The 57,671-nt window shown below is 40.3% G+C and carries 51 protein-coding genes and 2 pseudogenes (1 of these 53 running past the window's edge); 23 read left to right on the forward strand and 30 right to left on the reverse strand.

All coding sequences use genetic code 11. The features are described from left to right. Positions 1–327 precede the first annotated feature (327 nt). The 3 genes and pseudogenes from ACE1CC_RS12845 to ACE1CC_RS12855 form a co-directional block, all read right to left on the reverse strand. On the reverse strand, positions 328–1,110 hold the full coding sequence (locus ACE1CC_RS12845) for a nucleotidyltransferase domain-containing protein (protein ID WP_413270829.1): 783 nt from the start codon (positions 1,108–1,110) through the stop codon (positions 328–330). Positions 1,111–1,187: 77 nt separating this feature from the next. Beyond that, positions 1,188–1,343 (reverse strand): annotated as a pseudogene (locus ACE1CC_RS12850) (tRNA(His) guanylyltransferase Thg1 family protein); the annotation flags it as partial. Positions 1,344–1,375: 32 nt separating this feature from the next. Further along, positions 1,376–1,615, reverse strand: a pseudogene (locus ACE1CC_RS12855) (hypothetical protein); the annotation flags it as partial. A gap of 172 nt (positions 1,616–1,787) precedes the next feature. On the opposite strand from ACE1CC_RS12855, the gene ACE1CC_RS12860 reads away from it, so the two are divergent. Together ACE1CC_RS12860 and ACE1CC_RS12865 are read left to right on the forward strand one after the other, a co-directional pair. Beyond that, positions 1,788–2,126 carry a hypothetical protein gene (locus tag ACE1CC_RS12860; RefSeq protein ID WP_413270832.1) on the forward strand — a complete coding sequence of 113 codons (339 nt, stop codon included), beginning with the start codon at positions 1,788–1,790 and terminating at the stop codon, positions 2,124–2,126. A 99-nt stretch (positions 2,127–2,225) separates the two neighbouring features. After that, positions 2,226–2,477 carry a hypothetical protein gene (locus ACE1CC_RS12865; RefSeq protein WP_413270833.1) on the forward strand — a complete coding sequence of 84 codons (252 nt, stop codon included), beginning with the start codon at positions 2,226–2,228 and terminating at the stop codon, positions 2,475–2,477. 264 nt (positions 2,478–2,741) lie between these two features. Here ACE1CC_RS12865 and ACE1CC_RS12870 read toward each other — a convergent pair whose 3' ends face one another. From ACE1CC_RS12870 to ACE1CC_RS12920, 11 genes are all read right to left on the reverse strand, one after another. Next, positions 2,742–3,158: a hypothetical protein gene (locus ACE1CC_RS12870; protein WP_413270834.1), complete on the reverse strand. Its 417-nt coding sequence runs from the start codon at positions 3,156–3,158 to the stop codon at positions 2,742–2,744. Between the two features lie 297 nt (positions 3,159–3,455). Next, entirely contained in the window at positions 3,456–3,890 is a 435-nt protein-coding gene (locus ACE1CC_RS12875) for a hypothetical protein (protein ID WP_413270835.1), read from the reverse strand. Between the two features lie 102 nt (positions 3,891–3,992). Beyond that, positions 3,993–4,388, reverse strand: a complete 396-nt coding sequence (gene ssb / locus ACE1CC_RS12880; protein WP_413261365.1) for a single-stranded DNA-binding protein — start codon at positions 4,386–4,388, stop codon at positions 3,993–3,995. A gap of 172 nt (positions 4,389–4,560) precedes the next feature. Further along, positions 4,561–4,851, reverse strand: coding sequence for a hypothetical protein (locus ACE1CC_RS12885; RefSeq protein ID WP_413270836.1), 291 nt, complete (start codon positions 4,849–4,851; stop codon positions 4,561–4,563). Between the two features lie 87 nt (positions 4,852–4,938). Then, the gene (locus ACE1CC_RS12890) at positions 4,939–5,595 is read right to left on the reverse strand and encodes a hypothetical protein (RefSeq protein ID WP_413270837.1); all 657 of its coding nucleotides are present in this window, start codon (positions 5,593–5,595) and stop codon (positions 4,939–4,941) included. Between the two features lie 149 nt (positions 5,596–5,744). After that, complete coding sequence (locus ACE1CC_RS12895) at positions 5,745–6,350, reverse strand: hypothetical protein (RefSeq protein WP_413270838.1); 606 nt, start codon at positions 6,348–6,350, stop codon at positions 5,745–5,747. Next, the gene (gene holA, locus ACE1CC_RS12900; protein WP_413270839.1) at positions 6,329–6,898 is read right to left on the reverse strand and encodes a DNA polymerase III subunit delta; all 570 of its coding nucleotides are present in this window, start codon (positions 6,896–6,898) and stop codon (positions 6,329–6,331) included. Before holA ends, ACE1CC_RS12895 begins: the two co-directional genes overlap by 22 nt. A gap of 8 nt (positions 6,899–6,906) precedes the next feature. Next, entirely contained in the window at positions 6,907–7,365 is a 459-nt protein-coding gene (locus ACE1CC_RS12905; RefSeq protein ID WP_413270840.1) for a hypothetical protein, read from the reverse strand. A 6-nt stretch (positions 7,366–7,371) separates the two neighbouring features. Next, entirely contained in the window at positions 7,372–8,013 is a 642-nt protein-coding gene (locus ACE1CC_RS12910) for a hypothetical protein (RefSeq protein WP_413270841.1), read from the reverse strand. Between the two features lie 148 nt (positions 8,014–8,161). Further along, positions 8,162–8,590, reverse strand: a complete 429-nt coding sequence (locus ACE1CC_RS12915; RefSeq protein ID WP_413270842.1) for a hypothetical protein — start codon at positions 8,588–8,590, stop codon at positions 8,162–8,164. Between the two features lie 406 nt (positions 8,591–8,996). Continuing rightward, positions 8,997–9,548, reverse strand: coding sequence for a hypothetical protein (locus ACE1CC_RS12920; protein ID WP_413270843.1), 552 nt, complete (start codon positions 9,546–9,548; stop codon positions 8,997–8,999). Positions 9,549–9,774: 226 nt separating this feature from the next. On the opposite strand from ACE1CC_RS12920, the gene ACE1CC_RS12925 reads away from it, so the two are divergent. The 15 genes from ACE1CC_RS12925 (at position 9,775) to ACE1CC_RS12995 (ending at position 36,897) form a co-directional block, all read left to right on the forward strand. Further along, positions 9,775–12,330 carry a phosphorylase family protein gene (locus ACE1CC_RS12925; protein WP_413270844.1) on the forward strand — a complete coding sequence of 852 codons (2,556 nt, stop codon included), beginning with the start codon at positions 9,775–9,777 and terminating at the stop codon, positions 12,328–12,330. A gap of 225 nt (positions 12,331–12,555) precedes the next feature. Next, a complete protein-coding gene (locus ACE1CC_RS12930) occupies positions 12,556–13,569 on the forward strand; it encodes a hypothetical protein (protein WP_413270845.1) in 1,014 nt (337 codons plus the stop codon). Between the two features lie 97 nt (positions 13,570–13,666). Further along, entirely contained in the window at positions 13,667–14,656 is a 990-nt protein-coding gene (locus tag ACE1CC_RS12935) for an AAA family ATPase (RefSeq protein WP_413270846.1), read from the forward strand. 9 nt (positions 14,657–14,665) lie between these two features. Continuing rightward, positions 14,666–15,793, forward strand: a complete 1,128-nt coding sequence (locus ACE1CC_RS12940; protein WP_413270847.1) for a VWA domain-containing protein — start codon at positions 14,666–14,668, stop codon at positions 15,791–15,793. Then, positions 15,786–19,664, forward strand: a complete 3,879-nt coding sequence (locus ACE1CC_RS12945; RefSeq protein ID WP_413270848.1) for a tetratricopeptide repeat protein — start codon at positions 15,786–15,788, stop codon at positions 19,662–19,664. Before ACE1CC_RS12940 ends, ACE1CC_RS12945 begins: the two co-directional genes overlap by 8 nt. After that, on the forward strand, positions 19,661–20,959 hold the full coding sequence (locus ACE1CC_RS12950; protein WP_413270849.1) for a phosphorylase family protein: 1,299 nt from the start codon (positions 19,661–19,663) through the stop codon (positions 20,957–20,959). Before ACE1CC_RS12945 ends, ACE1CC_RS12950 begins: the two co-directional genes overlap by 4 nt. A 50-nt stretch (positions 20,960–21,009) precedes the next feature. Continuing rightward, a complete protein-coding gene (locus ACE1CC_RS12955; protein WP_413270850.1) occupies positions 21,010–21,840 on the forward strand; it encodes a tetratricopeptide repeat protein in 831 nt (276 codons plus the stop codon). 17 nt (positions 21,841–21,857) lie between these two features. Continuing rightward, positions 21,858–23,270, forward strand: coding sequence for a tetratricopeptide repeat protein (locus tag ACE1CC_RS12960; RefSeq protein WP_413270851.1), 1,413 nt, complete (start codon positions 21,858–21,860; stop codon positions 23,268–23,270). Positions 23,271–23,303: 33 nt separating this feature from the next. Continuing rightward, positions 23,304–24,803 carry a tetratricopeptide repeat protein gene (locus tag ACE1CC_RS12965; protein ID WP_413270852.1) on the forward strand — a complete coding sequence of 500 codons (1,500 nt, stop codon included), beginning with the start codon at positions 23,304–23,306 and terminating at the stop codon, positions 24,801–24,803. Further along, positions 24,804–25,040 (forward strand): tetratricopeptide repeat protein, encoded by a 237-nt coding sequence (locus tag ACE1CC_RS12970; RefSeq protein ID WP_413270853.1) that lies wholly within the window; start codon positions 24,804–24,806, stop codon positions 25,038–25,040. It begins immediately after the preceding gene. After that, positions 25,033–27,045 (forward strand): tetratricopeptide repeat protein, encoded by a 2,013-nt coding sequence (locus ACE1CC_RS12975; RefSeq protein ID WP_413270854.1) that lies wholly within the window; start codon positions 25,033–25,035, stop codon positions 27,043–27,045. Before ACE1CC_RS12970 ends, ACE1CC_RS12975 begins: the two co-directional genes overlap by 8 nt. Before the next feature lie 30 nt (positions 27,046–27,075). Next, positions 27,076–28,263: a tetratricopeptide repeat protein gene (locus tag ACE1CC_RS12980; RefSeq protein ID WP_413270855.1), complete on the forward strand. Its 1,188-nt coding sequence runs from the start codon at positions 27,076–27,078 to the stop codon at positions 28,261–28,263. 373 nt (positions 28,264–28,636) lie between these two features. Then, positions 28,637–32,809: a PIN domain-containing protein gene (locus tag ACE1CC_RS12985; protein WP_413270856.1), complete on the forward strand. Its 4,173-nt coding sequence runs from the start codon at positions 28,637–28,639 to the stop codon at positions 32,807–32,809. A 166-nt stretch (positions 32,810–32,975) separates the two neighbouring features. Beyond that, entirely contained in the window at positions 32,976–35,309 is a 2,334-nt protein-coding gene (locus tag ACE1CC_RS12990) for a tetratricopeptide repeat protein (protein WP_413270857.1), read from the forward strand. A gap of 10 nt (positions 35,310–35,319) precedes the next feature. Next, on the forward strand, positions 35,320–36,897 hold the full coding sequence (locus tag ACE1CC_RS12995) for a tetratricopeptide repeat protein (protein ID WP_413270858.1): 1,578 nt from the start codon (positions 35,320–35,322) through the stop codon (positions 36,895–36,897). Here the strand turns inward: ACE1CC_RS12995 and ACE1CC_RS13000 are convergent. The 16 genes from ACE1CC_RS13000 to ACE1CC_RS13075 form a co-directional block, all read right to left on the reverse strand. After that, entirely contained in the window at positions 36,824–38,896 is a 2,073-nt protein-coding gene (locus tag ACE1CC_RS13000; RefSeq protein ID WP_413270859.1) for a DNA polymerase, read from the reverse strand. The genes ACE1CC_RS12995 and ACE1CC_RS13000 overlap by 74 nt on opposite strands. A 147-nt stretch (positions 38,897–39,043) precedes the next feature. After that, complete coding sequence (gene dnaX, locus ACE1CC_RS13005; protein ID WP_413270860.1) at positions 39,044–40,435, reverse strand: DNA polymerase III subunit gamma/tau; 1,392 nt, start codon at positions 40,433–40,435, stop codon at positions 39,044–39,046. 81 nt (positions 40,436–40,516) lie between these two features. After that, the gene (locus ACE1CC_RS13010; RefSeq protein WP_413270861.1) at positions 40,517–40,795 is read right to left on the reverse strand and encodes a hypothetical protein; all 279 of its coding nucleotides are present in this window, start codon (positions 40,793–40,795) and stop codon (positions 40,517–40,519) included. Between the two features lie 499 nt (positions 40,796–41,294). Continuing rightward, positions 41,295–42,716: a DNA polymerase III subunit beta gene (gene dnaN / locus ACE1CC_RS13015; protein ID WP_413270862.1), complete on the reverse strand. Its 1,422-nt coding sequence runs from the start codon at positions 42,714–42,716 to the stop codon at positions 41,295–41,297. Between the two features lie 141 nt (positions 42,717–42,857). After that, positions 42,858–43,727 carry a DUF5895 domain-containing protein gene (locus ACE1CC_RS13020; RefSeq protein ID WP_413270863.1) on the reverse strand — a complete coding sequence of 290 codons (870 nt, stop codon included), beginning with the start codon at positions 43,725–43,727 and terminating at the stop codon, positions 42,858–42,860. Between the two features lie 143 nt (positions 43,728–43,870). Next, a complete protein-coding gene (locus ACE1CC_RS13025; protein WP_413270864.1) occupies positions 43,871–44,185 on the reverse strand; it encodes a hypothetical protein in 315 nt (104 codons plus the stop codon). Positions 44,186–44,196: 11 nt separating this feature from the next. Then, entirely contained in the window at positions 44,197–44,394 is a 198-nt protein-coding gene (locus tag ACE1CC_RS13030) for a hypothetical protein (RefSeq protein ID WP_143171191.1), read from the reverse strand. An 82-nt stretch (positions 44,395–44,476) separates the two neighbouring features. Continuing rightward, on the reverse strand, positions 44,477–44,701 hold the full coding sequence (locus ACE1CC_RS13035; protein WP_413270865.1) for a hypothetical protein: 225 nt from the start codon (positions 44,699–44,701) through the stop codon (positions 44,477–44,479). A gap of 17 nt (positions 44,702–44,718) precedes the next feature. Beyond that, on the reverse strand, positions 44,719–44,841 hold the full coding sequence (locus tag ACE1CC_RS13040; protein WP_413270866.1) for a hypothetical protein: 123 nt from the start codon (positions 44,839–44,841) through the stop codon (positions 44,719–44,721). Then, positions 44,838–45,338 carry a hypothetical protein gene (locus ACE1CC_RS13045; RefSeq protein ID WP_413270867.1) on the reverse strand — a complete coding sequence of 167 codons (501 nt, stop codon included), beginning with the start codon at positions 45,336–45,338 and terminating at the stop codon, positions 44,838–44,840. The genes ACE1CC_RS13040 and ACE1CC_RS13045 overlap by 4 nt, the downstream gene beginning before the upstream one ends. A 257-nt stretch (positions 45,339–45,595) precedes the next feature. Then, on the reverse strand, positions 45,596–46,171 hold the full coding sequence (locus ACE1CC_RS13050; RefSeq protein WP_413270868.1) for a siphovirus Gp157 family protein: 576 nt from the start codon (positions 46,169–46,171) through the stop codon (positions 45,596–45,598). A 2-nt stretch (positions 46,172–46,173) separates the two neighbouring features. Further along, positions 46,174–46,500 carry a hypothetical protein gene (locus tag ACE1CC_RS13055; RefSeq protein ID WP_413270869.1) on the reverse strand — a complete coding sequence of 109 codons (327 nt, stop codon included), beginning with the start codon at positions 46,498–46,500 and terminating at the stop codon, positions 46,174–46,176. A gap of 127 nt (positions 46,501–46,627) precedes the next feature. Next, positions 46,628–46,924 (reverse strand): hypothetical protein, encoded by a 297-nt coding sequence (locus ACE1CC_RS13060; protein ID WP_413270870.1) that lies wholly within the window; start codon positions 46,922–46,924, stop codon positions 46,628–46,630. A gap of 50 nt (positions 46,925–46,974) precedes the next feature. Continuing rightward, positions 46,975–47,802 carry a hypothetical protein gene (locus ACE1CC_RS13065; RefSeq protein WP_413270871.1) on the reverse strand — a complete coding sequence of 276 codons (828 nt, stop codon included), beginning with the start codon at positions 47,800–47,802 and terminating at the stop codon, positions 46,975–46,977. A 28-nt stretch (positions 47,803–47,830) separates the two neighbouring features. Beyond that, positions 47,831–48,232 (reverse strand): hypothetical protein, encoded by a 402-nt coding sequence (locus ACE1CC_RS13070; protein ID WP_413270872.1) that lies wholly within the window; start codon positions 48,230–48,232, stop codon positions 47,831–47,833. Positions 48,233–48,311: 79 nt separating this feature from the next. Beyond that, the gene (locus ACE1CC_RS13075) at positions 48,312–48,686 is read right to left on the reverse strand and encodes a hypothetical protein (protein WP_413270873.1); all 375 of its coding nucleotides are present in this window, start codon (positions 48,684–48,686) and stop codon (positions 48,312–48,314) included. A 270-nt stretch (positions 48,687–48,956) separates the two neighbouring features. On the opposite strand from ACE1CC_RS13075, the gene ACE1CC_RS13080 reads away from it, so the two are divergent. From ACE1CC_RS13080 to ACE1CC_RS13105, 6 genes are all read left to right on the forward strand, one after another. Further along, positions 48,957–51,299 carry a CHAT domain-containing protein gene (locus ACE1CC_RS13080; RefSeq protein ID WP_413270874.1) on the forward strand — a complete coding sequence of 781 codons (2,343 nt, stop codon included), beginning with the start codon at positions 48,957–48,959 and terminating at the stop codon, positions 51,297–51,299. Positions 51,300–51,531: 232 nt separating this feature from the next. After that, positions 51,532–52,899, forward strand: coding sequence for a hypothetical protein (locus ACE1CC_RS13085; protein ID WP_413270875.1), 1,368 nt, complete (start codon positions 51,532–51,534; stop codon positions 52,897–52,899). Between the two features lie 2 nt (positions 52,900–52,901). Beyond that, positions 52,902–54,083, forward strand: coding sequence for a DUF1822 family protein (locus ACE1CC_RS13090; protein WP_413270876.1), 1,182 nt, complete (start codon positions 52,902–52,904; stop codon positions 54,081–54,083). Positions 54,084–54,158: 75 nt separating this feature from the next. Next, the gene (locus ACE1CC_RS13095; protein WP_413270877.1) at positions 54,159–56,555 is read left to right on the forward strand and encodes a CHASE2 domain-containing protein; all 2,397 of its coding nucleotides are present in this window, start codon (positions 54,159–54,161) and stop codon (positions 56,553–56,555) included. Between the two features lie 8 nt (positions 56,556–56,563). Then, on the forward strand, positions 56,564–57,349 hold the full coding sequence (locus ACE1CC_RS13100) for a hypothetical protein (RefSeq protein ID WP_413270878.1): 786 nt from the start codon (positions 56,564–56,566) through the stop codon (positions 57,347–57,349). Between the two features lie 184 nt (positions 57,350–57,533). After that, positions 57,534–57,671: the beginning of a CHAT domain-containing tetratricopeptide repeat protein gene (locus ACE1CC_RS13105; RefSeq protein WP_413270879.1), read on the forward strand. 2,610 nt of this gene lie beyond the right edge of the window; only the first 138 of its 2,748 coding nucleotides appear in the window; the start codon lies at positions 57,534–57,536; its stop codon lies beyond the right edge, outside the window.

A 57,671-nucleotide genomic window follows, 5' to 3' on the forward strand; every position in this document is an offset into this window, starting at 1 on the left:
CTCCTCTTTTCGGTACATTTTCTCCGGCTCATCCAAGCTTTCTGGGCTATTTTACACCCATTCCTTGCACTTTTATCAGTTTTCATCGCTGAACCTCCTTACCCTCTCCCCTTTTCGCTCTTTTTCAGCAAGCCCTAAGTACACTGGGTAAAAGGATTGGTATGAAGGCGAATGGTAGCCTAGACTTGCTGGATGACGATGAACAGAAAGTACTCCCAAAATTATTGGAAACTTTGCGGAGGATTCATCAGGATGATCAGTTAAATGATCCGCCATATACAGAACAAGCACTCAAGTTGATCGAGTCTATTAGGTGAGCCGATGATGTCAATTTCTCTCTTCACCCGATGGAATCTCTCTGGCTAACCGTACTCTTACCAATAAGTCATGCAAAGCATCTTTCGCAGAAGGTGTATCAGGTAAATGGCTATTATTAGAAGCCTCTTCTAATACCTGAAACAACCGCTGATACTCCTGTTGATGAAAAGCCAAATCACTATCCGTGAGAGCAGACTTTTCTGCACCAGCTAATTTACAAGCAATTAAATCAGGAATTTGCGGTAACTGAAAATGCTGATTTAAAGTTACCAAATTCGCTTGAACTTCTCCCGTTTGCATCAAGTAAATTCCCGTTAATAAAACTCGATAAACATAAAGCAACGGCTTCACTCGCGGAGGTTTTTCCTTCTGGAATAATCGCCACTGTGTTTGAGCAAAACCTTGATAATGATGAGCATGAAACCGGGTAATACAACCATGAGCAATTTGCTTTAACTCTTCATGCTCTGGCGTAGTATAAACAATTAGCGGCGAGTAAAGTTGCTCCAAGACATAACCATTTTTCTTAAGTAATAACCCGAAAAACTTCTTGACATCATGGGTGACTAAATCCAACTGTAAATCATTTTGGATTTGCGAGCATTCAACTGTTTCGTCCCCAGTAATCAATCCAATCACATCTGGAAGCCGTAAAATGTGAACTCCCCGTAAATCGTAGTCAGAATCAGCAGAAGGAAAACCATACAAATGTGAACCACTAATTGTTGCGAACAATAATGGGTAAGGTTGATTTTGAGCGATCAATAAAAGTTGAGTATTAATTGTATCCATAACGATAAACAACAATTAAAGGAATTGAGCAATGAATTCTCGATATTCTTCTTTCATTGGCAAATCTCGATCGACTTTAATTTGGCGGTAGCTTGAGATGCACTCAAACCAAGTTTTCGCATCGTCCAGTAACACCAACCATTCAAAGCACAGCGAGTAGCATCAGCTTGTCGCCAGCTAAAGTAATCAGTAACTTGATTGGCATTCACCCCTAACCAAACTCGGCTATCAAAACAAACAAATGAGCCAACAATCTACTTCGCTATTCCTCTACCTGCACTGGCACAAATCCAGCTTCTAAAATCGTAATTCCTGATAGTAGTAACCGGATTAAGTGCATAGCGTGTTTGGAGCGAATTTCGCCTTGATTTCGCAAATCTTGCTCCATCTTTTTAAACTGAGATAGTTGTTCTGGAACTCCATACAACGACCAATGTAAATCTGCTGGTGGTAGATAAATCCCTCTGCGATCGACATCTGAACCTTCATTCTCTAAACGATATGCTCCTGTGTTTCCCATTTTTTTATTGTAGTATATGTAACATAAGAGTGCCAATACCATATGGAAAATGAAAAGGAGAGATACTTAATGGGTGCATCCTTTATCGGACGTGATTATAGCGTGTACACCACAACTGGTGGCTTTATAGAACTAATGCGTGCGTTGATTACTCTCGGTGAGCGTATTGCCTCAAACACCAGACCTCGTAGCCGTACTCGCATTTCTCCGTGAGTCTCTTGAGACAGGCTTTTATGGTTGTGGTGGTTTCAAGTTCAATCCACCACCGGAGCCAATCGCTGCACCAGAACGGCTAGGTTGGTTAGCTCAGTTGGTCACTGCATTTGCTGTAGAAGTGTCACTGGATGAACCTGATCAAAGTTTAACTGAAATTAAGTGGAACCGAGAACTACGTATGAGATGGTTGGCGAAGTTGTTTGATCTTCATGAGATGATTAACTCTGCCCTTGAATCTAGTTCTGTTTCACTTGAACCATTAGAACTAAACCTATCATAATAAGACCAATTTGCCTGTGAACTTGAGCGACTGATAAATAAGAAAGAGCAATTAAAACTTCGTACTCGTTCTGCTTTCTTCAAACCATCACTCCAAGTCTTGCTGGCGCAAATTGACCGAATGTTGGTGTTGGTTGAGCAAGATAAGTTCCTTGAACAGGGAAAGTTATCTAAATCAATGTTGTATATAGAACGTGCCGAGATACTTAGTTGTTTAGGTGATAAATATGGAGAGTTAACTGCTTGGCAGCAGGCAGCATTATCAGAGCTAGATATAGAAACACGCTCTATTTTAGAAGAGATCGTGGTAGATCTAGAAGTACAACTTAAAGTTATGAAAACACAAGATTGAAGGGTTTAATTTTGTTGTAACCTTTCCATCGCTAATTCATGAAGCTAAAGTTTATCCTGGTCTAATTATGAACCACTTATGATCCAAAATTGGTTTAAAAATTTGTTTCCTTTAAGTCGATCGCATACGACCATAAATCTAGAAAAGAAATCATTTGTGATTTGAGAATAACGCTGAAAAATATGCTCTCCAAAAAAATCAGAGGCGATCTTCATTTCCGATCGCCTTTACTACTTTTAACCCAAGTTTCATAGAGAATAGTGATTATACATCACTATCCTCCCAGAAATCGGAAGGATTGTTCAAACGTTGAGTTTCTAATAAAGTGACAGCAGCCGGATACTCTCTTGGAGTCGAAGCGAGCGCTATAGGTAAAGCCAAAATCGTAGTAAAATAGCGACTGTAATTCAAAGCCGGATTCAAAGCTGGAGATATCCAAGCAACATAAATCCGTCGATGAATTCCAATCACCAAACCAGCTAAAGTAGCAACCGCAGCAATTCCTTCAACAAAATCACCATTGGCAGGAGTGCTACCAAATCCTTGAAAGCGAATGATAGTTTGCAGTTCTTCTCCATCAGAAATAGTATCCGACAATTCGGGTGCGATCGCAATTTTCAACCTTAACCCCTCCGAAGGGCAAACAATCCAAATCGGTGGAACAAAATTATAGTCAGACATATCTCCATAACCGTAATTTGATAATTAGCAGAGCGAAGATTCATTTAATAGAGAAAAAGAGATGACTGGAGATTTCATAACTTAACACCATACAGAAGAACAGCCGACAAAAAATAGAGCCAATAGCTCTTGACAAAAATAGAAGTAGTTCTTTCTTCTGCATAGATAAAAGCCATGAAGGGCGTGATGCAAACCCTGCATGATTTGTTACCAAAAATCAGCCACGCCATTATTTATGAACAAGGGAACAGGGAACAGGAAAAACTGTTCCCTGTTTCAATCAATTCAATCAAAGCCTTAGAATGGAATATCGCTGTAATCTGCGGTAGCCTTACCGTTGCTAGCAACTGGGATAGGTACAACAGAATTGCTTCCCACAGCAGCTTCCACAGGAGCAATAGGAACGACAGGAGTAACAGGAGTAGCCTCAGAAGTAGACTGAGAACCAACAACAACAGTTCGTTCCACAGTCAACAACATCTGATGATTGGGATTAGTATCGTTAGGCTTGAAGATATTAAGTCGCCCAGAAACCACATGGATAGAACCAACTCCCGCATGATTAAGAGCAACAGCCGCCTCACCATAAGCCTGAAACCGTAGTGGGCGAACCTTGTATCCAGAGCGCTCGTAATATTTAAACGAACATTCCCCAGAAACATTCAGAGTACCATCTTGAGTGTGAGAAGCTTGTAGAGAATTGAGACGCACTCTTAATTGTGTATTGTTCATGATAAATTACCACTAATGGTGCCAAAAATCAAACGACAAACTAGCCATAAAACATATCCCGACACCCAGAAAAGTGCCGGAATATTTGAGAGAAATAATCACCTAAAAATCGCTAGATTCAGAATTGACTGTAGAAGCCGAATTAGTCGAACTAGAGTGGGAATTAGAATTAGGATTAGAGCCAAGTAATTCCAAATTATTAACGCGAATAACAGGCTTAACTCGCTGTTGACCAGTAGCCTGCTCAACCCACTCATCGAACTTCAATTCACCCTGAATACCAATTAAGCTACCTTTATCTGTATAATTGGCAGCCACTTCAGCGATATTACCCCAAATTTCGAGTGCGAACCAATCAGGGTCCGAATCTTTCTTACTAGTGCGACGATTAACAGCTAAAGAAAGCTTAGTCAAAACAGCGCCACTTTCAAAATATTGAGTTTCTGGCTTTTGACCAACACGACCCACAAGATTAACCACATTGAGATGCTCAGACATAACGTTGCTTCCCCTTTTTCAAACTCTTATTAACAGCGCGACAGCGCTATATTCAAGGATTCTGATAAATGCCTTGAACATGACACTTAAATAACAGCGCGACAGCGCCCTATTAACTAAAAGTTTTAAGATAAATTACCACCAATCCCAAGAGAATTGATGGTAATTTATCTTAAGCAGCCAACTTAGATTTGTGTTCTTTAATCCGTTCAAAAGTATCATTAGCTCGCCGACCAACTTCATTGAGAGTAAGTAGTTGACAAGCCAATTCTAAAAGCTCTTGATTGTCAGCTTCAACCAAAATTTGATAAAGTTGAGTCCGCAGCAACTTAGCATCGTGAGCCTCAGTAGTTCCATCAGCAACAGCTTGCCAATAGCGGCGATTTTCTGCTAATTCAACTACTTGAGACAAAAGTTTTTTGCGGTTAATCCTAATTCCTAGAGAACCAAGAGAAATAGCCATAATAAGCCTCCAATTTTTGCAAGCTTTAAAATGCGTCAGCAAACTCATACCCAGAAGTCAGGTAAATCACCTAAATTTGACAAAGAATTACAAATTATCGAGAGTAACTTTGTTAGCTAAAGCCGCAGCTAACTCGGAATGAGACAATTTAGTTCGACCTGCAATGTCGTATTTGTTGGCTAACTTCTTGAGCTTGGTTTTACTCAATTCCAAAAGCTGTTGTTCTGTAGCTATCTTTGAGCCATCATCACCAGAAAATTCCCCGATTGGCTCGGCAATTTCTCCAGATTCAACAGATTCATCTGTAGTGGTTTTCACTAGATTATCCATCGAACTTTCTTTGATTAAATCTACAAAAGTAGTGGTTTTATCCACTTCTATTTGTTGAATTTCTGCGAGTGCTTGCGCTGCTTCTTGGGGAATTTTGTCCTGATGCTCTGATGATTCCATGTTTGATGGAGATTCAGGAATAAAAGGTGCAACCTTGTTTGACCCAGTGAGTGTAGAATGACTAGATTCAATAGATGATTCTACATCCAAATCAGTTGCTTCAAACTGCCCAATTGGTACAGAAGATTCGAGGATAGACAAAGCATTAGAAGGCAACTGGGAGAAGACAATAGTCGCTTCTTGCTTTTGGATAGAGGAGCGAAACTTAGCTCCAGCTTGTCTTAATTGAGATGCCAAATAATTGAAGTTACTAATTGGCACTTTATGGGTAGTCAAAAGAGTAGAACGAGTCATAACAATGCAAAATTCAAAATTCAAAAAATCGATAACTGGAATTGAACAGACTTTGCCAGACTATATGTAGCTATTTAAGGCTAAATTAGCTATCATAAATCATTGTTGTTCAACTCACAGCAAGCGCGTCAGCGAACACCTATTATTGATTAACTTGTGCTGAGAATTTCTGCTAATTTCAACAAACAAACTTCAAAAACCAATTGAGATTGTGCTAGGTGAAGTGAATCTTTAATCCTAGAGAAAAACTCTGCAATTCTCCTGTTTCTGTGAATTTTCCCAAGTTGATATTGCCAATAATCCAATAACCATAATTGACAATAAATGTCAAGCTTTTGGCTAATAGTTTTAGCAACTTGGAGAAGTTGGGAAGTAGTTTGATTGGAGGAGAAAACTAATAGTAATGTTGGGTCAATCTGTTCAATGAGAGTTAAATGATTCCAAGCCGCGATTGCATTTCCCGGACATCCTTGCGCCATCTCAATAATCTCAGGATATGTCAAAATCTGAGAAAATCCAGCATTCTCTAATACCTGACACATCTGGTGTTGACCCAAACTTCTAAAAGGAATTAGAGAACAACGGGAACGGATGGTAGGTAAAATAGACTCAGAATGGGGAGCAATCAAAATCAGTGTAGCAGTTCCCGGTTCCTCCAGAGTTTTCAACAACGCATGAGCCGCAGCCGATGCCATCAAATGTACACCCTCTATCACCACAATTTGTCGTGATGCTAATAGAGGAGGATGAGCCAAGAAATTAGCAATCTCTCTAACTTGAGAGATACGGATTCATTAAACAACAGCCTAGTGTTATTACCCACAGAAGCTGCTAAGAGGTGAACTGCTTCATTAGATATCGACAGAGACAAGAAATAGGCAGCTTCTTTAACTCTGTTAGTTAGCTTTTGGGTATCCCAAACTGGGATGAGGGAGAACTCTTTGACTTGAGCGTATTGAGAAATGAGCTTAGTAAACTTGAGACGATTATCTAACTTTGATTGGCTAGTTAGCAATAGATGATTAGTATCTGGTAGATTAAGCAAAGTGCGTTCCAATTGCTCAATTTTGGTATCATCAATGGCTTTCAATTCTCCACAGTTAGATAGAAGCACTAAGCGTCCACCAGAACCAATTGGAGGAGTGAGAAGCTCGTTGAGAGCAGCGCTAAAATTATTTGCTCCAAACTGATAACTGGAGAAATTGAATACTTGCCAGTTGGGGTGAACAACTAAGTCACGTAATTTGTTAATATTACGTTCGATTAAATAGTCATCATCACCCCAATAGATGTAAGTAGGCATGGTAATTTTCACTTAAATGATGAAATTGGTACAGTTTTGATAATCCAGACCCAAAAATTAGGAGTAAATTCAGGATAATTTTTTTGGATTTCAATGTGAGGCATAGACCAATATAGAATTGTACTTGCTTGGAAGTTAATACCAGTCAATTGAACAACTTCTGGCGATATTTGATTGAGCTTTTCTACATTTATGCTGGCAATAACTAGCTGTAATAATTTGTCAGAAATTGGTAAAATTTCTCCCACTCTTCCCCAAGGAAATTCCATTGGTAAGTCGCCAATAGTTGGTAGGAGTAATGGAACTTCATTAACCTTAAAGTTTTTGGCTAACCACTTTCCATCCAAAGGAGAATCTTTAGATATTCCCAGAGGTTGTGGTTCGACAGGACGAATTAAGAAACCAGGCTCTTTGGCTAATTTATCAAATTCCCAATTAGCCAGATGTAGAATTGAATTATTGTTCATTTCCAGTTAAAAAAGTGTATATTGTAGCGGTCGATTTTCTGTGTCAGGTGGTGATTTTTGGGAGGCTGTGGTTGAGGGAAGAGGTTTCTTACCCCAGCCTCGTTGTTTGGCAGCTTCTACAACCTTTCTTCGGATATCTCTTGCTAACCGTTCAAAGTCAGATTTAATCGACTCAAATTTAACTGGTCTATCTTCTCCAAGCAGTTGCCATAAAGAAGTTTCTTGAAGCCGTTGGTGTTTAGAAAAAACTTCATTACCTACCCACAAATAAACATTGACCCAATCAGAATGTAAAGGTGCTTCCATCGTCGCCGGATACATACAAGCGAGGACTTCTGCTGGTGTTGCTAGTACACCAATTTCACCTGTTTCATGTTCTTGAAAAATTCGCTCCAATCTATCTAAATAAATGACTTCTATCAGCCATTTGGGTAATGTTTCCATCCAAAGAGATTGATGCACAATTACTGGCCCAGCTAACCAGCGAACGTGATGAATAGAAAATTGAGCTATTTCTAACATAGCAGCAATCACTTCTTTGTTAGCTCCATTTTCCAGTAGCAGATTCGTCATGACTTTAAAAGAATCGGGAACAGGTTGATTTTGGGGAGATAATTCAAATAGGGAAGAACCAGAATTTGATTTCATTGTTTCTGCTCAACATTGCTTGTTTGCGGCGCGTCAGCGCCACCATAAATCAACCAAAATTTAGAGAAAGTGAATGGGTTATTACATTCAACGATTGCCAGCATTTAGTAAAAAAAGACCCGGAATAACCGGGTCTAATAGTGACAAATCAAGCGACTAATTGAATTTGTCGAAGTAGTGAGGAACTGGGACTATTTTTAGTAGCTGTAGTTAGTCCATGCTTAATTAACAAATTATGGTGAATCTGCAAGAGCCATTGAGCTTTTGGTAAAGCAATTCCACTGCCAAGAAATCCTTTGAAACAGATGAAATCTCTGCTTCTATGAGGTTTAGGAGCAATCCGGGCTGACCAAAGATTTCTAGCTATGCAAAGTTCCACGTAGCGAATGTCTGCATCCAGCTTATAGGCTAAAGCAATGCTATGGGCAGAAGTAGGTGGCTCAGTACAATTTAACCGGAAAGCATGAACGCCAGCAAATGTATCGTAAATAGCCCAAAGTTCAGCGGGATTATTGTAGCAATGTTGTGCGAGATTTTGGTAAACCTCACCTCGATGTGGTGTATCCCAATCGAGCATGATAAAATTATTAAATCTGATGGATTTAATGCCAGCTACAGTAGCCACGCAAAATCCATATTGCTTCAAAGAGTCAGTCTGCTTTTGGTTAAGAGAAAAACTTTTAGGGTACATGAGCAACTAAGGAATTCATCATTCCTTTTGGCTGCGTCAGCGCCCTTTGATGTATAAGTTAATATCCTCTTGTAAGGACTTTAAAATTCCTCAAAAAAATTGCTGATTTCTGTAGGAATTTAAGCAGATGCGCTCGGCAATTTTGGTAATATTCGCACTCCATTAAAAGCAGGAGAAAATGGCAATTAATTTACTCAAAAGCTTGTAAAGTCATTATTAATAAAACTAAGTATTTTTATTTGAAGTTTAAAGTAAATTTTTTTAAAATTTATGATGGGACAGCAATCAGAAACTAACGACCCTCTGCTAGATCCGCATAAATAACAATCTCTACCCCTAAAATTAACAGTAGTATGATATCGGCCCACCAAAGGATGTGAATAGTGACCGGAAATTGTGTTACTAGAAATCGGAAAGCTACTAATGCAATTACACCGGAGAAAACAAAAGTAATCTCATCAATAATTAACTGTTCTATTTTGCGTCGTTTTCGTCGTCGATCGCTTCTGTGTACTATTTCCCAGCCGAAAATTGATTCGATATCTGTATGACCAGTTTGCTCTTTAATTTTTTCAACTAAATTCAGGCGGATATATCTACCGAGCGCCGAAATTTTTTCATCGTTGACAAGATAAGTCCAACCAAGAATCAGACAAACCCAAGGAATAACAAGCAGTGCATAATAATTAGTTTTATTGGCGAGCGCGAAAGAAATGACTGCACCAAAAACCCCTAGAGTTACGTAAAGGAGGTTGTCGCGAAAACCGATTCGTTGGGTTTGCTCATCCTTTAGTTTCTCGTATTCCTTGAGATAGACTTCCAGCATTTGTTGCTTGTCATTCATAGTCCTTTCCTACTGTATAAAGTTGGTATGTTACCGTGGCCGCTCGCTAGCGCAGGCCATCTAGTCAAGTGCTGGCTTAGGTGTGATTCCCTAAACATAGTCTAATTCCTAGAGTAGCTAAAATGTCTAGTAAACTAATCAACTGCTAAAAGGCAGAAATCCGCTAGGCGAATACCAACAAAACAGCCAAAATATAGAAATAGCCACTTAAACCCGAGGTGAACAAATGTCCTGCGCGGTTATACTGACTGCTATTCCCGTGGAGTATATCGCTGTTCGCGCCCATCTGAGTGACCTGCGAGAGGAAATGCACCCCCAGGGTACGATTTATGAGCGCGGAAAATTTTTTGCCAACGGTAAGTCGTGGGAAGTTGGAATTGTCGAGGTGGGTGCGGGCAATGCTGGGGCAGCAGTGGAGGCGGAGAGGGCGATCGCCTACTTCAATCCCAGTGTCATCCTCTTTGTGGGAGTTGCTGGAGGTATCAAAGATGTAGCCATTGGCGATGTGGTAGCCGCGACCAAAGTGTATGGTTACGAGTCTGGCAAGGCAAAACAGAAATTTCAACCCAGACCCGATTTAGGGCTATCTACGTACAGCTTGATCCAGCGAGCGAAGGCTGAGTCGAAAAAATCAGATTGGCTGCAAAGGCTGACATCTGCTGCACCCGATTCAAACCCTCGCGTATTCGTTGCGCCGATTGCTGCCGGGGAAAAAGTGATTGCTTCAAGCAAGTCTAATGTTTTTAAGTTTATCCAGTTGAACTATGGTGATGCGGTAGCTGTGGAGATGGAGGGGCGGGGCTTGCTACAAGCGGCTCATGCTAATCACCAAGTATCGGCACTCGTTATCCGTGGGATTTCCGATCTGATTGATGGTAAGAGTGAAGCCGATGCGGGTGGTTCTCAAGAAATGGCTGCTCGCAATGCCAGTGCGTTTGCTTTTGAGATTTTGACTAAGCTTCAGATTGAGGAGACGGCTAAGGCATCTTCCCAACAATCCACTCTCACTCTGCCGCTCCTTTTACCTAAATCTGCTCAAACCATGAACCCTGACTCTAGACCTCCAAAAGTTTTTATAAGCTACAGTCATGACTCCCAAGAACATAAGGATCGGATTTTGGAACTTGCCGATCGCTTTCGCGAGGATGGCATTGACTGCAATATTGACCAATATGAAGATTCTCCTGCTGAAGGATGGCAGCGCTGGATGCTGAACCAGGTTGAGGTGGCAGATTTTGTGCTAGTTGTCTGTACGGAACAGTACGATCTGCGATTTCGGGGCCATGAAGAAGTGGGAAAGGGTAAGGGCGCAACCTGGGAGGGTGGGGTAATTATTCAAGAACTCTACGATGCTCAAGGGAAAAACTCAAAGTTCATCCCTGTCACTTTTACTCCCCAGGACACTGACTTTATTCCTAGTCCTTTACGCGCTGCAACTACCTATAGGCTGAATAGCACAGATGGCTATGAACTGCTTTACCGCCGTCTGACCAATCAACCTAGAACCCGCAAACCGGATCTGGGTAAATTACAAACTTTAGCCCCGCGCGATCGCAAACAGGTTTTTCCAGATATTTCAGATGATTCACCAGCCTCTAATTCTCGCCCACTCAACTTCTTTGCGCTTGATGATACTTGGGTTGGTCGGGAAAGTCTGATTCAGGATTTGAGTCCTCGAATTCGATCGTCCTGTCGATTATTAATACTTGTGGGGATTACAGGGATTGGGAAAACGGCTTTAGGGGAAAGATTGGCAGTCGAGTTATCAGACTGGTTTGAGGGAGACTGGAGTAAGTTTCACGAAGAGAATTTTGAGGACGAACAGCAATCTAATGATTTTGCTAGTGTGGCGGCGAGGTGGTTGGAGAAGTGGGGCGAACTGATTACGCCGGAAGACCGCAAAGATACTCAGCGCCTGCTATATCGGTTGGTGAGACATTTAAAAGAGAATCGCTATTTGGTTCAACTTGATTCTTTAGAGAACATTCTACAGGGGAATGAAGAAGAGGGATGGAGTGATTTCAAAGATGAGTGGTGGGTACGATTTTTTGAAAGTTTGCTAGCAGCAGATTCTTGTGCAAGCTGTATCATCCTAACTTCGCAAGATTTACCCGCTCAAATCCCAACAATAGGAACGAGGTATCAAAATTTTTGGTATTGCCAACCTCTGAGCGGTCTGGAAGAACCAGAAAGGTTAGCATTGTTCGATAAAACAGGATTAGATGTTGGTACAGAGTCAACAGGTAAGCCTTATTTAGAACGGATCGGACGTGCTTATGAGGGACACCCTTTAGCGTTGCGGGTGATTGCTGGGGAAATTAGGAATCAACCTTTTGATGGTAATGTTCTGGCTTACTGGAATCAGTACGGACGTGAAGTAGAAGAGGTTGAGAAGGCAATTGAGGAAGCGAAGACTAAGGGAATAGCAGCATCAGCGGATGATAAGTTTAACCTGCATCGATACACGCGCAACTTACGAAGGAATGTGCGAGTTAGACTAGAAAAGACTTTTAATCGGTTGCAAAAAGATGTTCGTTATGGCTATATATTGCTGTGCGAAGCTTCGGTGTATCGCTGTCCAGTACCGGAGGATTTTTGGCTCTCGCATCTGGAGGATTGGGATCGGGATGAAGATGAACAGCAGGTAGCGTTGGATGCATTGCGCGATCGCTTTTTAGTCGAAGAAGTTGTTGAAAACAACCAATGCTTGTTAAGGCAACACAATTTAATCCGAAGCGTGTCCCTTGAACGCCTAAAACAACTCGACGAAGATGATGCGTGAACTAAGTGAGTTATAAGTTAAAGAACAACAGCTTAACCAAAAGCTTTCAAGTAACGGGCTAACTACTTAATGCTACTTAAATTTGACCATAAATTTACCCAAAGCAGACATAAAGGTTGGTAATGCTTTTAAATGATATGTCTTCAATTTGATGAAATAGAACAGTTACGAGTAATTCTGGAAGAACATTTTACGGGTCGGAGTATTCAATATTTACAGTCTCTTATGTCTAATTGTAATATCAACGATGGGTTAAATTTAAACTATAATTTACCGCCAAAAGAATTGGTAGAAGTATTCTTGGATCGAGCAGGAAATACGTACAGCTACAAGGGTTCAGATAAAAAAGTAAACTTAATTATATTTTTGGAATATTTTAAGTTTAAATTAGCACATAATGAACAGGCATTCATCACGAAACTAACTACTAAATACAGCCATATAATAGAAAATTCAGAATATCAATCGAGGCGAAAAGGTTACAAAGATTTATTGGCTAAGGCTAGAAAAGAGCAACCACAACAACTACTTATATCAGAACCTGCAAAAATTGATAAAGAAATTATAGTTGGTTATGATTTAGAATCTTTAGCGCCTGAGTTTACGCAGCGAGTAGGTTATGAGGGAATATTTGCTTTTGCCATCAGCGGTCATGATACGATTCTTAAAGACTATATAATAGAGCGCATATTGCGGGAGCTAAAATATAAGACTGAGCGACCTTACAGAAAAATTGATGTTCGCCTCTATGCAACTGATATATTAACAGGAGGACAGGTTATAGAATCTAAACTTAAAATTTACAACGAATGTCAAAATATTGTAGATCTGTTTTTACCAGAAATTTGCCTGGATATTGTATTAGTTATCTGGTTATATGATATTCCAGAAAAAATTAGACAAGACATGGAATCTGTTGCTATTAATTTTTGTCAAAAAACTAGAAGAGAAGTTCATCCTTTTATAAGCAATAAGAGTCGTTGTTTTGTAATTATTTTTGCTAATGTTGGATTTGAACACCCTGTAAATGGTTTGACAAGTCTAACTATTCCCAAAGAGTTTGAAACTACCAGTCTATTACAGTGGTTTCGAGGTCGTCTCAAACAATTAGAGCTAGAAGATTATGTTATCGAGCAATACCTCTTAAGATTGCAAAGTCAGCACGGACACTTAATTGGAACTTATCAAGAATTGCAGTATATTATTTCTGAATTACAAAGGGGGAATTTAAATATGTAATTAATAATGTGTATATACAGCTTATAGCTAAATACATTAATCCTAAAAATAGATTCCGTCATAATATGTGGAAAGCAAAGTTAAAGGATATTAAATTATGAATGAATTAAAAAACCGAGTATATATAGGCGATGGCAAGTGTCACTATAAGCTGCTTAAAAGTTGGGAAACAAATGAACCAATCAAAGATTTACAATTAGTTGCAGAACCTTACATAGCTCCCCCAAGATTAGTTGAAGCAGTTAATGATGCTCTCTATCTTCGTCGTCCGCTACTGCTAGAAGGGGAACCAGGTTGTGGCAAAACTCGGCTTGCTTATGCAGTAGCTTATGAACTTGGTTATCCGTTAAAAGAATGCTATATTCGTTCTACCAGCCGCGCACAAGATTTACTTTATACTTACGATGCAGTGCAGCGATTATATGACCTTCAAGAGAAAAGGATGTCTGACAGTCAAGATAAAATACTGACTCGTCGAGAATATGTAGAATTAGGTAAACTAGGTGAAGCGATTGAACTTTCACAAAAGAATATTCCGTCGGTAGTATTAATTGATGAAATCGATAAAGCTGATATAGATTTCCCTAATGACTTGCTTTTAGTGCTAGATAAATTACAGTTTGAGGTTGATGAAGTCAAAGGCTGGAAATTTGATGCTCTTCAAGGGAAAACATCTGAAAAAAGAAGAGATTTTTTACCTTTAATTATCGTTACAAGCAATCGAGAAAAAGAATTACCTCAAGCCTTTTTGCGGCGATGTCTTTTTTATTACATTGATTTTCCTCAAGAAGAAGAACTTATTAATATTGTTCAAAGCCATTTCCAAAAACAAATTTCGCCTCTGTTTGAAGAAGCATTAAAAAAGTTTTGGAAACTGCGCCAACAAAAAAGTTTCCCCTGGCGTAAGAAACCCAGCACTAGCGAGTTTATCAACTGGTTGCGACTTTTGGAGCGAGACGAGCTAACAAATAAATTAACACCTAAAAAATTAGCTGAAATGGATTTGAGTGAACTACCTTATTTCGACACTCTAGTTAAAACTCAAAACGATCTCAATGCTTTAGATAAACTAAAGGGATTAAAGTAAAAGAATAACATGATAGAATTTGAGTCATTTCTGTTGCTATTGTTCAACGATTTACGTAAGCAGGGTATACCTCTAGGGATATCAGACTATTTGCTGGCAACTAAAGCTGTTCGCGAAGGCGTAGGATTAGAAGATGTTGAGAGATTGAAACGCTTTTTACGTTTGCTGTGGGCTAAATCAAAAGAAGACCAAGAAATATTTGATACAGCCTTCGCTCATTGGGTTAAACCTCGGCTGGAGGCAACCATTAAAACTAAATCAATAACCTCTAATTTTGATAGGAATAAGTTCCCGTTTGACTCTAATGATTCATCGCCAGGTTCAACCAGCCAAAAACGTTTTGGTAATCCTGAGAAAGAGGAATCCAGGACAGGGCCTCAAAAATACAATCGGCAAATAGCTATTCCTTTCTCATCTCCTCGTCAGATATCGTTAGAGAAAACTGAATCTATTCAGCCAGAAATTAAATACCATCTCACGCCTCGTTTACCTATTAGTATGCGAGAGATGGCTGGTATTTGGCGACATTTACGCCGTCTGCGGCGAGAAGGTATTCCAGAAGATTTGGATGTAGATGGTACAATCAAGGATATCTGCGTAACCGGATTTTTCCGAAGTCCTGTCTTACAGCCTCGCCGTCGCAACCAAGTTAAACTTGTATTGTTAATAGACTGTGAAGGTTCAATGGCTCCCTTTACACTGCTAATATCCGCATTGCAAGAAAGCATGGAAAAAGGGGGGCTTTTAGGAAAAACAAGAACTTACTACTTTCACGACTGTCCAGAGGGCTTTCTTTTCGAGCAACCTAACCTAACTGTTCCTGTTTCTATTGAAGAAGTTTTGTCTGACCAAGCCAAGAGTAATAGTGTACTGATTTTCAGCGATGCTGGAGCGGCGCGGGGTTCTTACGATGGACGGCGATTAGCAGACACCAAAGCTTTTTTGAAAATTTTGAGTGCTTATACTTATTTATATGCTTGGTTAAATCCCGTGCCAGCTGCCCGGTGGAGAGTCACTACGGCTGAGGATATTGCCCATCTAGTGCCGATGTTTCCCTTGGACAGAGAAGGCTTAAACGATACAGTTAAAATTTTGCAGGGACATCCATTTCCACCGGGAGTTGGGTTAGATGATTAAAACTTTGGAAGCAGTTATTAGAAGGCAATGGCTACCTCCCGAATTTGCTGTTCGGGAAGTAGTAGCTTTTGAGCGACGCTTTGGCATGAAGCACTTATCGCTAGCTTGTCACGCGGCCCTACCTTTATTTCTGACTCCAGAGTTGGTCAATTTAATTCATATTAATTTTCTTGATGGTGAAAATTTACCTTGGATTGCTGAAAGTGATTTTCTCCTCTCATCCCTGTGCCGTCCTCGGTATGAGGGAGTTTTTGAATTAGAACCCTGTGTGCGCGAAGTTTTGCTAGTTGAACTGGAAAATCGGTTTGGTTGGAGACGACCATTTGAGGTAGCAAATTTTTTAAGAATTTATTTGCAAAACCAGCCTGACTGGAAACATAGCCCGGAACAAATTCGTACTCAAAAGTGGATTGCCCAAGCTTATCTTAATCCTGATCAAGTAGTTGAGGAATTAACAGATTTTTTAGAGGAAAGTTTACCAGAAGAAAACCCTGTGTTGCGTTCACCTAGTAAACTAGAAATTCCTCAAATAGTGGAAATTTTAGCTGAACCGTTAGAACGCACTAGCATTGATTTGTGGTCTGAGCGGCAATACTTGGTAAATTCCTCACGTGCTTTGGCACAGATACTTTATGGTGAAAAGGAAGATTTAAAAGCAACAATCACAGCACAAGCAAGACAAAGTGAAACAGGAGAAGGGGAGTTAATGATGCTTTCTCCTGTAATTCACCATTTGCTAAGAAATCTAGAAGTAACTCCAGTTAAAATGGGATGTGCAGTTGTACTCACTGATATTCCCGTAGAATACATAGCTGTTTGCAGTCATCTGGTTGACCTCAAAGAGGAAACCCATCCCCAAGGAACAGTTTATGAGCGCGGGAAATTTATCGCCAACGGTAAAACCTGGGAAGTGGGAATTGTTGAGATTGGAGCGGGTAACGCAGGAGCAGCATTGGAAGCAGAACGGGCGATCGCCTACTTCAACCCCAGTGTCATACTTTTCGTAGGAGTTGCTGGAGGCATTAAAGATGTAATCCTTGGCGATGTAGTAGCTGCAACAAAGGTATACAATTATGAATCTGGTAAGGCAGAACAGAAATTTCAACTCAGGCCAGATATCGGGCTATCTACATACAACTTAATACAGCGAGCTAGGGCTGAAGCAAAGAAAACAGACTGGCTGCAAAGATTTAAATTAGGCACAAATAACGCTCCCCGTGTTTTTGTTGCACCTATTGCCGCAGGAGAAAAAGTGTTTGCCTCCAGCAAATCCAGCGTTTTTAAGTTTCTTCGGTCAAACTATGGTGATGTGATCGCAGTAGAAATAGAGGGGCGAGGTTTACTGCAAGTGGCTCATGCAAACCAGCAGGTATCTACACTAATTGTTCGTGGCATTTCTGAGCTAATTGATGGCAAGAGTGAGGCATATAAGGCTGGCTCTCAGGAAATTGCCGCCCAGGAAATTGCCGCCCGCAATGCCAGTGCGTTTGCTTTTGAGGTGTTGGCGAAGCTGGATATAAACGAGGTCAATAATACAACTCCCAACAGTCAATATTCTACTCAGCCCGCTTCTCCCAACTTTTTGGCTTATGATGATGTCTGGGTTGGTCGGGAAAGTGTTATTCAGGAGTTGAGCCGTCGAGTTCAAGAGTCATGTCGCTTACTCATACTTGTGGGAATGATAGGTATTGGTAAAACGGCATTAGGGGAAAGATTAGCTGTAGAGTTATCACACTGGTTTGATGATGATTGGACGAAATTTCACCAAGAGAATTTTGATAACGAGGAGCAAACCTCTGATTTTGCTAGTGTAGCAGCAAGGTGGCTGGAGAAGTGGGGAGAACTGATTACACCGGAAGACCGTAAAGATACTCAGCGATTACTGCATCGGTTGGTGAGACATCTTCAAGAAAATCGCTATTTGGTGCAGATTGATTCTTTAGAGAATATTTTGCAGGGTAATGAAGAGGAAGGATGGAGTGATTTCCAAGATGAGTGGTGGGTGCGATTTTTTCAAAGCTTGCTAGCAGCGGATATTTGCCAAAGCTGCATCATTCTAACTTCGCAAGATTTACCAGCGCAGATACCAACAATGGGAACAAAATATCAAAACTTTTGGTATTGCCAACCCTTAAGTGGATTAGAAAAACCAGAACAGTTAGTATTGTTTGAGAAAACTGGGCTAGAAATTAGTATAAATTCACCAGGTAGAGCTTATCTAGAGCGGATTGGTTCTGCCTACGAGGGTTATCCATTGGCATTGCGAGTAATAGCTGGAGAAATTCGGAATCAACCTTTTAATGGTAATGTTGTAGCCTACTGGAACCAGTACGGACGTGAAGTAGAAGAGGTTGAGAAGGCAATTGAGGAAGCTAAGACTAAGGGAATAACAGCATCAGCAGATGATAAGTTTAACCTGCATCGGTATACGCGCCAGTTACGAAGAAATGTACGAGTCAGACTAGAAAAGACTTTTGAGCGGTTGAAAAAAAACGTTCGCTATGCCTATATATTACTTTGCGAAGCCTCCGTATATCGCTCTCCAGTGCCAGAGGATTTTTGGTTGTCACATTTGGAGGATTGGGAGCGGAATGAAGAGGAACCGCAGGTGTTACTGGATGCGTTGCGCGATCGCTTTTTAGTCGAAGAAGTTATTGAAAACAACCAATGCTTGTTAAGGCAACACAATTTAATCCGAAGTGTTGCGCTTGAACACCTAAGAAAGCTAGATGAGGATGGAGAAACAAATCTAACACCGGATGGCGAGTTGGTGCTTGCGAAACTCGGTACAGATGTAAATGATATAAAACGAATAATTCCACGGTATCAACGGATGCATTATCGAGCTGTAGTGAATTGGCTGACAAATTATCACCCAAAACCCGATGCTTCCAACCTAGAAAAAATTCGAGGATACTTGGAAGCATTTTACCATCTTTGCAATTTAGAGAATTGGGAAGCCGCAAGCAAAATACTTTTGACTCGCCTCAATACTCCGACTAAAGAAGAATTATATAAACAACTGGGAATTTGGGGCTACTATCGTGAACAGGTACAAGTATGTAGTGGACTAATAGGCAAACTCAATAGTAGCTTTGATATTAATTTGTTAAACACTTTAGGCAATAGTTATTATATTTTTGGTGACTATCGCAGAGCAATCGAGTATCTAGAACAAAGTTTGACTAATGCGCGGGAAATTCAAGCCCTTTTAGGAGAAGAGAATGCACTCGTAAATTTAGGTAAAGTTTATCAGAGTCTAGGAGATTATCTTAGAGCAATTGACTTTCATGGACAGAGTTTGGTAATAGCACAGGAGATTGGTGATCGCATAGGAGAAGAACAAGCACTTACAAATCTGGGAGGTGTATATGTAAATATTGCAGACTATGAAAAAGCTATTGAATATTTGCAGCGGAGTTTAATAATTGCAAGAGAAATTGGCGATCGCCAAGGAGAAGCACAAGCATTAGGGAATCTGGGACTTGCTTACCAATTTCTTGGTAATTATGAAACAGCAATTAACTACTATCAGCATCAATTAGGAATTGCAAGAAAAATTGAGGATGTTTTCTCCCAAGGGTGGGTGTTGTGTAATTTAGGCAATACTCTAATACAATGTGCTGATTATTCAACAGCTTTGGAATATTTGCAGACATCTCTAAACATTTTTCGACAAATTGGCAGCCGTGCTAACGAAGCGGAAGCGTTGAAGAATTTGGCAGAAGTGCATCAGCATTTAGGTCATCTTGATACAGCCATTGAATTTAGCGATCAGGCTTTAGCCATTGCTACAGAGTTAGGCATACCGCTAGCCAATGAGTGTCAGCAGCTTAGGGATAGATTAACAAATATCAGGATAAACTCATGACTACTCAATTGTTCTCAGACTTAGAAATCAATGATGTTCTTCAGCTAGAGTCTGCTTTGCAAAATTTATTGATGCAAATTGATACTATCGCTGGCAGGCGAAGCCTTCTTCAATTATCTGGTATTGATGCTTACTTTATTTCTAATTTAGATTTTAACTTAAATATTTCTGAATTTGTCACTATATTGACAGCAAAATTTAAAAATTATAAAATTCCCAATCAGCAAATATATAAGCATCCAATGCTGGCGTTGATAGAGTATATAATTAAGCAGCAAAAATATAATTTAGCTGATGAAGATATAAAAATATTTACCAAAATACTTCAGATTGCTGAATCAAAAATGGAAAATTTAATGCTTAATAATCAAGAAGAAAATTTAGCATTGCCTACTTCAGCAACTAAGGGTAACGAAAATGTACCTGACTCATTCATTCCTCCAGAAGATGGATATAAATATCAGATTGAGCAACAAGCTTGGTATGCACCTGGTTTTCCTGAAACCGAAGAGATACTAGAAGAGGAACTTCAAGCATTAAAACAAGAAATTGATGTTGTACTAATTACCGCAACCGATGTGGAATTAAAAGCAGTAGCACGTCACCTAAAACCTTATCCCAAAAGGACAAAAATTTTACTGGTGTACTCTGGCCCGGAAACTTACTATCTGGGAAAATTCGGCGCTTTCAATACGGTTCTTACTAAGTGTCGGATGGGAGCCATTAATGAGGGGTCAGTTATCCTAGCAACTGAACAAGCTCAACGTTTTTGGAGTCCAAAAGCAATCATTATGGTCGGAATTGCTTTTGGTAAAAGTCCAGCCAATCAAAGGATAGGAGATGTACTGGTTGCTTCTCAGATTATTTCCTATGAACAGCAACGTATTGGGGAAGGAGGAATCATATATCGCGGTAGCATTTCACCAAGTAACACAACATTACTGAATCGTTTTGAAAACGTTCAAAATTGGAAATTTGATCGCCCCGATCGTTCATACTCCAAGATTATTATTGGTCCTATTTTATCAGGGGAAAAGTTAATTGACGATCCAGTTTTTAAAGCTAGCCTATTTAAGCAGTTTCCACAAGCAGTGGGAGGAGAAATGGAAGGGGCGGGGCTTTGTGCAGCATCAGGGCGGGTAGGTACAGCATGGATTTTAATCAAGTCTATCTGCGACTGGGGAGATGGAAAAAAACATAAAAAGCATCAGCCCTTAGCTGCTGCCGCTGCTGCCGATTTAGTCCATTATGTATTGTCTCAAAAAACGGTACTCAATGGAATAAAAAAACTTTAAATTCCAGATATAGATTGTCATAAAATCTTAACAATGATGGGATAAAATAAATGAATAGACAGAGTGAGTTAGAAAAGCAAAACCAGAAAACTTTAGATAACTTTCGCATCACCCCCTCCGGTGAATCAATACTGGTACAGTTGGGTATCAATCCAACTGCTATCAAAACTATCAAACCACCTTGGAAACGCAACAAATATAGGACTGTAGTCAACTGGTTAATGAAATATCAACCCTTATTTGATGTTACTAACCTTAAAAAAGTTAAGAGTTTAGTGGAAGCATTTTACCATCTTTGTGAAGTAGAAGCTTGGAAAGAAGCAGGCTGCCTACTTTCAGTTATCCTCAATACCCCCACTAATGAAAAATTGCATAATCAACTACAAACTTGGGGTTATTATCGGGAACAGATTGATTTATACAGCCAAGTTTTGCGCAAATTAAACTCCGAATGGGATGCTACTTGTCTAGGAGGTTTGGGGAATGCCCACCAATTTTTAGGAGACTATACCCGTGCGATTGAGTTTCATCAGGAATGTTTAGCGATTGCACGAGAGAAAGGGTATCGAAAAGGCGAGGGGAATGCGCTGGGGAATCTGGGCAATGCCTATTCGTCCCTGGGAGACTATACCCGTGCGATGAATTTATATCAACAGGATTTGGTCATTGCACGGGAGATAGGTAATCGTCGAGGGGAAGGTAATTTAGCAATACTTCATGATAAGTTAGGCGATCGCAATTTAGATCTGGAGTATTGTAATTTTGCCCTATCCATTGCTACAGAGTTAGAAATTCCTATTCAAAAAGCCTGTATTAAATTGAAACAACAATTGGAGAGCAGTGAGAAGTATTTTGCCAAACAACTTCTCATTTGGTTATAAAAAACTGGTTGAAGATAATGAGTTATTTTGCTGAACTAAACATTAAAAACCAACTGGAGCCAGAGAATGCTAATATTATACCCTCTGGTGAGGCAATTCTTTCCGATCTGGGTATTGAGCCTACTAAACTAAAGTCTATTAAACCCTATAGCAAACGTAGTCAATACAAAGCTGTTGTGAACTGGATAACAAGATATAAGCCTGCTATAGATGTTTCTAATTTTGAGAAAGTAAGAGGCTTAATAGAAGCATTTTATCATCTTTGTGAGGTGGAAGATTGGGATAAAGCTTGGCAAATTCTTTCAACTGACCTGATTACTCCTATGAAAGAGGAATTACACAACCAACTCTACACTTGGGGTTATAATCAAGAAAGGGTTAACATATACAAGAAGATTTTAGATAAACTGTTGCCAAGATTAAATGCTTTTATTTTGAATGGACTAGGAACTTCATACTATTCTTTAGGAGATTATGAAGCAGCGATTAGTTACCTAGAGCAAAGCTTAAAAGTTATGCAGGAGATTCAAAACGATCAAGGCAAAATGGCAGTTTTTATAAATCTGGCAAATGTCTATGACTCTCAAGCAGATTATCAAAAGGTAATTAGTTACCAAAAACAAGCTATGGATATCGCGCAGGTAATTTCAGATCATTTGGGAGAGAGCAAAGCTCTAGGAGTATTAGGAAACATTTCCTATCGTTTAGGAGAGTTCAAGCAAGCAAGTAATTACTATCAGCAAGCATTAATATTGGCACAAAATATAAACGATACTCAGACTGAGGGGATAACGCTAGAAAATTTGGGTTGTCTTTATAGGGTACAGGGACATTACGACAAAGCAATTGAATGTTATGAACAAGCATTAGTTATAGCGCGAAAAATTAGCGATCGCCGATTAGAGTCGCAGATATGCGGAAATCTGGGTAATGTTTATGGTTCTATTGGAAAATACGAGCAAGCTGTCAAATACCATGAATATCGTTTAGATTTGGCGCAAAAAATGAAAGACTTATTAGGGGAAGCAACTGCTCTAAGAAATGTAGGGTATGCCTACTCTTTACTAGGAGAATATGACAAAGCAATCAAGCACCTGAAACTGAGCTTGGCTGTAGCAAAAAAAATTGGATCTTCGCAATTAGAGGCGAATGCTTTGAGTACATTGGGGATGTTGCTTGCAAGTGAGGGAAAATTTTCAGAAGCTCTGAAATATTTACAGGAAGGATTAACAATTTGTCAAAAAATTGATAGTTGTGTAGATGAGGCTTTTATTCTCTGTACCTTGACGAAACTTTGCCTGAAATTAGGTAATCCCAATCTGGCTCTTGAATATTGCGATCGCGCCTTATCTATTGCCACAAAATTAGACATCCCTCTACAAAAAGAGTGTATAGAATTAAAACAAAAACTGGAACTTCTCCATGATTAATTTAAAAGACAACTTCTCATTTTGTGCTAAAAAATGGATAGACTAATACCATCTGGTGAGTCAGTTTTAGCTGAACTTGGCATTGAACAAGCTACTTTAAAAATTATTACCCCCAAATGGAAACGCACTCAATACAGAGCGGTCATCAACTGGCTGACCAAATACAAACCTCAGCCAGATTCACCTATATTAGAACAATTACGCGGGTGTCTAGAAGCACTTCACCACCTGTGCGCCGTTGATGCCTGGGAAAAAGCTGCTAACTTAATTAGGAGAGGAGTACCTGTTACAACTTCGACGGTTCCCCTAAATAGTTATGAAGATATTTATTTAGAGGAAGCACTGCACAATCAACTCGGTGATTTTGGCTACTACCGAGAACAAATAGATTTGTGCGGCAAACTTATAGGAAAAGTTAATAATGAAGTTGATGATATTTGTTTGAATAGTGTAGGTCTAGCACATCGTGCTCTAGGCAACTATCAGAAAGCTATTGAGTGCCATCAACAACAGTTGGCGAGCGCACCCGATCCGCAATCTCAAGAAATTGCCCTGACTAATCTCGGCAATATTTATGGTTCTTTGGGACAATACCAAGTAGCTATGAATCTTTACCAACAAGCCTTGGCTATTTCCACCACTATATCTAATCAAAAAGGTCAAGGCAAACTACTAGGAAACCTTGGTGTTCTCCAACGACTACAAGGAGATTACGACCAAGCTATTGAGTATCATCGACAACAGTTAGAAATCGTCCATAATATTGGCGATCGCAAAGGAATAGCTAATGCTTTGGAAAATTTGGGAATTGTTTACTACTTCTTAAAAGAATACCAGAAAGCTGCTGAAAATATGCAAGGTAGCTTATCAATTGCCAGAGAATTGGGAAACAAAAGAGATGAAGCGAGTACGCTAGGCAGTTTGGGCAATGTCTATTTCGCTTTGCAAAACCACTCGTTAGCCAGGGATTTATATCGGCAGCAGCTAGAACTTTCCCGCGAAATAGGATATTTGGAAGGAGAAAAGGCCGCATTGGGAAATTTAGGCGTAGTTTGTAATTCTACCGGACAATACGAGATAGCCATTCAATATTACGAGCGAGGATTAGCGATCGCCAGGAAAATAGGCGATAGACAAGGTGAGTCATACGCCTTAAGTAATTTAGGCAATACTTATAGTTGTTTAGCGCAATACGAGATGGCGATTGAATACCACAAACAAAGCTTAGGAATTGCTGCCGGAATTGGCGATAAATGGGCGGCGGCAGCAGCAATACATAATTTAAGCGATGCTTATCGCTTGCTCAAACAGTTCGATTTAGCAGCATTATTAGGAATGCGAAGTTTGTATATTTTTGCCTGTATACAATCCCCTGAAATGGAAACAGCCATGATGACTCTCAGTAAAATAGCACTGGAAATTGGCATAGAGGAGTATGCCGAGATAATAGAGGAGCAACTACAAGTCATTAAGCAAGAAGAGGGCGGTGAACAGGCAGTAGTAGGGTTAAGGCAATTACTTTTTGAGACTTGATTGACAAAAGCTTGGGAATGCTTGCGTGTAGCACCGGAAATCTTTAGAGAAATTTGCGAGGTTCTTAGGGAGACGCTGGTTCGTTACAATCTAGCAGAGCTTTTTTATCAAATGGGCGAATTGGATTTCGCTGTTTCCGATTTCAATCGCGCTCTATCTATTGTTGCAGAGTTAGGCATACCTTTACAACAAGACTGTACGGAGTTAAAAAAAGAAGTAAAGTACACTTATGAGTAGCCTTAATAAGTTTGTTAATGGAGAGCAAGAGATTATCCAGAAGGTTGACATCATACCCCCCGGTGAGTCAGTTCTGGTGGCGCTTGCCATCGACCCCTCTACCCTGAAATCTATCAAGCCACCTACTAAACGTACCCATTATCGAGCAGTAATTAACTGGCTCACAAAATATAAACCTCTGCTGTCTACTACTAATCTAGAACAAGTAAAAAGTTGCATAGAAGCCTTTCACCACCTCTGCGAAATAGAAGCTTGGGAAAAAGTTAGCCAACTTCTATTTATTCATCTCAGTACACCCACAAAAGAGCAACTACACAATCAACTTTATACCTGGGGATACTATCGAGAACCGCTTGAATTATACAAGCGAATTCTTCACAAGCTCAATTCTCGAATAGACGCTATCATTTTCAATAATTTCGGTAACTCTTATCTTACCTTTGGGGATTTAGATAAAGCAATCGAATACTACGATCGGAGTTTAGCCATCGCTCAACAGATTGGTGATTCATTGATAGAAAGTCAGTGTTTAGCAAATCTAGGACTAGCTTATCGAGGTAAGGGTAACTCAGGTAAAGCTATAGATTATCACCAACGCAGCCTAGCCATCGCTCAACAAATAGCAAATCGCCAACAAGAGGCAGGATGCTTGAAAAATTTGGGAGAAGCTTACTTCGATTTGGTAAACTATACGCAAGCGAGAAGCTGTTTTGAACAAGCATTGAATCTAGCCCAAGAAGTTGGCGATATCCAACAAGAATGTCAAGCTTTGGAAAGTTTAGGACGGCTATATTTACTCCTTAAGAAGCCAAATAAAGCCATTGAGCATTATCACAGGAGTTTAGCGCTCGCGCGACAAATCGGCGCTCGTCAAGATGAAGAAGTAGCTTTGGGAAGTTTGGGTAATGTTCATATACTTTTAGAACAGTATTCCCAAGCAGTTCAGTATTTAGAAGAAAGCCTAACGATTGCTAAAGAAATCGGTTCTCGTCGGGGTCAGGAAAGCAATCTGGAAGCTCTGGGGAGTGCTTACCATCAACAAGGAGACTACGATCGAGCGATTACCTGTTATCAAGATAGTCTCAAAATGGCGCGACAAGTCCAAGACCAATTTTGGGAAAGCCGAGCCCTTAGAAGTATTGGAAACCTGTACTCAACTACAGAAAACTATCACAGTGCTATCGAATGTTATCAACAAAGTTTAAAAATTGCCGAGCAAGTTCAAGACCGTCCTGGTGAGGAAGCTGCTTTAGCCTATCTGGGAACATTATATGCAGAGTTAGATGAATTCGTTCTGGCGATCGAGTGTTTTCAGCAGACTTTGGCGATTTCACGGGAACTCAATGACCTTCAGGCACAAGGAGAGTATCTCGAAGATTTAGGTGAAGCCTACTATGCGCTGGAAGACTATGCCGCTGCTATTAATTACTTTGAACAAAGTTTGGCAATTAGACGGGAAATTAGCGATCGCCAGGGACAAGCAGAAGTTTTATGTAACTTGGGTCTAGCTTACGAAGCGATCGAGGAATATACTCAAGCAATCGATTGTTACGAAGAGAGTTTAGCTATAGCCCAGGAAATTGACGATTCCTTGCTCGAAGCTAATGCGCTCTCAAATCTGGGCGATGCTAACTACGCTTCAGAAAACTATACCAAAGCTGTTGAATGCTACCAACAGAACCTGTTATTGAAGCAAAAACTCCAAGATATTCAGGGTGAAGCGATCGCTTTAGGAAACTTGGGGGCTGCATACTACGCTCTCGGGGACAACACTAACGCGCTCGATTACCAACAGCAAAGTCTCGCAATTTCCAAAGAAATCGAAGACCTTCACCTGCAAGCAACCACTCTCTGTAATATGGGATCGACACTGACAGAACTGGAGCGGTATTCAGAAGCTCGTGATGCTTTGCAGACAGCGCTAAAGATTTGTCGAAAAATTGGCGCTCATTCTACAATGGATGAAGTGCTGCTGAGGTTGGTCGATTTGCCTCATCAGTATTAATTATAAACAATAAAAAACTTTATTGATAACATGGATAATCTTAATAGTTTAAATTTGGAAAAACGGCTAGAGTTAGAAGCAGCATATCTTAAATCCTCTAACGAATTCGTTCTAGAATATCTCGGAATCGAGCCACAAGCTCTAAGATATATCAAATCATCTTTGAAGCGGTCTCATTACAGGGCTGCAATCAGCTGGCTTATAAAATACCAACCTCAGCCCAATGTTTCCAACTTGGAAAAAGTGAAAGGTTACTTGGAAACCTTTCACCATCTTTTTGAAATATCAGCTTGGAATCAAGCTTTAAAAGTTGTGACTATTAATATTAGTGCTTATGAAAATAACCAGCTTCATAACCAACTTTTTAATTGGGGATATTATAGAGAATTAGCAGCATTTTATCAAGGATTTTTGGATTATTTAGAAAACTTAGAGCCTTACTATAAAACCATTTTATTATATGGTATGGGTAAAGTGTATTATGCCTTGGGATATCTGACAAAGGCGATTAATTGCTATCAACAAGCGTTAGAGCTTGCACGTACACTTCCCGATAATCAGCAGGAAGGAGCAATTTTAAATGGTTTAGGTCTTGTTTACTTTTCTTTAGGTAACTATACTCAAGCTATTAATTGCTATGAACAAGATTTAGCGATCGCGTGGAAAAATGACAACCGTCAAGGACAAGCTGCTGCACTTAACAACTTGGGACTTGTGTTTTGCAAACAAGAAAAATTCTGCAAAGCAATTAAGTACCAAAAGGAGAGCTTGAGAATTTCACGCCAAAGCCCCGATCATTCTGCGGAAGGAAGAGCATTGGGAAGCTTGGCACAAGCTTACACTGGTTGTAAAAAATACGATCGAGCTATTGAATACCATCAACAACATCTAACTATTATGCGGCGAATCGAAAATCGCGCAGGTGAAGCAGAGGCATTATGTAATTTGGGAATTACCATAGCAAAAGTTAAGGAAGTAGAATTCAACCAAGCATTAAAGATTGAAGATTATTCAGAAGCATTAAAGTACCTTTACCAAGCTCTGAAAATTTCTAGAGAAATTGGTATACGTTTAACCGAAGCTAATGTTATGTTAAATCTTACAGTGATTTATCAAAAGTTAGGTGAGAGAAATTTGGTTTTTAAATATTGCCAACAGGCTTTGAGTATTACCGGTGAATTGGGTATACCGCTTGAATCCCTAAAACACTTGGGGTAGCTCTATTTAAAATACTACTTTTTCTTGGTCAGTCCCTAGTCCCAAATTGTCAATTGACTAAAATTCATAGCGTGACAATTTAGGCTCTAGAATGTGGGCAGGAACGCTATTAACGCGAACATTTATGAATTATAGTAATATTAAACCCCAGTTGATTACCCGGTTTAGGGATTTTTATAGAACCACTTTCGTGTAGCGCGCACGTAGCGCGTAAGACACGAAGAACACGAAAGAAGAAGAGGATACGCCAATGGGTAACTAACCCGGATTTGGTATAATTCTTGATGGCTCAAAAAGCTAATAATGAAAAACTGGGCATCTTCTTAGATAATTGCCAAAATAAGGAAATAACAGATCGTACTAAGGTTCGTTCATGCCTCGCGCAGTTATCCTTACCGCACTCTCCGTAGAATATCAGGCTGTTCGGGAACATTTGACCGACGTTCAAGAAGAAACACATCCTCAAGGAACGATCTACGAACGAGGGTACTTTACTGCTAACGGTAGAGTGTGGCAGGTAGGAATTGCTGAAATCGGTACGGGAAATGCGAGTGCATCCTCAGAAGCAGAGCGGGCTATCGCTTACTTCAAACCCAAAATTCTCCTGTTTGTGGGTGTAGCTGGAGGAATTAAAGATCTTGCGTTGGGTGATGTAGTTGCCGCAACAAAAATTTATAGTTATGAATCTGGCGACGCAGAGGATGAGTTTTTGCCTAGACCCGAACTGGAACTTGCTTCTTACAACCTAGTGCAGAGAGCTAGAGCGGAAGCACGTCCACATAAGCGTGATTGGTTGCAACGAGTGCAGCATTTGCCCAATCGCATCCCTAGCGTATCGGTTGCGCCCATCGCAGCTGGGGAAAAAGTGCTTGCTTCAACCCGGTCGAGTGTTTTTCAGTTTCTCCGAAAGCAATACAGCGACGCAATTGCTGTAGAAATGGAAGGCTATGGCTTGCTGAAGGCGGTTCGCATGAACCAGCAAGTGTCTGCGATCGTGATTCGGGGAATTTCTGACTTGATTGACGATAGAACTGAAGCAGATGCTTTTAGTTCTCAAGAAATGGCGGCACGTCATGCAAGCGCATTTGCTTTTGAGATTCTGGCAAAATTAGATATCTTCGTAGAGGATAACGCTAAACAAATTTCAGGAGCCACGCCTTATGGAAACATTGAAGAGTTAGTAACAGCGTCGATCCAAAGATTTATTCCGTCAATTAATGCCAGCACCTCTATTAATCTGAATGATGAGCGGCATAACCGAATTGAGTATGGTTGCAAACTGCTTCGGCAAGGTCGATCTAAAGAAGCCTTAATTTATCTGACAGATCTAAAAACAGAAATTTGGTATAAGTCAGATTCTCTTGTTAGGTATCGCCTACTTGCCAATATTGGTATGGCTAATTTGGGGCTGGAGCAGATCCCTGAAGCTGCCGCCGCCTTTCTAGGAGCTAGACAGCACAACCCGGAGGATGATAAAGCTCTTGCTCTTGCCGCAATGGGCTATTTCTTACAGAGAGAATATATCCAAGCTGAGGAGTTAATTCAGCTGAGCCTACAGAAAAATCCAGCTAATACGATCGCGTATTCCCTCCGAGTTCAGATGGCTTCAGCTACAGATACACTCGAAGCAGTTCTTGATAGAGTTCCGTTCGCTTACCGCAGTCATCCCGATGTACTGGTTGCTTTGGGACAAGCCGCTTTAGATCGGAAGCTATATTTCCAAGCTAAAGAATGGTTTCAAGCAGCTATCAATCAAGGTGAAGTGAACCTAAATAACGTCAAAGTTTTTCTAGGTATTAGTTTAATAGAACCTATCGCCAAGAATTTCTCTATTATTATTGCCGGACAGATCGACGAAGCAAATAAAACCAATCTGCAACAGGCTGTAGATTTATTCACTGAAGTATTAGGTGGAACTTACCCTAATTTTGATAATTTATCCCCTATAGGATTAATAGCCTTGATAAATAGAGGAAGTGCTTTGAGACTACTAGGAAAGCAAGATGAAGCAATCCGCGATTTTGAAATCGCTTTAAAAGAGAAACCTGATGAGCCTTATTGTATAAAACAACTTGCCCTTCTAGCACATGAAAAAGGTAATGAACTAGAAGCATATAATTACCTTAAAAAAATCCTTTTATGTCCACAAACTCCTGAAGCTAACTTACTAGCTGTTAGTTGTTTGATAGTATTAAAACAATTTATAGAAGCAGAAATTTTGCTAGATAAATTTATACATAATGAAGTTCACGAAGAATTTAAAAGAGAAGCTAAACAACTAAAGTTTGAGCTAAAGCTGGAACAAGGAGAGTACGGAAATGCTGATAAAATAATGCAAGAATTGATGAACGAACATCCAGAAAGTGTTGCTAATCAAATTTTACGAATCCGATTCATACGAATCCGATTCAAACGAAGTACTGCCCCTGAAGAAAATGTTCAGGAATTTATCGAGCAGGCCAAAGCATCCTTATTAGCTAATCCTTCTTATCCAGAGCAAATTACTTTGGCAGATTTGCTTTATAGCTTGAAGTACTACCGTGACGCTGCGGAAGTTTATGAGCAATTTGTTGATAAGACATTAAATACCTGCTTGACACGGAGATTACTCTCCGCCTATTACTACGCAGGTAATTATAGAGCCGCACTAGAAATTTGTCGGCAACTGCTTGCTCAGTATGGTGCTTTAGAATATGTCTCAGAAATGGCTGCATTTCTGTATGAGAATATTGGTAATCTTGATGCTAGTCGCCAAGTATCTTTGGACTACTTATGTCGCTTCCCTAATGATATCGTGATGCAATTGCGATTAGCAATAGTTAACTATTTAACCGGAAATATGGAAGAACTCGATCGCTTTCTTGACTCAAATCCCAGTATTGAGTGTTTATCCATTGATACTTGTATGATGCTGGCGCGATTTCTTAAGATTAGAGGGCGAATGAATTATTTTTTCGAGATTATTTATGAAACAAGGAAGCGTTTTTACAACCAGGGAAAAATTCATGCTTTTTACGTAATATCCTACATGGAAGGAAGAAAAATTAAACCAAATATTTCAGAAATACAAAGTGTAGAGAATGGATGTGGAGTTCTCCTGAAAGATAAGTTTGGTATTCAGAAGTGGTATATTATTGATAATAGGCCAGATGCTGAACTTGCTCAGTATGAACTTAATGAAAGTCAGCCGCTTTACCAATATCTAATGGGTAAGACCTTGGGAGATGAGGTAATTATAGTAGAAGATAGCTTTGGTAAAAATGCTTTCACAATAGTTGCGATACAAGATAAATATTTGGCAGCAAGCAACCAAAGCTTTAGATTATTAGAAACATTACCAGACATCCAAGGATTTCGAGTAGCTTACATTCAAAGTACAGCAGAAGGCATCGATCCAGAGTGGCTAAAAAACCTTGATAATATGTTACAATCGGAGAAGAATAACTTTAATAAGTTTGATTCTGATTATCAAGAAGGAAAAATTCCCTTTGGTACTTTCGCAATCCTCCTTAATAAGAATCCTATTGAACTTTGGGAAATTTTGGTTGGTAAGCCTGAATCTTACATCCATGCCTGGTCATACTTTAATTATGAAAAATTTGAAGATGCTCTTACGTTACTTCAAAAAGGAGGACTTGTAGTAGTCGATCCTGTATCTTTACTGACTCTCCACCAGTTAGGGATAGCAGATGATGTAGTTAGAGTCTTAGGGAAATTAGGACTGGCTCAATCAACTCTCGATTTACTTCAGCAAATGGTTGAAAAATTTCTTGGATGGGGAATAGATGGTTTTACAACTTATGGAATTGTGAATGAAAAACGAATTATACAAAAGTTTAGCTCCGATGAAGTTTCTCAACAAAGAGCTTACTTTGAACAAATTATTGGTTGGGTAAGAAACAATTGTTATATTCTCCCTTGTTGGAGATCTCTTGATATTAGTAAAGATAAACGAAATCAACTTAACGAGCTTATAGGCACAGCCTTTGTCGATACTGTGCTAATTGCTGGAGAGCCAGGACATATCCTATATTCTGATGATCAGGTGTTGCGCTGGTACGCTCGTGTAGAATCAGGAGTTGCAGGAGTTTGGACTCAGGTTATTTTAAATTATTGCCTACAGCAAAAAGGTGTTGATGAAGCGGTGCATCGTAGCGCAACTTTGCAACTGATTCTATTGGGTTATAACTACACCGTTGTAGATGCAGACATCCTGATGGAAGGAGCTAAGCAAGCTAAATTGGAAATTAAACGAAGTTACACTGCGGTTTTAAAAGTTCTTGCAGATAGAAGAATATCGTCAGATTATATTGCTTTTGTTGCTGCTGAATTTATTTGCAAGCTGTGGGTGGAATTTAACGTTCCTTTTCTTAGGGATAACTTGATTTTGGAGTTATTAAAATTCATCGTATCTGGACGATCTCAAAGGCAAATTATCCCAAAATTGGCAAGTTGTATTGATAAGAGGTTGGCTTTGATGCCTATTGCTAAAAATCAAATATTTCATTTAATAGAAATATGGTGGAATTGTGGAATATATTATTAATTGATATTATATAGCGATGATTTGGTCTTGCTCGCTGCTAATGACGAGCAGACTATCTAAAGAGAGGACAAATGGGTAGAAAAATTAGTTATAATTAATACATAAGATTTAATAATGTACTTGAACTGGCAGGGTGTCTTTCAGTGAAAAAATTTAAATTGGAAAAATGAGTAATTCTGCTGAGAGCGACACAGAAACATTAAAGGATAGCACTCAAGAGTTTGAGTCCCTACAATGGGAATTGGCTGTAGCGCGAGAAATCCAAAATTGCCAAACAGAAGCGCAATTGCTGATTAAACTAGGTAGCCTCTATTACTCCCGAAACAATTACGATCGCTCCTCGGATTACTACCAACAGAGCTTGAACGTAGCAAAAGCGATTCCAGACCGCAGGTTGGAAGCATTATCTCTACTAAGTCTAGGTTGGGTGTATCAAAGAATAGAAACTAATGATGGCAACTATAAGCAAATGCTGGAATGCCATCATCAGTGTTTAACCATTGCCCAGGAAATTTCAGATCTGTGGCTGGAAGGGTCAGCTTCAGCTAGCCTGGGACGTACCTATCAGCATTTGGGAGAGCATCATAAAGCCATTGAATATTCGCGCCGTAGTTTAGCGATCGCACGGAAAATTCATCACCTGACGTTAGAGGTAAATTCCCTCGCCACCTTGAGAAGTGCTTATGATGCTCTAAGTCAGCACGATCGCGCTGAGGCTTATCAAGCCGACCTCACACCATCTGGAGAATCTGTGTTAGCAGAGTTAGGTATTAAGCCAGATTCTCTAAAATTATCTAAAATTCTGCCTCTGCAACGAGTCCAATATCGAGCTGCCATTAACTGGCTGACGAAATACCAATCGCCGGCTCAAGCAACTAATCGGGAGAAGGTGAAGAGTTATTTGGAAGCTTTTCACCATCTATGTGAAGTAGAAGCTTGGGGAACTGCTAGCAAAATTTTAGCAATTCACCTCAATACTCCTACTAACGAGGAGTTCCACAACCAACTCAAAACTTGGGGCTACTATTCAGAGCAGATAGCGCTTTACAACAGACTGTTATTTAAAGTGAGTCCAAGTTGGGACACGATTTGTCTAAATGGCTTAGCCAATTCCTATAGCGCCCTTGGTAATTATGCTAAGGCTATCGACCTGCAACAACAGCACGTTGAAGTCGCCCGGGCAATCCAAGATGTTCGATCGGAGGGCTATGCTTTGGGGAATATCGGGCTCAATCACTACTACTTAGGAAATTACGCTCAGGCAATTGAATTCTTGCAGCAAGCTTTGGCCATTCTAGGCGATATTGAGGACAGTCGCGCTTTTCAGGCATTTCTAGGCAATCTGGGACTTGCTTACTACGGTTTAGGAAACTACATCAAAGCGATTGAGTGCCATCAACAAAGTTTAACCCTCGCTCAAGCAAATCAAAATCGTCGAGGAGAGGGGGAAGCTTTAGGTAACCTGGGCAATGCCTACATTGCGCTAGGGCAGTTTACTAAAGCGATTGAATACCATCAACAACATTTGGCGATTGCCCATAAATTGGAGGATCGATACGGAGAAGGGAACGCACTGGGCAATTTAGGAAATGCTTACAATGCTTTGGGAGATGCTGTCAAAGCGCTTGAATGTTATCAGCGCAGCCTGTCTATTGCTAAGGAAATCGGCGATCGCCGAGGCCAGGGGGTGTCTCTCTGTAGTTTGGGTAGTGCCTACTATGCCTTGGGAGATTACCCTCAAGCCATTGAATGCTACGAACAGAGTTTGGGGCTTACCATGCAAATTCAAGACCGTCGTGGCGAAAGTCAAGCACTTACTGGTCTAGGGCTGATCTACGACGATCTGGGTGACTATGGCAGAGCGGTTGAATACCACAAACGGGCATTGAAGATTGCCCAGTCAATTCAAAATCGTGGCAGTGAGGGTAAAATTCTTGGACAGATCGGTACTGCTTACATAGGTCTAGAAAACTACCCAAAAGCAATTGAGTGCCACCAGCTGAGTTTGGAAATCGCCTGGGAGCTTAAAGACCGGGATGAAGAAAGAATTGCGCTAGGGAATTTGGGTAATATAGCCTTTTGTGTGGGGGAATATGGGCAGGCAGCCAACTTCTACAAATTAAGCTTAGATCTTTCACGGGAACTGCAAAACCAGCGTGGGGAAGCCACTATGTTAGGTAACTTAGGGACGGTACTCTTACAACTTGAGCGATATGCAGATGCGCTGGAACATTTGCAGGTAGCCTTAGAGATTAGCAGAAAAATTGGCTTGCGGTCTAATGAGGCGATGGTACTTAGGAGTCTAGCAGAGTTGCATCAGAAGTTGGAACAACCAGCACAGGCAAGAGAGTATTGTGACCAGGCTTTGGCGATCGCTACCAAATTAGGCATTCCGCTGAGCCAAGATTGCCACGAACTTAGGGCTAAACTGAGGATATATGAAAAGCAGATGCTGGTTGAGGAGGAACACAACTTACCAGCACAAGATTTGACAAACTGACGCAGATCGCATGACGAATGACATTGCCGAATTAGATACAAATCCTCAATCTCGATCCCTTACTCAGGAATTTGGCTTAACGGCTGATGGCAAACAACTACTGGCTGAGGTTGAAGCTAGTTTGGCAGCACAGGATAGTACTAAGATTCGTCCTTGGGAACGTGCTCACTATAGAGCGGTAAAAAACTGGCTTCACAAGTACAAGCCACCCATAGCTGCTTCAAATTTAGAAAAAGTTCGCGGATATTTGGAAGCGTCGTACCATCTGTGTGAAGTAGATGCACAAGAACAAGCTAATAAAATCATTGGAATACGTCTTAACAGTATTCCCAATCAAGAGTTGCATTCGCAACTTGCTGTTTGGGGCTACTATAGAGAACAAATTTATCTCTATAATAGGCTTTTAAGCCAAGCAGATCCTCGTGTAAAGCTTGTTTATTTGACAGGGTTGGGTAACGCTTATATTTTTCTGGGCAACTACGATATAGCAATTAATTATCATTTACAAAATCTAACTGAGGCACGGAACATCAGTGATAGAGAAGCTGAAGCCACTGTATTAATTAGTCTTGCTGCTACTTATATTTTTATGGGTAAGTACTCAGAAGTAATTACCTATACTCAGCAGTCTTTGAAAATTGCACAAGCAATTGGAAACGTAAAATTAGCAGGCGATTGTCTATGTAATTTAGGAATAGCACAGTATTATTTGAGCAATTACTTAAAAGCAATTGAATATCATGGTCGAGACCTAATTGTTGCCCAAAACAATGGCGACATTGAAACAGAAAATAGAGCAATGGGCAATCTAGGAATTTGTTACTTTTGTATAGGGAAATATGCCAAAGCTACTGAATATTTTAAAAAAGCTTTAATAATTTCGCGTAAAATTGGTAACCCCAAATTAGAATCTGCGGCGCTGGGTAATTTAGGTTGTATTTATAACGAACTATGCAATTACTCCGAAGCCATTAAATTTTACGAAAAACAGTTACAAATTACACAAAAAATCGGTGATCGTGCTGGTGAGGGAATAGCACTAGGCAATTTAGGAACTGTTTATGATTGTTTAGGAAATCATTGTCAAGCTATTGAATATCAACAGCGACGGCTAGCAATTACACGAGAAATCGGCGATCGTAATGGAGAAGGAAAAGCACTTGGAAATCTGGGAATCTCTTATTATTGCTTAGGTGACTACCCGCAAGCAATTGAGTTTTATCAACAACGGTTAAAAATTGCACTAGAGATTGGAGATATTGCTGGGCAAGGAATCGTTTTATATAATTTAGGAGAAAGTTTAGCTAAACTTAAGCGGTATTCAGAAGCACTGGAGTGTTTGCGGAAATCTCTCGATATTTTTAAGGCTATTGGTGGGCATTTCAAGGAAATTCAAATCTTGCGAATATTGGCGAAAATATACCAGGGCTCAGGTCATTACTTTATGGCTTTTAAATATTATATTTTCATGGCATTGAAAAAAACTACCCAGCAATTGCCAGGTAGCTTTTCTCTTATTTCTGAGCCCAAGAATCACAAATCAAACTTTCTGCGCTCTCCCCCTCATCCACCGGAATACAATGGATAAATTGCCTCATACTCTGGCGCATCGAACTCTGAATAATAGTAGCGACCTCAAGACTATAATCGGAATTGGCGATCGCATCCACCTCATCATGAGCCATATTACCAAGATGCGCCCCATATTCAGGATGACAATCTAAGCGCTCGATGATCTCACCCAAAGCCATCTTCATAATATCAGCCTCTGCCATCGTCCAGAAAGCTGCCGTCGCATCCGGGCCCTTGACAGAAACACACTTGTTTTCCCCAAACTCTTGGGGATACAAAGGAAGAAACACCCCACGTCCAGTCAGACAACGCACATAACCCAATCCAAACTTAGTCCGCCCCAAAATTTCCTCAATCCCCAACACTGACGGCAAAGTGCAATTAGCCTCTTTGATAATCTTATGACAAAAAGCAGCCACACCAGCATAAGTTTTCTTCCAACCAGATTGACTCGACTGCGCCTCTTTATCAGTTAAACTAATCCCACTACCAGTCCTAATAGTTTTCTGAAGCGTCTTAAAACCCTGCAAATTCATCGACCCATAATGCACGTTTTTACTAACAGCCCGCAACATCGCAGCCGTCTGATGATTAGCATGAGATTTATCCTTAACCCAAATACGAATATTATCCTCAGTCCAATCATCACCAAGACCTTGAATAAATGCGATCGCAGAAGCAATCGAACAAAAGATTTCCTGACTCTCTGAATTTAACCGCTCAATTAATTGACTATCAAAAGATGCCTCACAAGCAATGCGAGTATGCGCTTTAGAAAGGTCAGAAACAATTAAGCTAGTACCAGGATGTGCCACAAAAACCGTTCTAATCGCAGGCAAATTATAAGCTTGTAATTCATCAGGAAAATTACTCGGATTCGGGGGATTTTGCAAATTAGGATGTTGGCTGCTACTGCGTCCAAAAGCTGCCCGATTAATTTGGGTATAATGAGAACGCACATACCCATCGCGCAACGATTCCTTGAGATTAATCAAATAATCCAGATAAGTCTTAGTAGTCTTAATCACCGAAATTAACCTAACTTCTGGAATATCCCAATACTTACTCAAAGAATCAGCATTCACTTGCGTTAATTTCAACTTAAATTTCTGATTAATTAACTTCGGTAATTCCTTAGTTGAATAGAGATAAGGAATCGCTTCAGGAAAAGTAGAACCCAACTTATTCACCAAATCCTGATAAGCCGTTTCATACTGCAAAGTAACATTATTCAACGCCGCCTCATTTACAGGCATTCCATAATAAGCCATCTGTGCAAGAGCAGGTGACGCACTACACTCAGCCATATAGGAATTCCAAACACCAATTTCCTTCAATAAAGGCTCAAGTCGGTCATGTATTTGCAGAACTACTTCAGCATCTAAACCAGCATAATTAAGTTGATTATTACTTAGCTCTCCACCCCCCTTATCTCCCCATCCCCATTCAGATTTCTGTTGGGTTTTATCTATTTCAATGCCAAGACGCAGACAAACCGAAGCCAAAGAATGCGCCTTATTGTTAACTTTATCCAGCCAAGGATCTAAACCAGCCCAGTATACCTGACTCATCAACTTAGTATCGCGGACACAGCGAATTTTATATCCATAGTTCACCAACATCCATTGTTGTTCAAAATCCAAAGAATGACCCACAACTTCCACAGTTGGATTGGCTAATCGTTCTGCCAAAGTTTCCCAAAATCCCAGATGATGAAGCTGTCGCTCTGTTTGGACTCTTTGTTCATTAGCGAAACCTAAATCGATCAATAGCACCCATATCTTACTATCTATAGTAAAAGCTAAAGAAATCAGGCGAATTTCTCCAGTATTGGGGTCAAGAGCGCTATCAGGTTCTCCAGAATTACCAAAAGTTTCTAAATCAAACCCAAATCTTTTAGCTTGCTTCCACTCTCGTAAAAGCTCAGGAAAAAGGGGATTATCTAGCAGAACTATATTAGATTTAAGGGACTCTTCCCGTTGCAAAAATAGAGTATATTGAAAGTATTGTGGCATAGGAACACCTAGCTAGTTTCGGCAATCAATGATCAAACCAAACCCCTAGTTATTATCTTAGCTGATTTCTCAAAGTAATTGAGATTAGTATGGGACAAGGATATTGAGGAAATATCAAATAAATATTTCCTCAATCAAAAAAAGTATTTAGTTCGACACAGAAACTTTAATGGGTCTAGAAGTAACAGAACTAAAGGCAGATTCTAACGCAGTAATTTGGCTATCAACTCTTTGTTTCAAAGCAGCACTTTTGACAAATACAGTAGCAGTGTCCTCAGAGAAATTTGTCAATGAACCATGTTGAGAAAGCAACACTTTGAGCGACGGAGGAACTTTGGCTAGCACAGTTTGCCAAATATTATTATGAGGAACAACAGCAGAAGTTGGTAATGCTATGGGTGATGTTGTAGATGTGGGTATATCATGAAGCACATCATGGTTGTGACTCTGCATAGTACCAGAGAGTAATCCCAAAATAGCAACTTCCAACCAGAGCCAAGATTGGTTAGAAAATTTAATTTGAGCTTCACAAGTTCGCAGATGTTGTTGAGCAGCTAAAATGGTATGGCGACCCAAAAAACTAGCCAATTCTTTGCATTGTTCTGGACTGACTTCTAATAACGAAAAATTGAGTTGGTTATCGGAAACCGTCAGGACAATCAGCATTTTGGTGTAGAATTCAATTAGATTCTGAAGTACCACCAATGGCTCTTTACCAGAATTGAGAAGGGAGCGGATTATATTAATAGTATCCAATTCTTTATCAGATGCGATCGCACTCACCAACTCCATTAATTCTTGCTCCGGTACAGCGCCCACCAACTCCCACACTTCTTGGGTTGTAATCGACTTGTCTAACAAACTAAGTTGCGACAACAAAAAAAGTGCATCTCGTAATCCTCCTGTAGCTAATTGTGCCACTAAATCAATAGCAACTTCATCAATTATTATTCCCTCAACTTCAGCAATGGTTTTCAAATGTTCCACCATTGCATCTAAATTAATGCGTTGAAAATTGTAGCGTTGACAGCGAGAAATGATAGTATTAGGTAACTTTTGAGGTTCCGTAGTACAGAGGATAAACACCACGTTGGGCGGGGGTTCCTCAAGAGTTTTCAAAAGAGCCTGAGTCGCTGCACTACTTAATCCATGAGCTTCATCGATCGCATAAACTTTATAGCGACCCTGCACAGGAGTCAAGTGCGCCCCGGTACAAATTTCCCGAATCTGGTCAACCCCATTATTACTTGCAGCATCAAGTTCTAGCACATCAATGGCAGCACCATTGGCAATATCTCGACAAGAGGAACAACAACCGCAAGGAGAAGCTGTGGGGCTATCAGTTTCCAAACAATTGAGCGATTTAGCTAAAATCCGAGCAGAAGAGGTCTTACCAGTCCCTCTTGGCCCAGTAAACAGATAGGCACTGGCAATGCGACTTGAGTTGATAGCATTGGTCAGGGCAGTTGCGATCGGATTTTGACCCACTAAATCGGCTAAAATTTGTGGGCGATACTTTTGATGGAATGGTTGATACATAAACAATTCAAAATTCTCTCATTCAAAATGCAAAATTAAGGGTTAAGAGTCGGGCTATGGTTTGTAGATTGGGTAGAGTAATTAAGGCTCGTTGAAATGAGTTGGCAAATTTTTCAAATATTTGGATTTGAGCTTTCCATCCTTCCAATAGCGCAAATAAGGATAAGGGCCATATTCTTTACCCTGCTTCTTATTGGGTATCATTTTCCACTCAATCCTCCCCCTCCTCTCGCCTGGGATTGGCTGATTTGACCGCTCAGTTGCTTCCAACAACCCACCGATGATAGCGTGCAACTTCTCCAAATCCGGGCGAGATAGTTGTAAAGCTGCATCCAGCACTCTTTCTAAGTCACTGTCCATAGCTTTTTAGGGTATATTTTTCCCAAAACATACCCTAAATTTAGGGTACACAATCCAGTTTTTGTACCCTAAAAAACTTGTGACAATCAGCGAAAACTTGATGTATACCTTATACAGCGATGGTTTGAGCGCATCGCGCCTGAGCTTTTAGGGTATATTTTTCCCAAAACATACCCTAAATTTAGGGTAGACAATCCAGTTTTATACCCTAAAAAACTTGTAGCAGTCAACGAAAACCCACTATATACCTTATACAGCAATGGTTTGAGTACATCGCGTTTAAGCTTTTAGGGTACATAGGCCCAAAACGTACCCTAAATTTAGGGTACAAGATCAAGTTTTTGTACCCTAAAAACTCCTGACAGCCTGGAAAAACTTGCTACATACCTTATGGGGCAATGGTTTTAGCTTATTGCCTATACCTTTTTAGGGTATATTTGCTGGAAAATATACCCTAAAAAGCTTAACAACCAGCTGTTTTAAGTAAAAAACCTTTGCTTTACATCGGCAGTGCAGCGAGTTCTAAGTCAGCCTCAACTACATCTGTTGATATTGATTCTGTTTCGATTTCCTCTATTTCTGTGGTTTCTCTTTCCCTAACCGATGGTGAGAATGCCTCATCGGACAATGATTCATCTTCAATAGTGTCTGATTCTTCAATAGCTGTTGATGCAGTTTGGGAAGATAATTTACGTCGGGAACGCTGATGTTTTGGAGATTCACCACCAAGTTCCACTGGCATGACTAAAACTGTAGCAGAAGACAGAGTACTATCCGGTAAATTGATAGTAGCAGGATGATGAGATTCGTTAAAGGAAAAACATAATTCTGAAGAAGGAATAGCTTTAATAGCTGGGATAAGTACATCAGCATCAAAGCCAATTTGGAAATCGTTACTTTTGATTAACGCAGGTAAAGATTCAGCACCAGAACCAATATCTTTGCCTTCCACATATAGAGAAAGAACTTGCTCAGTGGGATTGAGAACTAAACGAATAATTTTGTGTTTGTCGAAAGTAGCAAGGCGAGTCACGGCAGCTAAAATTTGTTGAGAACTGACAGAAACTTCTCGACTCCAAGAAGAAGGTATCAATTGTTGATAATCAGGATAACTTCCAGCCAAAGCGCGACAAACCAGAGTAAAGTTAGCGCCGCTAAAGATAATTTGGCTATCATTACAAAGCAGTTGAACCGGGAAATCATCCTTGGTTTCTGTAGGATTACCCAAAAGCTTTTGTAACTCTTTTAAAGCAGCTTTGGGAACAGTGATAGCTAAACTAGTTGGAGAAGGAGAAGAGGATTTCCTTTTACTTTTTGGTTTCTTTTCATTCGATGATTCTGGTTGCTCGCCATGACTATGAAGAGAATCTTTAACAACAGCCAGAGATTTGCTATTAGTAGCAGCGAATTCCACACGCTGGGCTGACACAGTTAACCGAACACCAGAGAGAACTAACTTAGTTTCATCAGAAGCAGTGGCAAACAAAGTAGTTTTTAATCCCCGCGCTAGGACACTGGCAGTTAGTATAGCAGAACTACCTGTAGATGGTTCTATGGTAGGTAATTGAGGAAAATCGGATGCTGCCATACCTCGAAAATTGTAGCGTTTACCAGAACAGGTTAATGTAGCTTCCTGTTTATCTGGTTGAATAGTAAACGACAATTCTTCCTCTTTTGGCAAAGAAGAAATAATGTTGGATAAATGTTTAGCTGGGATTGTAAAACTACCTTCAATCTCAACAGATACTTCCAAATGTGCGGTAATACCCAAACTCAGGTCGAAAGCGCCAATTTCTAATTTTTCGTTAGATGCTTTGAGGAGAACATTAGCAAGAATGGGATGATTTGGTTTACTCGGTATTGCACCCATGACTGTATCGAGTGCGGCATCGAATTGCTTGGCAGTACAAGAGAATTTCATAGTAGTAAGTTGAATGTAGTGCAAGTAATGAAAAGCTTTATCCACTCCAAAAACTGGGGGATAGGTGTTAGGGTCGGGGTGTAGGGGTTAGGGAAGAGAAGAATTCCCCTAACCCCCAACCCCAACCCCCAACACCCTGCCTTACTGAGCAGGTGGCAGTTGAGCCATTGGGGTAGTGTTACCCGAAAGACCGGGTACAATCAGAGGTTGAGCAGGTTGCAGAGCTTCCCAGATTTGCTGTTTGCGTTCTAGGTTGAATCCCAGAAAATACTGCTTCCAAGTTTCCAAGCTAGGAACTTCGTGGTTAGCTACTTTGCAGGCAGGGCTTTTCTGAGTTGTCCCGGCGAGTTCTCGGACAGTAGTGAAACAAAATACGCACAAGCACTTGAAAAGATTGTTCTTACCCCTAGCGGCGATGCGGTTACTGATAGCATGGCAAGCGGTCATTTCATCGATGAAAGTCTGCCAATGGGTAGCGAAAGTCGCTTGATTAGCACCGCTAGCCCGGTAAGACAGTGGGACTTGGTGTAAAGGTTGATTCTGGTCATCAAGCAAGATAACCTCAAAATATTGGGTATTGCCGATATTCTCCTCATCCTTGTATTCCGGTAAATAGCGTCCCACAATGACCAATTGCTTTGATTCTTTGGTAGCTTTGCGATCGTAAGCTAAAGTAGGAGTTCTAGGACAAACTAACATTCGCACAGAAGGAGTGAGAAACCCTTGTTCCTCAACTCCAGTAATCTCGAAAGTATAGGTAGTAAGTAACTTTTCGTCAAAGTTGAACCATCCAGCTTTTGCCATTTGGTCGGCGGGGACAAAGTAGCCGCACTGTTTGGGAGTTGTACCCCGCAATGCCTGGATGCGCGGTAGTCTGGCATTGGGGTCAAGGTACATTGGGTCAGCAAACTCGTCCCGTTCTAACTCGATTTCTGGAGTTTCCAATGCAGTCGGAGTAGTGCTGGGTGCTGAAGTGGCAGACTGGTTTGATTGAGATGCTTTGTCTTTCACTGATTTAGAGGTAAATTGTTAATCCCCAAAAGGCGCGTCAGCGCTTTGGACTGGGGACTGGGGACTGGGGATTAGGAGACAAGGGGACTAGGGGACTAGGGGACAGGGGGATAAGGAAAATTTTTATCTTCTGCCTTCAGGGACTAAAAAGGAATTTCTTCGTCAGAGTTAGCTGCAATAATTGATGTAGCTTTCTCTGAGTTATTGGGAATAACCACAGGTACATTTAGGGAGTGCAACTGAGTGATGATATCTTGTTTTTTCGACTCAACTAAAAGCTGTTGGAGTCGAGTTAAATGAGCGATAATTTCTGACAATTGTTTCAGAGAATGTTGAGTAAACTTGATTTCTAGGTATTCCTGATTATCGAAAATAACCAAACTTTTGAAAGCTGAATTATCAAAGGAATTTACCAGACTGTTTGGGGAAACATCGCAGATGAGTTGTTGACGAATCATATTCGGAGTAGTTAATAATGTAAATCGATGTCAGTATCACCGATATGAGAGTAATCCCACATCTCGTACCATTCTTTTTCTCGTTCATCCATTTCTGCGGCGGCGTTTGATGTGTGACCACATTCGTCGGACGGCGGTGTGGAGGTTATTGTTTTTGACAAAAATAAGGGAATAGAAGTGGATGGAGGAGATGAGGTTTTTTGTGACATAATGGTGAAGTTCTCATAGCAATACATCACAATTCATAGCGCGTCAGCGCCTTTAACAATTCAAAAGATAAAATGCTTTCATTCAAAAAATTGACTCTATTTGAGTAGAAGAAGAGTTCATCTTCTTCACTAAAGAAGTAGCATTGATTATTTTCCATCCTTGTCTGATACAGTTTTCTTTTGCTTGCTCAAAATCCCTGAGTGTTGGCAGCAGTTTGTAACGCACAAAACCGCCCCTAACCGGAAACACATAGGTTTGCCATCCTTGTGATATTTGTACGTAGCTAACTTGTTTAAACACGCGCATGATTAATACCAGAAAAGTTAAGAAAACATTTGGTTAGAAATGATTTGTTGATGGATTTTAATTAATTCTCCTAAATTATGAATTGCTCTTCCCAAATTAGCGACGTAGAGAAGCATTTTTGGTGCATATTTGATGCTCAATGCCAGTCGGCTGGAAATTTATGTACAAAATCCATAACAAGTTGCAAAGCTAATTGACGTGGCTCTATTTTTAAGTTTGAAGCAATCTCCTCAAATCTTAGCTTCTCCTCGACAGTCTCGAAATACATACAAAGCCTTGTATTATCTCTATGAGCACCAATCCCCCATAGTTGGTCACAAACTCCATCTTCAGTTGCATCTTTGTTCAATCGGGCAACAAATACAGCAGAGTGAAGAGAAAACTGTCTGAACTGAAATCCTCTTATTGCGTAATCTCGTTGCTTGCCTTCAAGCAACTCTTTTGCTTCTTCAGCAGTAATAATAGGTGCTTTTCGGATTTCCGGCTCTAACACTTTTTCCCAAATGTTTTTAAAGCGTTCTATAGCCTGGGTGTCAGTCATTCGTCGTCGAATATCTGAGTCCTCACCAAAAACCTTTGCATCACCCCCTTTGACAAGGTATACCTTACTTTGTGGAAATAGGCTTTCATCAATCATTCTGAGTACCTTAACAGATTCTATTGGATGTAGTATTGTAGCATTTTTAACTTATTTTATACTGTTCCTGTTTCACTCCCTGAAACAAAAACATCAAAAAAATTCCTTGCCTAAGTGTAAGATGCACTCTAGGCGGTTGAAAATATTTAATAGCAAAAAAAATGTTAAGCTTTTATCGTAGGGGAACATAGAAATTGTTGTGTCCAGACTTATTGTAAGCCTGGACAAAGTGAAGCAAGGAGCAAGGTTGGTAAAACTTAACTAAGACGAAGATGCTTACCTCTAGGCATTAACTTGGCAATTAAACGACCGTTACTATCATAAAGCTCTCCGGTAACAGAAGCGATCGCATCTTCCCTTATAAGTTTCGTATCCAAAGTAGGAACAAGTTTGAGATATGTATGAGGAAATTCTTCAGGTTTTAGTTCTGGGTTAATCCACACTTGAGGTTTTCCACCATTATGACAAAGAGATATTTTGCTCAGTTTTCCCTCTAGCTTGCGTCCGCGTTCACCTAACTGTTCGACGCGGCGTTCCATGAATCCCAAAAGTTTCTCTGTCAGCCATGAAATCGCTGTTGAATCTTGTTTAGCTAAACCAGCAATACGTTGCGATTCTGACTGTCGAAATTCTCGATTAGCTTTGAGACAATTAATCCGAGCAACATAGCTATCAATTTTATGTTCGAGAACAGGTTCTAACTCTTCAAAAATTGCTGATGCTATGGCTCTTTCTTCTGGGTTATCCGACTCTAGATATTGTGTGAGTAGTTCCAGCTGTTGTTCTAGATCGTCTAGGGTTTCTTTAACAGGTTTAATGGGCGTAGTAGTCATAATTATCGATTATTTCCCTTGCGATTGTTAGAGGTAGCTAACGCTGGTTCTTCAAGCCGATCGGGAGTAGAAGTTAGGGCAATTGAGGAGTTAGAATTGAGGGTAGCCTCGATAATATCAGCACCAGATTCTTTGGCAAGCATAGTCAGCAAAGCTTCTACTTGTGCATCAGTGAGATTGGGAGTATTACGTCGAATCTCTAGGGATTTCATCAATTTCCAGACAGCTAAAGCTTCATTAGGAGTAGCTTGTTGGATTGCTAATCGAATTGAGCGAATTAGTTTTTCAGTAGCACGACGCAGTTTAGTTTCGTTATCGGTAGAACTCATGGTAAAAATGTATTTTCATTCACTTTTATGGGGCGCGTCAGCGCTGGAGCGAGAAAAAATTAGAGAAAACAAAGCTGTTTTATAGACAGCCTTGTTTGCTCAAAAAATGGTAAAATCAACAAGTGAATTATGGTGATTGTTGGTTCAATTGTGACAAAATTAGTTCAGTGGGACATTGCCAAATTTTGCATTCCCAAGCATATTGGGAAAGACGTTGGCTTTCTCTAACGATCGCTGCTGATACTTGCGAGCGATGTTGTGCCATAAATTCCAGGGCTTTTTCTTTAGTATCGAAGCCGAAATATGATGTTTTTCTCTTACCTTTTGGATCGGTGATGGTGGCGATAGATTTGGAGAGAACATTTAAATTCCAACCATCTCCCAAAGGAATTTTTTGGTAGTTAATTTGAGCTAAGGAAATCATTCGATTTGGGGTTGAAGAATTGAACTTGTAGGTAAATCTGGCGTTTCAATCTAGATCTCAACTTCGGGAACGGAGTCTATGTATTCTTTGATTGTTAATTTCCCCGAAAGAAATTGACTCAAAGAGTCTTCAATAGTCGCATTGGTTTCTGGAACAGGTGGTGAAAGTGTGAACTCTTTAGGAGATGATTGTATGGTAGGGCGATCAGCAAATGTGGATGTAAATAAAGAATTGTGAGAATGTTGGTTATTCTCGTTGTTTCCACTAGTGACAACTGCTTTTGGAAAGAGTTCGGGAAGTTTGGATAAAGTTCGCTCTAATCTGGTTTGGAAAGCTAACAAAGCTTGATTGGAGTAGTGGATAGAAAATTTCATGGGAAGCGTTGAGTGGTTAAGAAGCCAGTAACTCAGTTGAATTTGTTCGGGTAAATAAGTATCAGTTTGTGCCATGAGAAATAAGTCCAACTCAGTTCTCCATTGCCATTGGATATCTGTTAAATTAAATTGGGAATCTGTTGTCCAATTGACAATTTCAAGTTGCTCAGAGTTAGAGATAATCAGGTCAAAATTAGACGTGAGGATTACATCGCCATAGAAATAATCAACCTGATGAGAATAGCTTCTCCAAGTATTTGCTTCTTCACACCATATTTCGGGAGCCAACAATTGCAATCCAGAAAACCATTGCTTTAGTTGAGAGTGATTATTAAGCAATGAATCAATGGGCATACCCATTAATGATTGCTGCATAATTAAATGAAATTGTTCGCCCAAGCATCTAGCAGAAGCGGATGCTGGACTAATGATTTCAGAAGAGTAAAGATACCCGGAATTTTCTAGGTGGAATAAATCTTCTGCATTAAGACGCAGATAGTTCATAAGGGCTTGGCGGTTGCTATGTTTAGAGCTAAACTGTTTTAAGACGGCGTGAGGGTAACTGACAAAAATTAAAGATAGTGGCGGGTATAAGTTCGCTTTGACTGGTTTTGGGTATGTAGACTAAAACAGTTATTTTCAATTGCTTGTTGTGGAATTTTTCCAGCAATTTTAAAAGTGTCAGATAATTAACATTTTCCGAAAAATCCAGAAATAAAATAGTCGGAAAATAGCCATCAAATAACTGTTGCAACCATAGTTCGCCAGTTCGTTTTAGAGGAAAATGCGGGTAACTGCCATCCCACACAGGTCTTTTGATTAAATTGGAAAGTGCTTGGGCAGTTAGCCGTTTTTTAGGTAAAGTTTTTGAGTTAAAGAATTCAGGAGAATTAGTGAGGTACATTGGAGATTTTAGTAATGCGCTGTGAACCATTTTTTTTGCGCGTCAGCGCAATTAAAACCTGAAAAAAACTGCTGTGTCACAAACAATACCGGAAACAGTATTATTTTGGCTAATACCAATTAAGAAAAGTACTTCGAGTGTCAGAGAATCTGACTTCAACTTGCGGAGAATTAAGGGTTTTTAGTAGCTGTCGATCGATCTCTGGCTCAGGAAAATCAAGCTCACTATTTGGGTCAATCAAAGGTAATTCTGGATAATTGATGAGAAATTCTGTGGGATTCACTTTATCAGGTAAAGGAAGTGCTTCAAACTCATAAGTAAACCAATGTCTTCCACTTCTGGAATGCTGTGGAACTAAAGTAATGCGAGTGAGATGGTTGAGTAAATCATTGTACTGTCTTTGATAATTAAGAAAAGGTCGTAAAGCATCAGATTGCCCACTGTTAAGTAAAGCAAAACTCCAAAAACGCGATCGAGGAAGCACAAACTAATCCAATCCTGAGCGGGCTGATTTTGATATGGGGTGCCGTAAACTGAAGGAGTAGCATGGAGAATAATTGCATCCAAATAGTCGGGGATTTCTATCAGACTGCTATAGCTTACTCGGTAAATTTTGCCGAATCTTTATCTATCTTGTTCTTCTACTTATGAGTGTGAATCCGAAAAATCATAGGAGTAAAACTGCATAGGTTACCTATCTCCTAATATATATGGATCAGAAGTGAGATTAAGAGACTTTTGGAGGATTAACGTCGTGAACACTCTGTTAAAGGAGATTCGTGGGCTGAGCAAGCTACTATTGGTTGGATTGGGGAAAAAAGTAAAAGGAAAACGGCGAAAGAGAATCGCAATTGTTTTATTCACCTTTGCTTGTATTCTGAGTTCAGAATTCCAGCTACCTTTAACTACCTCCGATGGTTCAACAGCGATCGCTCAAACACAAGTTCAAACAAGGGACGTTCGTGACGCAGATTACCTGTTAAATTTGGGAATGCAACAACTCCAAGCCGAACAACCAGAAGCTGCACTGCGATCCACACAGCAGGCACTCAAGCTCTATCAACAACTGAATGAACGCCAAGGTATTGCACAAGCACTTGGCAATATAGGTATTTGCTATTTGTTTCTAGGCAACGCTAGCCAAGCAATCGATCATTTACAACAAGCTTTCAGTCTTGCTCGTGAATTGGGAGATCGGCAAACGGAAGGAAATGCACTTGGTACTTTAGGTCAACTATATTTGATTCAGCGTGAGTATTCTAAAGCTACCTCCCACTTGCAACAAGCCCTTGAAATTGCTAAGGTACTCAACAACCAATCGATGGCAGACCAGGTGCAGCAACTACTTAATGCAGCACAGGAAGGACAGAAATATGGAGCTAGCGAAGGTACGTTTGTAATGGAGGGAAATACATTTAATACCTTATTGCAGGGAGTATTGTCTGCTTTCGATTTCCAGCAACCAGAAATGATCAGGCTGATGAACGAGGGCGCAATGTTACTTTCTCAAAAGGAATACGCTAGAGCAATTGAGGTATTGAAGCAATATCAAGTAATTGTTAGACAACAAGGAGAAAATAATCCGGTTGCATCGTTGGGTTTATTCAATTTAGCGCTGGCATACTGGGGCAAAGGGGAGTTCAAGCAAGCCGAAGCAACGCTCCGGGAAATGATGCACATTTGGGAAACTTGGGCTGGATGGAACCAATCAGGATTGCAAACCGATCAGCATAATATTATCAGCCTCAATATGGTGCGTCAAACAATGGTTTATGAGATGCTGCAAAGTGTGTTAGTATTACGAAATCAGCCAGAGACAGCACTAGAGATTTCCGAGCGCGGACGGGCTAGAGCAACGTTAAATTTGCTTTCCCAACGGATGCTTACATCTACTCAGTTTGCTATATCACCGCCAACAGTTGCTAATCTACGTAATATTGCTAGAACTCAAGGGGCAACTTTAGTGGAATATTCTATCATTGAGTATTCTATTAACCCAGGAAACGCAGTTCTTCTAATCTGGGTGATTCAGCCCAATGGCATGATTGCCTTTCATGCTGTTGACCTCTCAACGCTACCCCAATCCCTAAATGAGTTAGTTGCTATTAGCCGTAACACGCTTGGTGCGAGAAATCGCAGTCAGCTAGCCACTATAACTCCAGAGCTTACACCTGAAGGACAAAAACGGCAGCAAGCCCAACAACGGCAAAAGCTACAACAACTCCACCAACTGCTGATTGAACCGATCGCTAAGTATCTACCTACCAATCCCGATCAGCGAGTCATCTTCATTCCCCAAGGTGAACTGTTTTTTGTGCCATTTCCGGCACTAGTGGATGCCCAAGGCAATTATCTAATTAAAAAACACACTATTCTTACCGCACCTTCGATAGAGGTGTTAGAACTCACGCGACAACAACGAAAATTGGTAAGAGCAAACAGCAGTTCGCCTATTCGAGGGGATGATGTATTGGTTGTCGGCAATCCTGTCATGCCCAAGGTGTGGAATCCTAGCAAGAGTATACAAGAGCAGTTATCCAGTCTGCCTGGTGCAGAGGAGGAAGTGGTAACAATCGCCAAAACGTTTGCAACAAAACCGCTATTGTGGGAGCAGGCAAGCGAGTCAGCCGTTGTCCAACGAATGCCACAGGCGCGGATTATTCACTTATCAACTCATGGACTATTGGAGTATGGGAATCCTCAAGATTCAGGGGTGCGAGATTTCCCAGGAGCGATCGCCTTATCTCCCTCAGCTAAAGATGACGGATTGCTCACTTCTGCTGAGATTCTCCAGATGAAGTTGAAGGCAGAACTGGTGGTATTGAGTGCCTGCGATACGGGACGAGGCAGGATTACTGGAGATGGGGTGATAGGATTGTCGCGATCGCTCATCACGGCTGGAGTACCCAGTGTAATTGTGTCGCTCTGGTCAGTTCCCGATGCACCTACTGCCGACTTGATGAGCGAGTTTTACCGCCAGTGGCAGCAAAATCCAGATAAAGCCAAGGCATTGCGGCAGGCGATGCTAATTACCATGCAAAACCATCCCAATCCGCGAGACTGGGCAGCGTTCACGTTAATTGGAGAATCGGAGTGAGAGAATGAAGGATATAGAGAAGGAAAAACCCCTACACCCCACACCCAACCACCAAAGCTCAAAAAAATCTATTTTCAAGCCAGCTCATTGCATCAGCTGCATAGGTTCACTCCCTCCATAAATAGGTATAGATGACAAGAAAAATTACCTGTTGTTGAAGGCGAACCAAAAGGAGGTAAAACCATTGAAGCTAATATTGGCGATCCAGTTCATCCACAGCAGGTGAGAAGATATGGGTGCGGTATGGAAATACTGGCAGCTAGTGAGGATTAACTCAGCAGGAGAGCGCAAAGTAGCAGAAATTCCAGCGGCTAAAGCGTTCTTCCAGCAACAATTTCCCTCTCTAACTGGGGTAGCAGAAGTATCAGATGCCCAAGTTCAGCATCATCTACTGCAACTGATGCGAACAGAGGCAATACCTGAAAATCTTACTACTCAACAAATGGCGGAGTGCTGCTTACGCTGCTTTATTTCTCAACTGTGCGATCGCATCTGTGCAGATGTAGAAAAGCAATTTGGGAAAAAAGGTGGGTTTACGCACTTTGAACTATTACTCTTGGTTCTAGATGATGCCGATGTGCTCAACCAAATCCGAAATTTCCCCAGTCAATCCTCTCGTTATCAGTCACTTGCTACTCAGATTTTGCAAACCTTCGATCCAGAGCAAAGCCAACTTAGTACCTGGACAAGATATCTGGCGATCTCTCGACTCAAGCCATTTTTGCTAGAGTGTGGAGTTTATTTAGCTAGTGATTGGTCTATTTTAAATAGTATGACGACAGGACGATTGCAGCGGTTACTTGCTGGAGTTTATGGACTTATGCCGCTAGAAATTGAGCGATCGCACCAACTGCTAGAAAGCTATCATGCAGTTTATCGTCAAGACCACATCCAGCAGCGACAACCTGGATCGCGTCGTCGGTGTGAAGCACCTACACCACAGCAGTTAAACCGCATGGTTGAATATCTGCTTGCCAAGGGACTAAACAACTACTCTCCTGTGCAGGTTATGTATGAATTACGCGCCATAGCTGATAAAATCCGCCGAAGTCGCACCCCAGAGATAGAACCATTACCTGAACACCCTCTCCCTGCACCTGAAATCGATCGCCAAGAGACTCACAACGAGTTTTTAAGCGTTTACCGTCAAGAATTTCGCAACTCTTTAAAGCAAGCGATTGCACAGGTAGTGAGCGATCGTCTCGCCTACCATCGCCAGCGAAAGCCCCCAAACGACCAATCATTTCTAAGTGCTCTTCGCCTGTTTTACTGCCAAAATAAATCAATGGGAGAGATTGCTGTTCAGATTGGTTTACACAAGCAATATCAAGTGTCGCGCCTGTTGGAATTAAAGTCGTTTCGTGCAGATGTCCGTCAAAAAATGTTGGTAGATTTGCGCGATCGCTGCCGAGAACTTGCTATTAACTACGTTAACCCAACCCAGTTGGAAAACTTAGAGCAAAAGTTAGACGCTGCTTTAGAGGAAGAAATTGACAAAGTTATCGATGCAGATATAGCAGATGCAAGCACTCCAAACTGTTCTATGAAAAACCTGCTTGCCCGTTGCCTCTGTCACCATTTAGATACTCGGAGAATTTAAGTATGACAAACCATTCCATAGATAGTGATTTTATTTTAAACGGAAACTTTCTTTGTGAAGACAATATTTCCTTAACTGCCAAACAAGTCGAATGGGCAATCGAACTTAGCCAAAGTGTTATTTCTGAAAGCCAAAAGTGGCAGACTTACCTCAATGGATTAGCACTGGCAGGTGTAGAACAATGGCTGCAAAAACGATCGCCAGAACTCAGTTTAAGCAATTTGTTGCTGTCAGGAAAAAAGAATAATTTTGCCGCCGATGCAATGTTTATAGAATCCATTTGTCAATTACAAGTAAATAAATTTCAGATTTATTTAATAGCAACAGATAGTTTGTATAATCCTGATGTCTCGATACCTAAAACAGCTGTTGAATCATCTGAGTTTATTCCTCACTTCTATATTTTAGTCGAAATCATAGAAGAATTAGAACAGATTAATGTTCAGGGATATTTACAACGCGATCGACTTATTCATTACCAGCAATCTATCGGTTTGCAATCTGAAAGTGAGACAAATTATCTACTGCCTTTAGATTGGTTTGAAGATGATTCTGATAAACTTTTGCTGGCTTTACGTTGTTTAGAACCAACAGCAATTCCATTAATCAGTCAAGCACAAATTTTTAATAGTTATCCTCTGACTTCACCTAGACAACAAGTAACTCAAAATGCAATCAATATCGGACTTTGGTTTAGAGATGAAGTCGATCGCATAAGCCAAGAATTGTCTTGGATTATTTTGCCTCGTCCATCACCCAGTCCAGAGTTTCGCTCGCTCCGATCGCCAGTAGAGCAATTCAATGATGCGATCGCAGAATTAATAAATCAGAGAGGAATTGCGATTCCCGATCTAGCCAGAGCAGCCTATCGAGATTTGCAGTGGGAAAACATTGCACTACGTCTATATGTTGTTGCTTGGAAGTTACCTATGATTGATTTAATTCCCGAATGGACACTGTTACTAATTTTAGGAACACAACCTCATAAAACCCTGCCTCTTGGTATTAAATTACAAGTTCGAGATGAAGTCCAAATTTTGGAGGAACCAGTATTAAGCGATCGCTCTAACGAATACATTTATGCACAAGTAATTGGAACTTTCAGCGAACGATTCTGGGTAAAAATTAGTTTGCCTGATGGTGCAGCATTAACCTTACCTCCATTTACCTGGGAAGAAAGTTAGCGTTTAATCTTCTAACATATTCCACTATCTTTTTCGGTTTCACTTTAATTTTTCTCTTGCATATTCTCCATCTTCATGTTTTATCTCCGAGTGCAACGAATTGAGCATAGTTGTTTGTTTGAACTGTTTTGGGGACAGGGACAACGCCTATCCAAAACCTTGCCGTTTCCTGATTTATTAACAACTCTCTACCAACAATGGGAACAGGCTTATATCAACTTCTATAAAACCATCAACATTCCGCTTAACTCAGAACCAGAAACCAAAGATATCTGGCGCGGAAAAGCAGTAGCTAGTGGTAGTATTGCCCCTCGTAAAATAGATTGGCACGGCAAATTAATAGAAGCCGAAACTCGTTTATTGTATGAGTTCCATTGCTGGTTACGGAATAGTGAATTGTTTGAAATTTATGACAGAATTGCGATCGCCAGTCGAGCAGCAGGAGAATCAGAAACTTCCATTGATTTATTCATTACTTGCACGCCGATTGAAGTGGCAAGATTACCTTGGGAAGCTTGGGAATTTAGTTCAGAATCAGCTAGAGTAAAAAAAATCCGAATTGCTCGTGTTCCTGCTAATATTCGCCATGAGTCTGCCGTTCATCAAGTTAAACAAAAACGTCGTTATCCTAGAATATTAGTTATTTTGGGTAACGATCAAAAATTAAATTTTCAGGAAGATTGGAAGACAATCAAGCAATCTCTTAATCGTCTGGCAGAAATTCCCGATCCGATCGGTTTAGAACCTAAAAAATCAATAGATGATTTTAAAACAAAAATTAGTCAGGCGATCGCTGATGAGCAAGGTTGGGATGTGCTGATTTTTGCAGGACACGGCAATGAAACTCAGATGACAGGTGGCGAATTAGGAATTGCTCCAGGTGTATCAATTCGAGTTAGTGAAATTGCGCCTCAATTAGCGATCGCCCGCGAACGAGGACTACAATTTGCCCTGTTCAATTCTTGTTCAGGCTTAAGTGTAGCCGAATCTTTAATTGATTTAGGATTAAGTCAAGTCGCTGTCATGCGAGAACCGATTCATAATCGAGTAGCTCAGGAATTTCTGATTCAATTTCTCAAAGAATTAGCAAATCACAATGATGTTCATCAATCTTTAATTACTGCCTGTCAGCATCTCAAAACCGAAAAAAATCTCACTTATCCTTCAGCACACTTAATTCCCTCTCTATTTCGTCATCCAGAAGACAAACCATTTCAGATAAAACCACCCAGTTGGCGACAGTTGGTACGGCAGATTTTACCCCAACGCTATCAAGCAGTAGCCCTAACAATTTTAGTATTGATAAGTTGGCAACTCCCAATTCAGCAATGGTTATTGGAACGACGAGTCTTAGTACAAGCAATTTACCGTCAAGCAACATTGCGAACTCAAACCAATAAATCAACTCCTATTTTACTAGTAAAAATTGATGAAGAATCTTTAGAGAAAGAACCACAAATTCGACCGATTTCTCGTACTTATCTGGGAAGATTAATTGAGCGATTGAGTGGAGCGAAAGTTATCGGTGTTGATTATTTGTTATATCCGCCTACAAATGACGATACAAAGCTAGCTCGATCGGTAGAGAATGTAGCAAAACGAGGGACTATATTTGTATTTGGAGCTAGTCAGGATAGACTCACGCAGAAATGGCGTTACGCTCCCAATGCGATCGCCAATCCTAATTGGAGTTTATCAGGAAGTATGACCGTTAGAGGACTTTATTATGCTGAGTTAGTATCTGCATTTGATTCAACCCAACCTTTATCTTATTTGTTGGCATCTATTTATCAGCATTGCATTGATTCATCTAACAACATTAAGCAAGATGGTTGCTCGTTAAAATCTGTGCAACTTCATTCTTTATCTTCTCCTTCGCCATTACCTAGAATCAGTCCAAAGTTTACCACTTATTTAGGATACAGTTTGGGTCAAATGTGGTTACATCCGATTGTAGATTATTCATTACCACCCGATCGAGTTTTCACTTCTATTAGTGCTAAAGATTTGTTAGAGCGAGCGACTCCTAACTCCTTAGATCTGTCTCAAAAAATTGTTTTGATTATACCTAATTACTTAACAGCAGGAATTGACAAAGAAGGGGAAGATAATTGGTCAGCACCTGCGGCAATTAAGTATTGGTACAATCATCCCCATCAGATTTTAACAGGAGGAGAGTACCATGCTTATTTAGTCAATCATTTTCTTAACCAACGTCTAGTTATTCCGCTCCCTGATTTGTGGCTAATTTTGCTAGCTGCTTTAGTAGGAGCCGGAACGGTTTATCTGGAGCAAAACCGCTTTCTGCAAAGGCAGAAAATTGTAATTGTTTTAATAGCTGGTACAGTTATTTATAGTTTACTCAGCTTAGAACTTTATATATCATCTGCGGCAATCGCTTTACCAATTTTTCTACCAATTTCAACGATTTGGATTTACGTTTTACCTCGTTTATTGAAGCAAAAATCGTGAGAAAAATTATGAAGAATATTAATTGCTTGAATCGATTGTTTTGGGTATTAAGTTTATCATTAATAATCTCTAGTACCCTGGGATTTGGATTTTCGTTTGAACGTCGATCAGCATCAGCCTTTTTATTAGCGGAACTGCGTCAAACAACGTGGGTAAGAGGTTGGCATAACTTATTTGGAAAACGTCGTCCTGTCCCTCCTCCTCCTGTACCCCCAACAAATGGAGGATCTCGTCCTACAGAAGAAGTTTGCCCGATCGCACCATTAGCCGTATCTGCATCAAATTCCTCTATATTAACAACAGCAATTGTCTGGAGCGATCGCCCTACCTTTGTCTGGGATGGAGAAGCGGAGAAAATTGGCGTGCGAGTGCGGGGAAGTGAAAATATCCTCTGGAGTCAGCCTGTTTCTGGAACTAATCGCGTAACTTACAAAGGGGAACCTCTGCAACCGAATCGGGTTTATGAGTGGTTGGTGCTATCATCTAACGATCGAGTAAAACGGTTTATTCCTTTTCGGATAGTAACGGCTCAGGAGAGCGATCGCATCAATCAAGCTTTGCAACAGTTAAACCAACAACTAGCTATTAAAAAAATCACAGGAGAAGCTGCTACTTTACGCCGAGCCGAATTTTTTGCTAATCAAAAAATCGACAATCAACCCCTGTGGTCAGAGTTTTGGCAAGAAGTTTTATCCGTACAAACTCCTTCTGATAAATTGACAACTTGGACTCGCGAAACTGTTACCTTACTCTGTAAACCAGTTAATGCAGCACCTAATACCAATTCTCTATGAAGATGCGTTTAATATTTCGTAATTATTTGCCATCAAATCTTTGCTAGATATAGTAGTCGCGCAGGAAGTATTAAGTGCATTGTTACAGAGAAATGGTATAACACGGTTTCACCATCTCGTTAAATAGAACTTGTTCGCTTTCAGTACATATCAGCCATAGTTTCTATAGTTGGAGAACTTCATAATGCGATCACCAAACAAAATTCTCACCGTCCTCACTCTCTTTACTATTTTAACAATTAGCGATTTTGTCTTAATCCAAAATCCAAAATCTAAAATTCAAAATTTCCAGGTATTCGCTCAAATCCCAGATGCCCGAAAA

The organism is Floridaenema aerugineum BLCC-F46, from assembly GCF_041929345.1.
GTDB classification, from domain to species: domain Bacteria; phylum Cyanobacteriota; class Cyanobacteriia; order Cyanobacteriales; family Aerosakkonemataceae; genus Floridanema; species Floridanema aerugineum.

Excerpts from the sequence above, each read along its gene's own strand:
- ssb (WP_413261365.1), bottom strand. The coding sequence starts at position 4,388 with ATGTCTGAGCATCTCAATGTGGTTAATCTTGTGGGTCGTGTTGGTCAA.
- ACE1CC_RS13065 (WP_413270871.1), bottom strand. The coding sequence starts at position 47,802 with ATGAACTATCTGCGTCTTAATGCAGAAGATTTATTCCACCTAGAAAAT.
- dnaX (WP_413270860.1), bottom strand. The coding sequence starts at position 40,435 with ATGTATCAACCATTCCATCAAAAGTATCGCCCACAAATTTTAGCCGAT.
- ACE1CC_RS13100 (WP_413270878.1), top strand. The coding sequence starts at position 56,564 with ATGAAGAATATTAATTGCTTGAATCGATTGTTTTGGGTATTAAGTTTA.
- ACE1CC_RS12940 (WP_413270847.1), top strand. The coding sequence starts at position 14,666 with ATGATAGAATTTGAGTCATTTCTGTTGCTATTGTTCAACGATTTACGT.
- ACE1CC_RS12975 (WP_413270854.1), top strand. The coding sequence starts at position 25,033 with ATGAGTAGCCTTAATAAGTTTGTTAATGGAGAGCAAGAGATTATCCAG.
- ACE1CC_RS13070 (WP_413270872.1), bottom strand. The coding sequence starts at position 48,232 with ATGGTTCACAGCGCATTACTAAAATCTCCAATGTACCTCACTAATTCT.
- ACE1CC_RS13095 (WP_413270877.1), top strand. The coding sequence starts at position 54,159 with ATGTTTTATCTCCGAGTGCAACGAATTGAGCATAGTTGTTTGTTTGAA.
- holA (WP_413270839.1), bottom strand. The coding sequence starts at position 6,898 with ATGCCTACTTACATCTATTGGGGTGATGATGACTATTTAATCGAACGT.
- ACE1CC_RS12845 (WP_413270829.1), bottom strand. The coding sequence starts at position 1,110 with ATGGATACAATTAATACTCAACTTTTATTGATCGCTCAAAATCAACCT.
- ACE1CC_RS12930 (WP_413270845.1), top strand. The coding sequence starts at position 12,556 with ATGTCTAATTGTAATATCAACGATGGGTTAAATTTAAACTATAATTTA.
- ACE1CC_RS12885 (WP_413270836.1), bottom strand. The coding sequence starts at position 4,851 with ATGGCTATTTCTCTTGGTTCTCTAGGAATTAGGATTAACCGCAAAAAA.
- ACE1CC_RS13045 (WP_413270867.1), bottom strand. The coding sequence starts at position 45,338 with ATGATTGATGAAAGCCTATTTCCACAAAGTAAGGTATACCTTGTCAAA.
- ACE1CC_RS12985 (WP_413270856.1), top strand. The coding sequence starts at position 28,637 with ATGCCTCGCGCAGTTATCCTTACCGCACTCTCCGTAGAATATCAGGCT.
- ACE1CC_RS13030 (WP_143171191.1), bottom strand. The coding sequence starts at position 44,394 with ATGTCACAAAAAACCTCATCTCCTCCATCCACTTCTATTCCCTTATTT.
- ACE1CC_RS12920 (WP_413270843.1), bottom strand. The coding sequence starts at position 9,548 with ATGAATGACAAGCAACAAATGCTGGAAGTCTATCTCAAGGAATACGAG.
- ACE1CC_RS12925 (WP_413270844.1), top strand. The coding sequence starts at position 9,775 with ATGTCCTGCGCGGTTATACTGACTGCTATTCCCGTGGAGTATATCGCT.
- ACE1CC_RS12935 (WP_413270846.1), top strand. The coding sequence starts at position 13,667 with ATGAATGAATTAAAAAACCGAGTATATATAGGCGATGGCAAGTGTCAC.
- ACE1CC_RS12960 (WP_413270851.1), top strand. The coding sequence starts at position 21,858 with ATGAGTTATTTTGCTGAACTAAACATTAAAAACCAACTGGAGCCAGAG.
- ACE1CC_RS13055 (WP_413270869.1), bottom strand. The coding sequence starts at position 46,500 with ATGAGTTCTACCGATAACGAAACTAAACTGCGTCGTGCTACTGAAAAA.
- ACE1CC_RS12905 (WP_413270840.1), bottom strand. The coding sequence starts at position 7,365 with ATGAACAATAATTCAATTCTACATCTGGCTAATTGGGAATTTGATAAA.
- ACE1CC_RS13035 (WP_413270865.1), bottom strand. The coding sequence starts at position 44,701 with ATGCGCGTGTTTAAACAAGTTAGCTACGTACAAATATCACAAGGATGG.
- ACE1CC_RS12875 (WP_413270835.1), bottom strand. The coding sequence starts at position 3,890 with ATGAACAATACACAATTAAGAGTGCGTCTCAATTCTCTACAAGCTTCT.
- ACE1CC_RS12980 (WP_413270855.1), top strand. The coding sequence starts at position 27,076 with ATGGATAATCTTAATAGTTTAAATTTGGAAAAACGGCTAGAGTTAGAA.
- ACE1CC_RS12995 (WP_413270858.1), top strand. The coding sequence starts at position 35,320 with ATGACGAATGACATTGCCGAATTAGATACAAATCCTCAATCTCGATCC.
- ACE1CC_RS12915 (WP_413270842.1), bottom strand. The coding sequence starts at position 8,590 with ATGCTCGATTGGGATACACCACATCGAGGTGAGGTTTACCAAAATCTC.
- ACE1CC_RS13085 (WP_413270875.1), top strand. The coding sequence starts at position 51,532 with ATGGGTGCGGTATGGAAATACTGGCAGCTAGTGAGGATTAACTCAGCA.
- ACE1CC_RS13000 (WP_413270859.1), bottom strand. The coding sequence starts at position 38,896 with ATGCCACAATACTTTCAATATACTCTATTTTTGCAACGGGAAGAGTCC.
- ACE1CC_RS13025 (WP_413270864.1), bottom strand. The coding sequence starts at position 44,185 with ATGATTCGTCAACAACTCATCTGCGATGTTTCCCCAAACAGTCTGGTA.
- ACE1CC_RS12990 (WP_413270857.1), top strand. The coding sequence starts at position 32,976 with ATGAGTAATTCTGCTGAGAGCGACACAGAAACATTAAAGGATAGCACT.
- ACE1CC_RS13090 (WP_413270876.1), top strand. The coding sequence starts at position 52,902 with ATGACAAACCATTCCATAGATAGTGATTTTATTTTAAACGGAAACTTT.
- dnaN (WP_413270862.1), bottom strand. The coding sequence starts at position 42,716 with ATGAAATTCTCTTGTACTGCCAAGCAATTCGATGCCGCACTCGATACA.
- ACE1CC_RS12965 (WP_413270852.1), top strand. The coding sequence starts at position 23,304 with ATGGATAGACTAATACCATCTGGTGAGTCAGTTTTAGCTGAACTTGGC.
- ACE1CC_RS12910 (WP_413270841.1), bottom strand. The coding sequence starts at position 8,013 with ATGAAATCAAATTCTGGTTCTTCCCTATTTGAATTATCTCCCCAAAAT.
- ACE1CC_RS12955 (WP_413270850.1), top strand. The coding sequence starts at position 21,010 with ATGAATAGACAGAGTGAGTTAGAAAAGCAAAACCAGAAAACTTTAGAT.
- ACE1CC_RS12890 (WP_413270837.1), bottom strand. The coding sequence starts at position 5,595 with ATGACTCGTTCTACTCTTTTGACTACCCATAAAGTGCCAATTAGTAAC.
- ACE1CC_RS12950 (WP_413270849.1), top strand. The coding sequence starts at position 19,661 with ATGACTACTCAATTGTTCTCAGACTTAGAAATCAATGATGTTCTTCAG.
- ACE1CC_RS12945 (WP_413270848.1), top strand. The coding sequence starts at position 15,786 with ATGATTAAAACTTTGGAAGCAGTTATTAGAAGGCAATGGCTACCTCCC.
- ACE1CC_RS13050 (WP_413270868.1), bottom strand. The coding sequence starts at position 46,171 with ATGACTACTACGCCCATTAAACCTGTTAAAGAAACCCTAGACGATCTA.
- ACE1CC_RS13010 (WP_413270861.1), bottom strand. The coding sequence starts at position 40,795 with ATGGACAGTGACTTAGAAAGAGTGCTGGATGCAGCTTTACAACTATCT.
- ACE1CC_RS12870 (WP_413270834.1), bottom strand. The coding sequence starts at position 3,158 with ATGTCTGACTATAATTTTGTTCCACCGATTTGGATTGTTTGCCCTTCG.
- ACE1CC_RS13060 (WP_413270870.1), bottom strand. The coding sequence starts at position 46,924 with ATGATTTCCTTAGCTCAAATTAACTACCAAAAAATTCCTTTGGGAGAT.